Here is a 55,984-nt window from a genome sequence, read left to right on the forward strand (position 1 = left end):
CAGTAAGAGCCCTGAGAGATGATCAGGTAGATAGGTTAGAAGTGGAAGTGTGGCGACACATGTAGCGGACTAATACTAATAGCTCGAGGACTTATCCAAAGTAACTGAGAATACGAAGCGTGATTAGTTTTTAAGTGAAATTTGAAAGATATTCAATTTTGAGTATGTATGACTCAGAGTTAAGTGACGATAGCCTAGGAGATACACCTGTACCCATGCCGAACACAGTAGTTAAGCCCTAGAACGCCGGAAGTAGTTGGGGGTTGCCCCCTGTGAGATATGGAAGTCGCTTAGCTCTAGGGAGTTTAGCTCAGCTGGGAGAGCATCTGCCTTACAAGCAGAGGGTCAGCGGTTCGATCCCGTTAACTCCCATTTTAGCGGGTGTAGTTTAGTGGTAAAACTACAGCCTTCCAAGCTGTTGTCGCGAGTTCGATTCTCGTCACCCGCTTTGAACTTTGTTCAAATACCAAGTTTTTTAACTTGGGCGCGTAGCTCAGGTGGTTAGAGCGCACGCCTGATAAGCGTGAGGTCGGTGGTTCGAGTCCACTCGTGCCCATTTTATATTATGGTCCGTTGGTCAAGGGGTTAAGACACCGCCTTTTCACGGCGGTAACACGGGTTCGAATCCCGTACGGACTATAGTTGGAGGATTACCCAAGTCCGGCTGAAGGGAACGGTCTTGAAAACCGTCAGGCGTGTAAAAGCGTGCGTGGGTTCGAATCCCACATCCTCCTTTCATATTAGCGCGGGATGGAGCAGCTCGGTAGCTCGTCGGGCTCATAACCCGAAGGTCGTAGGTTCAAATCCTGCTCCCGCAATTTTTTGGCTCGGTAGCTCAGTTGGTAGAGCAATGGATTGAAGCTCCATGTGTCGGCGGTTCGATTCCGTCTCGCGCCATTTATATTTTTTGGAAGGGTAGCGAAGAGGCTAAACGCGGCGGACTGTAAATCCGCTCCTTCGGGTTCGGGGGTTCGAATCCCTCCCCTTCCATAGTAACGGGCATAGTTTAAAGGTAGAACTAAGGTCTCCAAAACCTTCAGTGTGGGTTCAATTCCTACTGCCCGTGTTAGTAAAATTTTGGCGGGTGTGGTGAAGTGGTTAACACATCAGATTGTGGCTCTGACATTCGGGGGTTCGATTCCCCTCACTCGCCTATTTATATTATTGGGGTATAGCCAAGCGGTAAGGCAAGGGACTTTGACTCCCTCATGCGTTGGTTCGAATCCAGCTACCCCAGTTATACTTTGCCGGCGTGGCGGAATTGGCAGACGCGCTGGACTCAAAATCCAGTGTCCGCAAGGACGTGCCGGTTCGACCCCGGCCGCCGGTATAGTATTAAAGACAAGGTTTTCGGACCTTGTCTTTTTCTTTTATTTGTTGAATTTGTAACGCTGAGTTACTTAAAATTACTAGTTTTATAACAAATCATCTAATTTATCCGCTAATTTTTGTTGCTTGCTTGGATACAAATGAGAGTATGTATCTATTGTTGTAGTTATAGAAGCATGTCCTAATCTTTCTTTTACGACAAGATAATCTTCTCCTTGGTTTATTAGTAGGGAAGCATGTGAATGCCTGAAGTCATGAATTCTTATTTTTTTTAAAGAACTATCTCTTTGTAATATTTTTTTATATTGTTTTTCGATTGAATCCTTAGTTATCGTAATCGGGCTATTTTGAAATATCTGTAGATCATCTAGGTTGGTTGTAAATTCTTTTAATCTTTCATGCTGTGTTTGCCTCCATTCTTCTAGTGTCTCCACTAGTTTGGTGTTCATGATGATTCTTCGGGTTCCAGCTTTTGTCTTTGTACTACTAATGTGTTCTTCACCTTTTTTAACGTATATTGATTTACTTACATGGATTGTATTTGTAGAAAACTCTATGTCCTTCCACGTTAGAGCAAGAGCTTCTCCGAGTCTTAGACCAGTAAAAAATAGAACTGTGAATAGTAATTTTATATTGTATTCATCGTTGCTAAATAGTGTTAAGAAATGCTTAAATTCTTTTACTGTCCAGAAATTTAATTTTGCTTTTTCTATGGGTAATTTTTTCAGTAATCCTACGGGATGTTCCTTGTAAAATCCCTTTCTTAATCCAACATCCAGAATTTTCTTTAGTAAAATTATAATTTTATTAATAGTGTTTGGACTTAGCTTCTTTTCTGAGTTTTGAGTATTTTTATCTCTTAGATGTTCTCTGAATTGATAGATATCTTCATAAGTTAATTTAGCTACATCATCAACTTTTTCAAAATAGTTTTTTATATGCCTGTTATAGTTGTTTTCTTGTGTATCTATATAGCTTTGTTTTCTGTTGTTTATTCTATCCTCTTCTTTTAAGAGATCATAAAGGATATCAATTGATATTTTTGAGTTGAAACTTTTTTCTTTAAGTTCGACACTTCGTAAGTATTGTTCGGCCTCCAATGCTTCTTTTTTAGTTTTGAATCCTTTTCTTACAATTCTACGTTGTTTTAGAGATATTGGATTTATACCATTGGAAACATCAACAATCCAAGTTCCGTCTCTACTTTTACGTAAAGCCATAAGCTACGCTTCTTTCTGGAGTTCAATTCCTAATAGTTCTTCTGCGACACTGGCTGGAATTGTACCAATCCTTTTGTTATCGTAGATGTTAAAACCACGATTCACTAATAGTAATTTGCCGGTATGGATAATCTTTCTTGCAGTTCCTGGAGCAAATCCAAGTTCGATAAGGTCATCTTTTGTTACAGTTTTAATCATGTGATCTCCTTTTCTAATTAGATTAACTAAGGGGAGGATTAACTCCCCTTGTATTTTACTTATTTTTGTTTTACATCTACTAAATGGATAGCATCAGCCTTGTAATACATTGTCGTGCTAATCATAGTAGCTTGTAAATTGTCAAATGTAACTGGTACTTCATCCATTGCTTGGATATAGTCATTATCAACCAAGGCATCTGGATTGTCTACTGAGACTTGGGTTGATTTCTTTTTGAATTGTCCATCCTTGATCGTTACATTGTATTTCCAACCAATGATTTTATTGGTATTAAAACGTCTTTCGCTACCATCTCGGTTTTTGATAATTTCTCCGTTTGCATCTGCTCGGACTTCCGTTTCAAATTTTGGAATAACTTCATCCAATTCAAATTTTGTTCCAATATTATTAAAATTCCAGTCATTTTGTGAAAGCATTTTTGCCATAGTTAATTTCTCCTTTTGATATTTTCTTTGATTGTGGGGATCAAATCCTCTCTTTTAAAGAGTATAGCCCTTTCTATTAATCCACTTGCTAAATCTGGTGGATATTCCATATTGTTGAGTGCGAGATAGTTAGATTTCTCATGCTCATGCAATAAATTATTGTCGTATAGAAATTTATACGCTTTTAGAATAGCCCCTGAACCTTTATAGGTAAACCATTCTAATTTTTGTTCCAGTTCTGTTTTTGGTTTTGAAATAATGATAGAGACAGGTCTTGAGTGTCCTAAAAACTTATCCCAAGATCTCAAAGGTTTTGAGAAGTGACTATCACTATAGAACCTCACTTTTTCTTTGAGATATCCCTTGGTAAAGTTGAGAAGATCTATTTCTGAATCCAACCATTCTTGAATGAAGTAGTGAGCTTTTTCTTTCCTAAGTTCTAACTCAGTTCTTATCCAATTTTCTATATACCGCTTGCTGATCCCGAGCTTCTCAGCCCGTTCTAAGCGCTTATCGTAAATTCTAAGTCTTTCATCATCATTGGGTTTTCTTAAATATAAGGTCTGACCGATTGTTTCATCTCCGTAGGTATTGTAGTAGGTGCTTTTTCCATATATAAAGCGTTTCTTCTGACAAATCTTTAGAAGTTGATTAGGAGTGAAATAGGGTGTTTCATTAAAATCATCTATTGCAACATCAATTCGTCTTACTGAAAATTGATTGTAATTGTAGTAGAGGTTGTTCAGAAACTGTCTTTCGGACAGACTATTTGGATCTAATACCATATCTCTATAGAACTCGAGTGCCTGTCCTGACATGACAAGCATGTAGGACGACTCTTTCGCTCCATAGTAGATACGGATATTCCCATAATGAAGCTGGCTATCATAGTTATAGTATTTAAGGTTCCCCTTATTCTCAATAAATAGGTCAAAGTCAAGAAAAAGGATATCTTCGATTATTTCTTTTGGCGAAAATTCAGTCTTATCAAACTGAATTTGAATCCAGTCAAATACAGAACGTAAATGCTCATTTTTTGCCATAGATTTTGATTCAACTTTTTGCCTAATTTTGCCACCCTTAAAATCTCCAAAACCCTTGGTAATACTGAATTTTTTCGATGGTACACCTGACTTGCAGAGGGTGGTGTTACTACACACCCTATCGGTCAAAAATGGTCCGTCCGTATCTACGCTCATTTTCGGCTTTCTGCCTCATGGCTCAGCCGAAAACTCGCTATTAGCCGAACCTATTTTTTGACCTCTTCTGAACAAACCCTAGTAAGCCGGTTTGCATCGACTCTTCAATATCTTCGATTTTCTTTTTTAGGTTGGAATTCTCAATTTTTATCAGTCGCATTTCTCGCTTAAATTCCTGTTTTAAGTCGCTCAGTTCATCGTAGAGCTCATCTATTACTTGGTTTAGGGATTCATGCTCATTGTCTGCTAGACTCCCAAATACGGCTTGTATAGCCTCTTTTAGACCTATTTCAAGTTTTAGTTTAGCTAACTTTTGAAATTGTCTAAGATCTTCGTCTGTAAAGTCATAGGTAACTGTATAACTTAATTGATGAGTTCTGGGATTTCTACTGATAGGAATTTTAATTTTTTTAAATTCCTTGCCACTTATCTCTTTAATCAGTTGAATCCAATTTTTAAGAGTAGAGGTAGAGTTTAGGCCAGAAATTTGATTGACTAACTCTTTATTGGTCATCTTTTTGTGAAACCTCCGAAATTTTCTTGTGCAACTGAGGAGTTTTCTGTGGTATAATTGTTACATAATATGTTTTGATCTTGGAACGAACGGCACATTTGTTTCAAGATTTTTTATTTTGTCGAATCCTACCTCCTTTATTAAAATTTTTTAAATCGACTACTAGTTACATACGCTTTTACCTCCTTTTATGCTATAATATTCTCAATGGAATATTTAATCTCAAAATAAATATTCCTTATGGAATAATTCTATTTTATACCGTTTAGAATATTTTGTCAAGTAAAAATATACGATTAAGAATATTTATAGGAGACTTATGTATACAGAGGATTATAAATTTTCAGATAGATTAAAAACTCTCAGAAAATCAAAAAAATTAACTCAAGTACAAATATCGGAATTAATTGGAGTTCAACAAGGGACATATTCTCGTTGGGAGAATGGAACGTTAGAACCAGGATTAGAATTCGTTGTAAAGTTAGCAAATATCTTTGGTACTACTACAGATTATTTGCTGGGACAAAAACCTTATTCAATTATCAGTAGTTTACCTCTAGAACAATTAGATCTTACCAATATTGCAAACTTTTCAAAGGATGAGTTTGATATTTTGAAACATTCAATAGCAGTTTCGGTGGCAAGAAATAAAATAAAGGCAACAGAACTAAAAGATAGAGTTATAGAAAAAAATCAGTTGTCAGAAAAAGATGCAGAACTTTTGAATAAGATTTTTGAAGAAGTTAAAACTTATTGGGAAAATTAGGAGGACGCTAGTCTTCAAAATTCCCTCCCAAAATGTGTCCAAAATATTGACAGAATTCTAGCTTTTCATTATAGTTCTTATGGAACTTTTTTTCTACAACAAAATAGGCTCCATAATATCCATAGGGGATTTACCCACTACAAATAGTATAGAGCCGGTTTTATTAATGTCCTGCATTTCCTAATAAGTTAACCATGACAACACCAATGATAATCAAAATTAAACCGATAATGCTATAAACATTTAGTGTTTCTTTGAAAATCATTACTGCGATAGAGGCTGTCAAAACTAAACCGACAGCTGACCATGTTGCATAAGCTATTCCTACAGGAATTTTTTGAAATGCTAGTGATAAGAAATAGAAACAAACGCCATAGCTAAGTAGGGCAGAAACGGTTGGAATAGGCTTTGTAAAACCGTCTGATAATTTCAAAAGGTTAGTTCCCAATATCTCTCCTACAATGGCGATAAAAAGATAAAAGTATGACATGTCTTTAACCTCCTATATGTCATGTTTTTGCTCTAAGAGCTATTATAGCTATCCGTTTTTTATAAATCTTGGCACAAGTCATGAGAATTTGTAGTAAAACTGTGGCAGACACTTTTTCAGAACCAATAGCTGATAAGTTTAGTATATCATAAGATAAATTTTAAAAAAAGTCTTGATTTATTTCAATGTCTTGCGTGGTCTCGATTTTACTGGTAAAATTACTTTTAAGAACTTTAAAAAAGAGGCTTCTATATTTGACAAAACAATGACTTGTTGTCCCGAATGTGGGCATCCTTTGGAGAAAAAATTTTTAAAAGATGAGGGAGATATTCCTTATTGTTCACAATGTGCGAGTTTTCGTTTTCCAGTCTTTAATACAGCAATTAGTGCGATTTTATTTAATGAAAAACATGATAAGATTCTCTTGATTAAGCAATATGACATGGCTGAGCATATTTTGCTAGCTGGTTATGTGTCTAATGATATTCACAACCAATTTCTACAATCATTAAAGGCAATTAATTTAGCCTCTCTTATTACGGATATGGGTAATAAAATTGCACAAAACTAGTCCAAAACTCTTTTTAATAAGGAGTATACTTTCTAGCATTTTATAGTTACTAAAAAGTATCTAAACTTTGGAAGTGATACTAAGTTTTAAAAAATATTATGGAAAAAAAGCTTATAAAATCAATATTTCTGAGATTTAAAACTAATAATATTAGACTCAAAATCCAGTGTCCATTAGGACGTGCCGTTCGACCCCGGCCGCCGGTATAGTATTAAAGACAAGGTTTTCGAGCCTTGTTTTTTTATTTTAAATAAGTTTATAAAAATTTTACTAGAGATAGGTCTATACCATTTACAAATACTTTTGAAAGGTTTATAATATAATTGACATAATAAATAGTAGAATTTACTTTTAAAGGAGGTTATCATTATGCCTAATTATATTAAAGCTGATCAATTTTTCTATCCACATGGAATTCGCCGCGGAGGTTATCTAGAATTAATTGATGGTAAGTTTGGTAAACATCTTGACCAAGTTCCTGAGGGAGCTGATGTCATTGATTATTCTGGGTACAGTATTGCTCCGGGACTAGTTGATACTCACATTCATGGTTTCGGTGGTGTTGATGTTATGGATAATAATATCGAAGGAACCCTTCATACTATGAGTGAAGGACTTCTTAGCACTGGTGTTACTAGTTTCTTACCGACTACACTTACTTCATCTTATGAACAATTGTTGGCTGTTACTGAAAACATTGGTGCTCGTTACCAAGAGGCATCTGGTGCTAAAATTCGTGGGATTTATTTTGAAGGACCTTACTTTACAGAAGAATTTAAAGGTGCACAAAATCCTGCTTACATGAAAGATCCTCGTATGGATGAGTTCCGTGCTTGGCAAAAAGCTGCCAACGGTTTGTTAAATAAAATTGCTCTTGCTCCAGAGCGTGATGGCGTTGAGGATTTTGTTCGTACTGTGACGGGTGAAGGTGTAACTGTGGCTCTTGGGCACTCGAATGCGACATTCGATGAAGCTAAAAAGGCTGTTGACGCTGGTGCAAGTGTTTGGGTTCATGCTTATAATGGTATGCGTGGGTTAACTCACCGTGAACTTGGGATGGTTGGTGCCATGTATGAATTGCCTCATACTTATGCAGAATTAATCTGTGACGGTTACCACGTAGATCCGAAGGCCTGCGATATTCTTTTGAAACAAAAAGGTGTTGAAAATATTGCTCTTATCACTGACTGCATGACTGCGGGTGGTTTGCAAGATGGTAACTATATGTTGGGAGAATTCCCTGTAGTAGTTGCTAATGGTACTGCTCGTCTCAAGTCAACTGGAAACTTGGCAGGTTCTATTCTCAAACTTAAAGACGGTTTGAAAAATGTTGTTGAATGGGGCATTGCAAATCCACATGAAGCAGTTATGATGGCCAGTCTCAACCCAGCAAAATCAGTTCATATTGATGACGTTTGCGGACAAATCCGTGAAGGCTACGATGCTGACTTTATCGTCCTTGATAAAGATTTGGAATTGGTAGCGACTTATCTAGATGGTGTTAAACGTTACCAAGCATAAGATAGTAAAAGAAAGAGCATCCGAGAGGGTGTTCTTTTTATTTAGAATTGAAAAAATTGCCCTTATAATTGTGTTAAGCAAATTTCTTTTAATGTTCCATGAAATTAGATATAATAGACCATGCAAAGGAAGTAAAAGTATGTATCGAGTGATAGAAATGTATGGCGATTTTGAGCCTTGGTGGTTTATAGAGGGATGGGAAGAAGATATTATTGCTAGTAAACGATTTGATAATTACTATACTGCCTTAAAGTATTATAAATCATGTTGGTTTGCTATTGAAGAAAAAACACCTCTTTATAAGAGTCGAGGAGACTTAATGACCATCTTTTGGGATCCAAAAGATAAACGTTGGTGTGATGACTGTGATGAATTTCTTCAGCAATATCATTCCTTGGTCTTGTTGGAAGATGGGCAAGTCATTCCGGATGAAAAATTTAGACCTGGTTACGAAAAACAGACGGGTCATGAGAGTCACCGTAGCTGTTGTGTGAAAAAAGAGAGAACAACTTTTGAATAAGTTGTTCTTTTTTATTTTTTCTTCGAATAATAAAATGAGGAGGGTGATATGGTACAAACACTTGCACAAGATTTGATTTCGTTGGCTAAGAAAGAGGGAGCTCAAGATATTTACTTTATTCCCAAGGAAAATGTCTATGAAGTTCATATGCGAATTGGCGACGAGAGGCGTTATATTGGTCGTTATGACTTTGAAAAGTTAGGGGCAGTTATTAGTCACTTTAAGTTTCTTGCGGGGATGAACGTTGGAGAGAAGCGCCGTAGCCAGCTGGGGTCCTGTGATTATCAACATGGTGAAAAGGTATCTTCTCTTCGTCTATCAACCGTTGGGGATTATCGAGGCCATGAGAGCCTGGTTATCCGTCTCTTACATGATGAGCACCAAGAACTAAGGTTTTGGTTCCAAAATTTAGAAGAATTAGGAGAAATGCACAGGCAACGAGGTCTATACCTTTTTGCAGGACCAGTAGGTAGTGGAAAAACGACTCTTATGCATGAACTAGCCAAGTCTTTGTTTAAAGGGAAACAGGTCATGTCTGTTGAGGATCCTGTTGAGATTAAACAAGAAGAAATGTTGCAATTGCAATTAAACGAAGCTATTGGACTTAGTTATGAAAATCTAATCAAACTATCCTTACGTCATCGTCCAGATCTCTTAATCATCGGTGAGATTCGAGATAGTGAGACTGCTCGAGCAGTTGTTAGAGCTAGTTTGACTGGAGCGACAGTCTTTTCGACAATCCATGCCAAGAGTATCCGAGGTGTATATGAACGCCTCCTAGAATTAGGGGTCAGTGCGGAAGAGTTGGCAGTCGTTTTACAAGGCGTTTGTTATCAAAGATTAATAGGGGGAGGAGGAATGATTGATTTTGCAAACCAAAATTATCAAGAACATCGGGCAGAGCAGTGGAATCTGCAAATTGACCAACTTTTTAAAGATGGACATATCACTGCCCTTCAAGCTGAAACCGAAAAGATTAGCTACAAGTAAACAAAAGAAGATCATTACTCTTTTCAATAATCTCTATGCGAGTGGTTTTCACCTGGTTGAGATTATTTCCTTCTTAGAAAGAAGTCTATTGTTAGAAAAAGACTATGTATCTCAGATGCATCTAGGGCTTTCGCAAGGGAAATCTTTCTCGGAAATGATGGAAAATCTTGGTTTTTCAAGTTCGATTGTGACCCAACTTTCTTTGGCTGAACTACATGGAAATCTGCATCTAAGTTTAGGAAAGATAGAAGAATATCTGGATAATCTAGCCAAGGTCAAGAAGAAACTAATCGAAGTCGCAACTTACCCAGTGGTTTTGCTTGCTTTCTTAATTTTAATCATGCTGGGCTTGCGCAACTACCTTTTGCCCCAACTAGATAGCAGTAATGTAGCAACCCAAGTTATCAGTAATCTACCACAGCTATTTCTTGGGGCAACACTTTTAGTGGGTCTAGGAATCTTCTCTAGTTTGATTTTCTACAGAAAATCCGGTAAAGTAAGGGTCTTTTCGCTACTTGCTCGTATCCCTTTTCTAGGAAGGTTTGTCCAAGATTATTTGACTGCCTACTATTCTCGAGAATGGGGCAATATGATTGCTCAAGGCTTAGAGTTGACACAGATATTCCAGATGATGCAGGAGCAAGGCAATCCCCTGTTTAGAGAGATTGGTCAAGACTTAGCCCAAGCCTTACAAAATGGGCAGGAATTTTCCAAGGTTGTTCTAGCGTATCCTTTCTTTAGAAGAGAATTGGGTTTGATTATTGAATATGGTGAGGTTAAGTCTAAGCTGGGAAGTGAACTGGAGATTTATGCGGAGAAAACTTGGGAATCGTTCTTTACTCGGGTTAATCGAACCATGAATCTAGTCCAACCCCTAGTCTTTATCTTTGTAGCTCTACTTATCGTTTTATTGTATGCGGCCATGTTGCTGCCAATGTATCAAAATATGGAGGTTCATTTTTAAAATGAAAAAACTAATTATGAAATTAAAAGAAGCTAAAACTAAAGCTTTTACTCTTGTAGAAATGTTGATCGTCTTACTGATTATTAGTGTTCTGCTATTGCTTTTTGTCCCAAATCTGACCAAGCAAAAAGATGCGGTTAATGACAAAGGGAAGGCAGCTGTAGTTAAGGTAGTAGAGAGTCAAGCGGAGCTTTATAGTTTAGATAAGAATGAGGAAGCTAGTTTGAGTAAACTCGAGGCTGATGGTCGTATTACAGCAGAACAAGCCAAGGCTTATAAAGAGTATCATGTTAAGCAAAATAAAGCTCAAACAGTCGCAGATTAGGGCCTTTACCATGTTAGAGAGCCTCTTGGTGTTAGGTCTTGTTAGTCTCTTGGCTTTGAGTTTGTCAAATTCTGTCCAATCAACATTTGCAGCTGTAGAGGAGCAAATATTCTTTATGGAATTTGAAGAATTTTACCGAGAAACACAGCAGTTAAGCCTAGCTGGACAAAAGAAGATTAGTTTGGATTTTCATGACAGAAGCATTAGTAATGGATATCAAAAGTTAGCGATTCCTAACAGTATTCAACTTCAGTCACATCAGTCAATAAATTTTGATAAGGCTGGAGGGAATTCTTCTCTAGCCAGCATCAGGTTTCAAACAAGGAAAGAAGTAGTTCGCTACCAGCTATATCTAGGAAATGGAAAAATTAAACGTATTCAAGAAGCAAAAAATTAAGGCAGTTATTCTATTAGAGACAATTATTTCATTAGCTATCTTTGTCAGTATAGCCACTCTCCTACTTGGTCAAATCCAAGAAAATCGACGGATGGAAGCAGAACTCTTGCAAAAGGAGGAGGTCTTACGAGTGGCTCGTATGGCTTTACAAACAGAAGCAGAGACTCTGACAGTTAATGGCATTACTATTCGAGTTCTTTCAAGTGAGCAAGGATTGGAGGTCTACCATGGTACTGAAAAGTTATTGGACATACAGGAAAGGTAGAGTGCGAGCTTTTACACTTTTAGAATCATTAATCGCCCTAGTAGTCATCAGTGGGAGTTTGCTCCTATTTCAAGCGATGAGTCAGCTTTTGGTGTCGGAAGTCCGCTATCAGCAAAGAAGTGAGCAAAGGGATTGGCTCTTGTTTGTTGACCAACTGGAATCAGAATTGGAGCATAGTCATTTTGAAAAAGTGGACAAGGATAGAATTTATCTGAAGCAAGATGGTAAGGAGATTTCCATGGGAAAGTCAAGAAGTGATGATTTTCGCAAAACCGATGCCAGTGGGCGGGGCTATCAACCCATGGTTTACGGTCTCAAATCAGCTCGTATTCAACAAGAAGGACAAGTTGTACATTTTCATTTTCAGTTTGAAAAGGGGCTAGAAAGGGAATTTCTCTATCGTGTGGAAAAAGAAAAAAGTTAAGGCGGGAGTTCTCCTCTATGCCATTACCATAGCTGGGATCTTTAGTCTCTTGTTGCAGTTTTATCTCAATCGACAAGTTGCCCATCAGCAAACCTATGTCTTGAATAAAGAAAAATTAGCTGCTTTTGCTATGGCTATGAAAAGCCGTCAAAAGGCCACTTTAAAAAGTGGAGAAAGAACCTTTAATCTCGGGAAAGTGACTTATAAAGATAATTCCAAAGGTTTTATTATAAATGTGAATACGGATAAACATTATTTTGAATTTATCTTGCCAACTTTGAAAAAGGTAGAAGAACAGGCTGATAAAACTGTAGATAAGGAAAAGAACCCAGGAAATCATGTTACCAGAGAAGAAAGAAGCGAAGATAAGCTCCCTCAAGTGAATGAAAGGCCAGTTCAAGAGTCTTCTAAAAAAGCTGATTAAGTTGGGCTTTTCCCAGGAAGTTTTCGTTCCAAAGGAGAAAATATCAATAGCTAGTGAAGGGTGACAGACCTGAAAGTAGTGACTTGGCTCAAGGATTTTGTCTAAAATCATGCTATAATAGATACATATGGAGGACGAGAAATGGCAAGTGTAAAATTATATCTAGTGCGTCATGGGAAAACAATGTTTAATACGATTGGGCGTGCTCAAGGCTGGAGTGATACTCCTTTAACAGCTGAAGGTGAGCGAGGTATTCACGAATTGGGAATTGGTTTGCGTGAGTCAGGCTTAAAGTTTGAGCGTGCTTACTCGAGTGACTCAGGACGTACCATCCAGACTATGGGAATTATCCTTGAGGAACTAGGTTTAACAGGGCAAATTCCTTATCGTATGGATAAGCGAATCCGTGAATGGTGCTTTGGTAGTTTTGATGGTGCTTATGATGGGGACTTATTTATGGGGATTATTCCTCGTATCTTTAATGTCGATCATGTGCATCGTTTGTCCTATGCTGAGCTGGCTGAAGGTCTGGTAGAAGTAGACACAGCAGGTTGGGCTGAAGGATGGGAAAAGCTAAGTGGTCGTATCTGGGAAGGCTTTGAAGCCATTGCCAAGGAAATGGAAGCCAATGGGGGAGGGAATGCTCTGGTAGTCAGCCATGGAATGACTATTGGTACCATTGTTTACCTCATTAACGGCATGCATCCACATGGTCTTGATAACGGAAGTGTGACGATTCTTGAGTACGAAGATGGTCAGTTTTCAGTCAAGATTGTTGGGGACTGTAGCTACCGTGAAATTGGACGAGCTCAATTAGACAAGCAAGATAGTTCAGAACAATAAAATTCAGTACTAAATTTAGAAGAATTTTTAAAGGATTGATAGAATGCTAATGTCGTGCTTGCACAAGCTTCTGAGAGCTGAGTGCTTTGACAATAGCATTCTTTTTTGTTAGAATAGTATCAACATGAAAGCATAAGAAGGGACTGACAGAACTGTCGTCCCCTTTTGTCTATCTTATAAGGGGGAAATATGCTGTTTCAGAAAATAAAAGCCTATAAATGGCAGGCCCTGGCTTCCTTGGTTATGACAGGTCTAATGGTAACGAGTTCACTCTTGCAACCACGTTATTTGCAGGAGGTTTTAGAGGCCCTACTAACAGGTGATAATGAAGCTATTTATACTATCGGTTTTTGGTTAATTCTTGTTGCCTTGATTGGTTTGGTTGCAGGTGGGATCAATGTAGTGTTAGCAGCTTACATTGCTCAAGGAGTTTCGTCTGACTTACGTGAAGATGCCTTTCGTAAGATTCAAACTTTTTCATACGCCAATATTGAGAAGTTTAATGCAGGGAACCTCGTTGTGCGTATGACCAACGATATCAATCAGATTCAAAACGTCGTTATGATGACCTTCCAAATCCTCTTTCGACTACCGATTTTATTTATTGGTTCCTTTATATTAGCCGTTGTTACTCTGCCTTCGCTGTGGTGGGTGCTAGTTCTCATGGTCGTTCTGATTGTTGCCATAATGGGTTTTATGATGGGAGTTGTGGGACCGCGCTTTGCAAAATTCCAGACCTTACTAGAGCGTATCAATGCCATTGCTAAAGAAAATTTGCGTGGTGTGCGCGTGGTTAAGTCTTTTGTCCGAGAAAAAGATCAGTTTGATAAATTTACGCAGGTGTCAGATGAATTGTTGGGAGAAAACCTTTATATCGGTTATGCCTTTTCTGTTATGCAACCTGCAATGATGTTGATTTCTTACGGGGCTGTTTTTCTCTCAATCTGGCTTGTAGCAGGTATGGCAGAGTCAGATCCATCAGTAGTTGGTTCCATTGCTTCCTTTGTAAACTACCTGAGTCAGATTATCTTTACCATCGTCATGGTTGGATTTTTGGGGAATTCAGTCACTCGTGCTATGATTTCCCTTCGTCGTATTCGTGAAATCCTTGATACAGAACCAGCTATGACTTTCAATGATGTGGAAGATGAAGAATTGGAAGGAAGTCTCAGTTTTGAAAATGTTACCTTTACCTATCCAAATGATGAAGAACCTATTCTAAAAGATGTATCCTTCGATATCGCAGCTGGTGAAATGGTTGGGGTTGTCGGAGCAACTGGTGCAGGGAAATCAACCTTGGCTCAGTTGATTCCACGATTATTTGATCCTCAGCAAGGTTCGATCAAGATTGGTGGAAAGGATATTCGGACAGTTAGTGAAGGGACGCTTCGTAAGACAGTTTCTATCGTCCTACAAAAAGCCATTCTCTTTAGTGGAACTATCGCAGATAATCTCAGACAAGGTAAGGGAGATGCGACAGTTTCAGAAATGGAACGCGCAGCTCGCATCGCCCAGGCCAGTGAATTTATTAGTCGTATGGACTTGGCCTTTGAGAGTCCGGTTGAGGAACGTGGGACTAACTTTTCTGGTGGACAAAAACAAAGAATGTCTATTGCGCGTGGGATTGTCAGCAATCCTCGTATCTTGATTTTTGATGATTCAACCTCTGCCCTTGATGCCAAATCGGAACGTTTGGTTCAAGAAGCTCTCAACAAGGATTTGAAGGGGACGACTACGATTATCATCGCACAAAAGATTAGCTCTGTTGTGCATGCTGATAAAATTTTAGTGCTTGACCAAGGGCGTTTGATTGGTCAAGGTAAACACGCTGACTTGGTTGCAACAAACCCAGTTTATCGTGAAATTTACGAGACGCAAAAAGGAAAGGAGGAGTAGGATGAAGACATTTGAATTCTTTTGGAACTATTTTAAAGTTTATAAGATATCTTTTGTCGTTGTTATTGCTATGATTATCATTGCAACGATTGCACAAGCCCTCTTTCCAGTATTTGCAGGTCAAACAGTCACAGAACTGGCTAATTTGGTTATAGCTTATCAAAATGGAAATCCTGATATGGTTTGGCAAAGTCTATTAGGACTCTTGATTAATCTTGCTTATATTTTGATTGTGCTCGTGGTGTCGAGTCTTATCTATATGGTTTTGATGAGCCGCATTATTGCCGAATCGACAAATGAGATGCGTAAGGGACTTTTTGGCAAACTTTCTCGCTTGACTGTTTCCTTCTTTGACCGCCATCAAGATGGTGATATCCTGTCACGTTTTACCAGTGATTTGGATAACATCCTACAGGCTTTTAACGAAAGTCTGGTGTCTGTGATGACCAATATTGCCCTTTATATTGGCTTGCTGATTGTCATGTTCGCAAAAAATGTGACCTTGGCTTTGATTACGATTGCTAGCACTCCGATAGCTGTCATCATGTTGATTGTCATTTTGAAATTGGCAAGAAAATACACTAACCTCCAACAAAAGGAAGTTGGGAAGCTCAATGCTTATATGGATGAGAGTATTTCAGGTCAAAAAGCCGTTATCGTTCAGGGCATTCAAGAAGATGTGATCGCTGGTTTTGTCGAGCAAAACGAGCGTGTTCGAAAAGCAACCTTTAAGGGAAGAATGTTTTCAGGAATTCTCTTTCCTGTCATGAACGGAATGAGCTTGGTCAATACAGCTATTGTTATTTTTGTCGGTTCAGCTGTCTTACTGAATGATCAGAACATCGAAACAGCAACTGCTCTGGGTTTGATTGTCATGTTTACCCAGTTTTCTCAGCAATATTACCAACCCATTATCCAATTGGCAGCGAGCTGGGGAAGTTTGCAACTGGCCTTTACAGGTGCAGAACGTATCCAAGAAATGTTTGATGCAGAAGAAGAAATTCGTCCTCAAGATGCTCCAGTCGTTAACGAATTAAAAGAAGGTGTGGAGATTCGTAACGTGGACTTCTCCTACCTGCCAGGAAAACCCATTTTGAAAGATGTTAGCATTTCAGCTCAAAAAGGGAAAATGATTGCGGTTGTTGGTCCAACAGGGTCAGGAAAAACAACCATCATGAACTTGATCAATCGTTTTTATGATGTGGATGCAGGTAGTATCAGCTTTGATGGAACAGATATTCGCGAGTTTGATTTGGATAGCTTGCGAAGCAAGGTGGGAATTGTCTTGCAGGATTCAGTTTTATTTAGCGGAACCATCCGAGACAATATTCGCTTTGGTGTCCCTGATGCTAGTCAAGAGATGGTAGAAGCAGCTGCTAAGGCTACACACATCCATGACTACATCGAAAGTCTACCAGATAAGTACGATACTCTGATTAATGATGATCAGAGCGTATTCTCAACCGGTCAGAAACAGTTGATTTCTATTGCTCGTACCTTGATGACAGATCCTCAGGTCTTAATTTTGGATGAGGCAACATCAAACGTGGATACTGTAACAGAGAGCAAGATTCAAAATGCCATGGAGGCAATTGTAGCAGGAAGAACTAGTTTTGTGATTGCCCATCGCTTGAAAACTATTCTCAATGCCGATCAGATTATTGTCCTTAAGGATGGTGAGGTTATCGAACAAGGAAATCATCACGAATTACTCAAGCTTGGAGGCTTTTACTCCGAACTGTACCATAATCAATTTGTCTTTGAATAAGCAAAAAAGTTGTCCTAATTTTGGGCAACTTTTTCTGATAAAAAAATTTTATCACGGACTTAAAAAATACATATTAGACAGGAGTGGGTAAGGGTGATAAGATAAGATTATCAATGGAGAACGAAAGGAAGTCAGTAATGGTAAGAACAGTTGTTGGAGTAGCGGCAAACCTATGTCCTGTAGACGCAGAAGGAAAAAACATCCACTCATCTGTATCCTGTAAATTTGCTGAAAGTATTCGTCAGGTTGGCGGACTTCCTTTGGTCATTCCGGTTGGTGATGAGACACTTGTCCATGACTATGTAGAAATGATTGATAAGCTCATCTTGACTGGAGGACAAAATGTTCATCCTCAGTTTTATGGTGAGGAAAAAACAATTGATAGCGATGACTATAATCTAGCTCGCGACGAGTTTGAGCTAGCTCTTCTACAAGAAGCCTTGCGTCAGAACAAGCCAATCTTAGCCATTTGCCGTGGCGTTCAGTTGGTAAACGTTGCCTTTGGTGGTACACTCAATCAGGAGATTGAAGGTCATTGGCAAGGTCTACCTTTTGGGACTTCACATTCTATTGAAACAGTGGAAGGAAGTGTTGTGTCCAAGTTGTTTAGTAAAGAAAGTCAAGTAAACTCAGTTCATCGTCAAAGTATTAAAGACTTGGCACCTAATTTCCGCGTAACTGCAGTAGATCCACGTGACCAAACGATTGAAGCAATCGAATCTATCGATGAACACCGTATTATTGGTTTGCAGTGGCATCCAGAATTTTTGGTCAATAAAGAGGATGGCAACTTAGAATTATTTGAGTATTTATTGAATGAATTGTAACGACTGGAAACCTAGTCGTTTTTTTGTCTTATTTCGTTCAAATTTTAATATTGTAACATTTTTTACGCAAATGTTTAAATTATGATAAAATTTGGAAAAATTCAGTATAAAAACTTGAAAAAATCTAAGGTAAGGGTTATGATAGAAGAGAAGAAATTTTGGAGGAATATTATGTCACATATTAAATTTGATTATTCAAAAGTATTAGATAAATTTGTTGCACCACATGAACTAGATTATATGCAGCCTCAAGTGACTGCAGCAGATTCTGCTCTGAGAAATGGTACAGGTCCTGGGGCAGAAATGACTGGCTGGTTGAACTTACCTGAAGAATATGACAAAGATGAATTTGCTCGTATTCAAAAGGCTGCTGCTAAAATCCAATCTGATAGTGAGGTATTGATCGTAATCGGTATTGGTGGTTCCTATTTAGGAGCTCGTGCAGCTATTGATTTCTTGAATAATTCATTTGTAAACTTGCAAAGAAAGGAAGAACGCAAGGCACCTCAGATCCTCTATGCTGGAAACTCTATCTCTTCAAGCTATTTGGCTGATTTGGTAGACTATGTATCAGACAAAGATTTCTCAGTAAACGTGATTTCTAAATCAGGTACAACAACTGAACCGGCTATTGCTTTCCGTGTCTTCAAAGAACTCTTGGTTAAGAAGTACGGTCAAGAAGAAGCTAACCAACGTATCTACGCAACTACAGACCGCGCTAAAGGTGCAGTTAAAGTTGAAGCAGATGCTAATGGCTGGGATACTTTTGTAGTGCCTGATAGTGTAGGTGGTCGTTTTACAGTATTGACAGCAGTGGGGCTCTTGCCAATCGCAGCTGCAGGAGCTGATATCAGCAAGTTAATGGAAGGAGCAAATGCTGCTCGCAAGGCTTATGCTTCTGATAAGTTGGCTGAAAATGAAGCATATCAATATGCAGTTGTACGCAATATCTTGTACCGTAAAGGTTATCTGACAGAAGTTCTAGCTAACTATGAACCATCTCTGCAATACTTCTCTGAGTGGTGGAAGCAACTGGCTGGTGAGTCAGAAGGGAAAGACCAAAAAGGGATTTATCCAACTTCAGCTAACTTCTCAACAGACTTGCACTCTCTGGGACAATTTATCCAGGAAGGTACCCGTATCCTCTTTGAAACAGTTATCCGTGTAGATAAACCTCGCAAAAATGTGCTGATTCCTGAATTGGCAGAAGACTTGGACGGTCTTGGCTACTTGCAAGGAAAAGATGTTGACTTTGTCAATAAAAAAGCTACAGATGGAGTGCTGTTAGCACACACTGATGGTGGAGTTCCAAATATGTTTGTGACACTGCCTGAGCAAGATGAGTTCACTTTGGGCTACACTATTTACTTCTTTGAGTTGGCTATTGCTCTTTCTGGCTACCTGAATGGTATCAATCCATTTGACCAGCCTGGAGTTGAAGCTTATAAGAAAAACATGTTTGCTCTTCTTGGGAAACCAGGCTTTGAAGAGCTGGGTGCTGAGTTGAATGCACGCCTTTGATTCTCATATGCTTTGAGTTCATTTAGAATATAAAAAGATCCACAAGTTCATTTCTTGTGGATTTTTAGTACAAGCCTCTTAATTAGTTTATTATTTTTTTTAAAAGTGTAAAAAAGAGTGTCTTAATTCTTTTATGAAAGCGCTGTATAATTGCCTTGTAAATAAAATTTGAGAGGTATCAAAATGAATGATTGGTTAAACATAAAAGGCAAAACAGTTCTTGTGACTGGCGCGTCATCTGGGATCGGTAAGGCAATCGTTGAAGAATTGCTGGAATTAGGAGTCAATGTAGCGAATTTTGATCTTAGCGACAACGATTTGCGTCACCCGAATCTATTATTTGTAAAAGTTGATGTAACTTCTCGCTCTGAAGTAGAAGAGGGTGTTGCCAAAATAGTTGAAAGATTTGGCAATATTGATGCAGTGGTCAATAATGCAGGGATTAATATCCCTAGATTATTAATCGATGCAGAAAATCCTAAAGGTCCTTACGAATTGGACGATGAGACGTTCGAAAAAGTAACGATGATTAATCAAAAAGGTTTGTATCTGGTTAGTCAGGCAGTGGGACGTATTTTAGTGAAAAATGGAAAAGGTGTAATTGTGAACATGGCTTCAGAAGCAGGCTTGGAAGGTTCTGAAGGACAAAGTGCCTATGCTGCCACAAAAGCAGCAGTCTATAGTTACACTCGTTCATGGGCAAAAGAGCTGGGTAAGCATGGTGTACGTGTGGTTGGAATTGCTCCAGGAATTATGGAAGCTACGGGACTTCGAACTCTTTCTTATGAGGAAGCTCTTGCTTATACCCGTGGAAAGACGGTAGAAGATATTCGAGCTGGTTATGCTTCAACTTCAACAACTCCTTTGGGACGAAGTGGTAAACTACGGGAAGTAGCTGACCTTGTAGCATTCTATATTTCAGACCGTTCTAGCTATATAACTGGAGTCACTACAAATATTGCCGGAGGGAAAACTCGCGGTTAAAAAAATGAAGGTGAGGAAGAGAGTTGACCATAGTAAATCGATGGTATAATATTTTAGAAAAAATGGTCTCACAGCCAACTTATTCCTTGGTAGATATGCGCTCAGAGCTGGATATTAGTATGCAAACCTTGCAAAAGAGTATCCAACAATTAAATGATGTTTTGGCTCCGAGTATCCAGATTATCTCACAAGATGATCAGTTAATGTTAGAGGTGTATGACTATACTGAGTTGGAAAGGATTTTATCTGGTAGTTTAAAACGGGAGAGTGACTTCAATTCTTCCAGTAAAAGAATTGCCTATTTACTAAAACGTTTAATTGAGTCAACCTCCCCTCTTCTTATTGACGACTTGGCTGAGGAAGCAGGTGTTAGTAGAAGTACCCTTAATAAGGATTTAAAACAAGTAAAATCTTTGGCAGAGAGTTACTCTATCACTATTTCAGGAAAGCCCAACCGTGGGCTGGAGGTCTTGGGGTCCGAGCTGAATTTGCGCTTGCTCTATATTCACCAAGTGGCCCCTTACTTTGAAGGAAAGACACTCACCGAGGCAACATCTTCTTTTCTGGAGACGCTACTCCAGGAGTATAAAATCCCGAAAGAAACAAAGGAACTCCTTCGAAAGACAATTTCAATTATGGTGGAGCGTATTCATGCATCTAGGGTGTTGAGTTGCCCTATTCCTTACTATAGGAATGATTTAACAGAGACACCTTTGGTTGAAAAATTAATCTATCATATTGAGATGACTTATAAGATTTCCCTCAGTCAGTTTGAGATAGACTTTTTGTGTTTTCCGTTTAATATCCGTTTTATTGACACTTTAAGCAAGCCGTCTTATCAATCTGAACAGCTTGCAAACATTTTTCAAGGGATTGTCAAGAAAGTCAAAGAAACAATGTTGGTTAACTTTGATGATGAAGAATTATTTGAAGAAATCAAGTCTCATCTAGGCTCCTTAATCAATCGACTGATTTTCCATGTGCAAGCTAATGATATATTCCATGGCGAGGTTCAAACTCAATATCCTTTTGCTTTTGAAATGGCGAAAATTGCTGGAGAAGAACTATCTGCAATTTTTGGTTCTGAATTGGAATTATCTGAAATCGGATATCTGGCTTTGTATTTTGAAATGATTTTAAGAAAGCAAAACTCTGTTGTAAATGGTTCTCGCAAGCAGATAGCTGTAGTTTGCACAACAGGAAGAGGAACTGCTGCGATGATTATTCAGCAACTCAGACGAATTCTTGGAAATGATGTAGACATTACTCAGTATTCTGAAGAGGATTTTAATCTGGATTTGAATCAGGACTATTTCGCGATTTTTACGACAGTTCCTCTAAAATATAAAGATTCTAAATCTCCAGTCATTCAAGTTAATCATCTTTTTGATGATCAATGGCTGCAGGAAGAATGGCAGAGGGCCAATGCTTTTCATCAAAAAAATCTAGAAACAGTCAGCTTACGTTTTCTTCGTTTGACTCCCCAAAAAACCTATCAGCAATACTTGCTAAATATGGTTGCAGAGTTAGAGAAACTTCAGATGATTGATGAAGGTTTTAGAAATCGGATAATTGATAGGGATAAAAAACAATCAACCATTTTTGGTGGAGGAATTGCCTTCCCCCATACAATTAACCAGGGTTATGCAAAGACTATTTTAATGTTTGGAAAGCTAGAAGAGCCTTATCAAAAAGGAGATGATTGGATTGAATTTATCTTTCTAGTCGCCATTCCCTCAGAAATTGAAAGCAAAATGGAGAGTGAATTGCTGGAATTGTATGACGACATTTTTCGAATTGCAGGAGAGCCTTCTCTAAAAGAAGCATTGAGGGCTGTAGAAACAGAGACAGAGTTTCTATCATTTTCTAAGAGCAAAGGAGTATTTTAATGAATTCGCTAATAATTTTCGCTGTATTTGTCATGGCAGCTTATATATTTCAAATGTTCCTCGGCTGGCAGCAACTCAAAGACTTCAATAAGACCTATACGATGCTCCGAAAACTGGGGCGCGTAGCGATTGGCAGGAAGTCCGGAAGAATCAAATCCGGTACGATTGTCATGTTCGCGGTTGATGAAAACGGTCGGGTTCTTAAAGCTAGCAAAATGCAAGGAGTCACAATCTTAGCACGTTTTCAAAATATGGACGATTATGTTGGAGAAGACATCCATTATTTTGACAAGTATAATCCTCTTGTGAGAAAAGAAAATAAGTTGATGCAATCAGCCATAGAAGATGCTAGAAAAGTCTATCTTTGGAATGAGGCAGGTATTGAGAAAGAGACAAGTTCATCTGATTCTTTTCTGGGATTCGGCTTTTATGCGAATTACTTACAATTATCTATTAAACAGTTATTTAAAAAAAATAAGAAAGGGAGTTCCTTATGAATCACATTACAAATTTTGCAGAGAGTTTTATGAAACTCTTCCAATTAGGTGGAGAAACCTTTATTAGCTGGATGACAAATATTGTACCGCTTGTCTTAATGCTATTGATTGCAATGAATACCCTTATCGCTTTCTTGGGAGAAGAGAAGGTCAATTCCCTGGCTAAGATTTCTGCCAAAAATCCTGTTAGCCGGTATATGATTTTACCTTTCATTTCTGCCTTTATGCTGGGGAATCCGATGGCAATCAGTATGGGACGTTTCTTACCAGAATATTATAAACCTAGTTTTGTAGCAGCTCAGATGCAGTTCTGCCATACTTCAAATGGTGTATTTCCACATATCAATCCTGGGGAATTATTTGTATGGATGGGAATTGCGACAGGAATTCAAACTTTAGGTTTAAGTCAAATGGACTTAGCCATTCGTTACATGCTTGTTGGGCTTGTCATGAACTTTGTAGGTGGTTGGGTAACCGATTTTACAACTGCTTATGTAGCAAAACAGCAAGGTGTTACCTTGAGTAAAACATTTGATTTATAGAAAGAGTGAAATTATGTCATATAAGAGTATAAAAGTTGTTAAAGGAAATGGCGGTTTCGGAGGACCTTTGGTCATTACACCTAGTGAAGCTAAGCATAAATTCATCTATATTACTGGTGGCGGAGAAAAGCCAGATATTGTAGATAAAATTGCTGATTTGACCGGTATGGAAGCTGTTAATGGGTTTAAAACTTCTATCCCAGATGAGGAAATTGCTTTAGCAATCGTGGATTGTGGCGGTACTCTTCGCTGTGGTATTTATCCTAAAAAGGGAATCCCTACAATAAATATTGTCGCTACAGGGAAAAGTGGGCCTCTAGCTCAATATATAACCGAGGAAATCTATGTGTCAGCAGTTGGCCTTAATCAAATTTCTGCTGCTAATGAAGACGAAAAAGCGACAACTGTGGTAACTGAAAAGCCAACTTACGATACTAGTAAAAAAATTACAGAGCAAAAAGCTGAAACAAGTATTGTAGCACGAATTGGGATGGGGGCTGGTAAGGTCGTTGCAACTTTCAACCAGGCTGCTCGTGAAGCCATCCAAACAATGCTCAATACAATAATTCCTTTCATGGCCTTTGTTTCCTTGCTGATTGGGGTTATTCAAGGATCTGGTGTTGGAAATTGGCTGGCAAAATTAATGGTTCCCCTAGCGGGGAACATCTGGGGACTCGTTTTAATTGGCTTTATCTGTTCCTTACCATTCCTATCTCCTTTGTTAGGTCCCGGAGCTGTTATTAGTCAGATTATTGGAACTTTAATTGGAGTCGAAATCGGAAAAGGGACTATTCCGCCCCAAATGGCTCTGCCAGCTTTATTTGCTATCAACACTCAAAACGGTTGTGATTTCATTCCTGTAGCACTCGGCCTATCTGAAGCCAAGGCTGAAACAGTTGAGGTTGGTGTCCCTTCGGTACTTTATTCACGCTTTCTCAATGGTGTTCCGCGGGTGCTAGTTGCTTGGATAGCTAGTATTGGTCTTTATCAGTAGACCTTTGATAGATGCCTGAAAACAGAGAACTATTATGTTAAACTTATCTATAAGCCTAAGTTTATGACAAATTAGAGAAAGTATGAATAGAAATCAGATGAAGAAAATTTTTGAAACTAAAGTAATTCAAGTAGGGTCTGAAGCTCAGAATATGATTCAAGATGCCAATATGCTCATTTTATTTGGAGAAGAAGCACCAGAAGATTTATCAGAGTATTGTTTTAAGATTGATAACAAAAATCTGCTAGGTTCAATACTAGAAGGTGGCAAGCTGGTGGTAGATAATCAGGAATATTCGATTAGTTCCGTAGGAAATGTAGTAGAAAAAAATTTAACTGGACTGGGACATATCACGATTTCTTTTGATGGTTCAAAAGAGGGGAGCCTTCCTGGTACACTCCATGTTGTAGCAGATCAAGCGGTAGTAATTGATAAAGATTCTACCATTCAGATTTTTGAAACTGCTTAACCATAATAAAATTTCAAATCAAGCAATTTAGAAAAATAAAAGTCTAAAAAATTGATTCAGAGCCTGGACCAAAAGTCCAGGCTTCTGGGTCTAAATTAGAAAAAATAGATGACGCAGTGGTTGATTGGCAAGTCAATCAAACTAGCCAGTCAGTGCAAGGGAATTTCCAGCAGATGCATCCACAAGGGGTGCCTGAACAGAAGGAAAAGACCAAAAAGGGATTTACCCAACTTCAGCTAATTTCTCAACAGACCTACACTCATTGGGTCAATTTATCCAAGAAGGAACTCGTATCATGTTTGAAACAGTTGTCCGTGTTGACAAACCACGTAAGAACGTGATTATCCCTACTTTGGAAGAAGATCTTGATGGACTTGGTTACCTTCAGGGAAAAGACGTTGACTTCGTTAACAAAAAAGCAACTGACGGTGTTCTTCTTGCCCACACAGATGGTGACGTACCAAACATGTACGTAACTCTTCCTGAGAAAGATGCCTTCACTCTTGGTTACACAATCTACTTCTTCGAATTGGCTATCGCCCTTTCAGGTTACTTGAATGCCATCAACCCATTTGACCAACCAGGTGTTGAAGCTTACAAACGTAACATGTTTGCCCTTCTTGGTAAACCAGGATTTGAAGAATTGAGCAAAGAACTCAACGCTCGTCTATAATAGGATATAAAAAGGGTGGTTTTACCACTCTTTTTGCTTTTTCTCGAAAAGAGAAATTGGACTCTGGCAAGACTTGTGATATAATATAGAGAGCAAAAAGGCAGACGCCTAGAGACTTTATAGGAGAAGATATGTCAAAAGATATCCGCGTACGTTACGCACCAAGTCCAACAGGACTACTACACATCGGAAATGCCCGTACAGCATTATTCAACTACCTTTACGCCCGTCATCATGGTGGGACTTTTATCATCCGTATCGAAGATACTGACCGTAAGCGCCACGTCGAAGATGGAGAACGTTCACAGCTTGAAAACCTTCGTTGGTTGGGCATGGACTGGGATGAAAGTCCAGAGACTCATGAAAACTACCGCCAATCAGAACGTTTGGAACTTTATCAAAGATACATCGACCAACTCTTGGCTGAAGGAAAAGCCTACAAATCTTATGTAACAGAAGAAGAGTTAGCAGTGGAACGTGAACGCCAAGAAGCAGCTGGGGAAACACCTCGCTATATCAACGAATACCTTGGTATGAGCCAAGAAGAAAAAGCAGCTTACGTTGCAGAACGTGAAGCAGCGGGGATTATCCCGACTGTTCGTTTGGCTGTCAATGAGTCAGGTATCTACAAGTGGCATGATATGGTCAAAGGTGATATCGAATTTGAAGGTGGCAATATTGGTGGTGACTGGGTTATCCAAAAGAAAGATGGCTACCCAACATACAACTTTGCCGTTGTCATTGATGACCACGATATGCAAATTTCTCATGTTATTCGTGGAGATGACCACATTGCCAATACACCAAAACAGCTCATGGTCTATGAAGCGCTTGGTTGGGAAGCACCTGAGTTTGGGCACATGACACTTATCATCAATTCTGAAACTGGTAAGAAGTTATCTAAACGTGACACTAATACCCTTCAATTTATCGAAGATTACCGTAAGAAAGGCTACCTTCCAGAAGCAGTCTTTAACTTCATCGCTCTTCTTGGATGGAATCCTGGAGGGGAAGATGAAATCTTCTCTCGTCAAGAACTCATTAACCTCTTTGATGAAAACCGTCTCAGCAAGTCTCCAGCAGCCTTCGACCAGAAGAAAATGGACTGGATGAGTAATGAGTACATTAAGAATGCGGATCTTGAGACTATCTTTGAAATGGCCAAACCATTCCTCGAAGAAGCGGGACGTTTGACAGACAAGGCTGAGAAATTGGTGGAGCTCTACAAACCACAAATGAAGTCAGTGGACGAAATTGTTCCATTGACGGATCTCTTCTTCTCAGACTTCCCAGAATTGACAGAAGCTGAGCGAGAAGTCATGGCTGGCGAAACTGTTCCGACTGTACTTGAAGCCTTTAAAGCCAAACTCGAAGCTATGTCAGACGATGAGTTTGTGGTAGAAAATATCTTCCCACAAATCAAAGCGGTCCAAAAGGAAACTGGTATCAAAGGGAAAAATCTCTTCATGCCAATCCGTATCGCCGTTTCAGGGGAGATGCATGGTCCCGAATTGCCAGATACCATCTACTTGCTTGGACGTAAAAAGTCCATCCAACACATCGAAAAAATGTTGGCAGAAATTGCAAGATAGTAGATAAAAAGAACTCAAAAAAGAGTTCTTTTTATATGTACTTATTTGAAAATGCAAAAATTTTAGTGTATAATATTTGATGATAGGACGTTGGAAGAAGCCCGTGGTGGGGTGAAATTCTTTATAAGTGATTCAGATTAGCCTAGACATCATTTTGTTGGTTGTTGAGTTGACTTATTTTTTCTTTGCGTTTTGCTGGACCCAGGAAGAGATTCGTGGGTTCATGCAAGTTTCATCCTATACTGGTTTCTTATTGATTCTTAGAGCTATGTGAATACTTTTAGGTTTACTAAGGTTTCATGTATTTTCATTCGTCTCTCAAGTAAAAGAAAGTGAATCGACCTTGTTCTGTCGTGCCTTGCGCTAAGCAAGGTTTTTTTCGTGGAATCGTATCGTTAAATTTACGATTTGTCTATCTAGTGGTATAATATTAAATAGCCTGATGAATAGAGGAATTCAAATGAAAGAATTTAATAAATCAATCAAATTAGAACATGTGGCATATGACATTCGTGGTCCAGTTTTGGAAGAAGCGATGCGAATGAGAGCAAACGGTGAAAAGATTCTTCGCCTCAACACAGGAAATCCTGCAGAGTTTGGTTTCACCGCTCCTGACGAAGTTATTCATGACTTGATTATGAATGCGCGTGATAGTGAAGGGTATTCAGATTCTAAGGGTATCTTTTCAGCCCGCAAAGCTATCATGCAGTACTGCCAGCTCAAGAAATTCCCCAATGTTGGTATTGACGATATTTACCTTGGGAATGGGGTTAGTGAGCTGATTGTTATGTCCATGCAAGGTCTCTTGGACAATGGCGATGAAGTTTTGGTTCCAATGCCGGACTATCCGCTTTGGACTGCAGCTGTCAGCTTGGCTGGAGGAAATGCTGTTCACTATATCTGTGACGAAGAAGCCGAATGGTACCCAGACCTGGATGATATCAAGTCTAAGATTAGCTCTAATACCAAGGCTATTGTCTTGATCAATCCTAATAATCCTACCGGAGCTTTGTATCCTAAAGAACTTTTGCTTGATATTATCGAGATTGCCCGCCAAAATGACTTAATTATCTTTGCGGATGAAATCTACGACCGTATGGTTATGGATGGTAATGTCCACACACCAGTCGCAAGTTTGGCTCCAGACCTTTTCTGTGTCAGCATGAATGGTCTGTCTAAATCTCACCGTATCGCTGGTTTCCGTGTGGGTTGGATGGTCTTATCTGGACCTAAACATCATGTAAAAGGCTACATTGAGGGTCTCAACATGCTCTCTAACATGCGACTCTGTTCGAACGTTTTAGCTCAACAGGTAGTTCAAACTTCCTTGGGTGGTCACCAATCGGTGGATGAGTTGCTTCTTCCTGGTGGTCGTATCTATGAACAAAGAAACTTCATCTATAATGCTATTCAAGAGATTCCAGGTTTATCAGCTGTTAAGCCCAAAGCTGGTCTCTATGTTTTCCCCAAAATTGACCGCAATATGTATCGTATTGATGATGACGAACAATTTGTGCTTGATTTCTTGAAGCAAGAGAAGGTCCTTTTGGTGCATGGACGTGGATTTAACTGGAAAGAACCAGACCATTTCCGTATTGTTTATCTGCCTCGTGTGGATGAATTGGCACAAATCCAAGAAAAGATGACTCGTTTCTTGAGACAGTATCGTAGATAAGGCTTTCATGGGAAAAAGCTGGAAACATTTGCTCCAGGCTATTGACAAATGAATCAGAATCATATAGAATAGTAAAGTATGTTTAGTAACTGATCACTTTATAGCCGGCTAAACGAATACAAAATCTATGAGGAGGTATTCATCGTGAAACGTACTTATCAACCAAGTAAACTACGTCGTGCGCGTAAACACGGATTCCGTAACCGTATGTCAACTAAAAACGGTCGTCGCGTATTGGCAGCTCGTCGTCGTAAAGGACGCAAAGTTTTGGCTGCATAATCCAGACGAATGAAACAAAGAAATCAGTAGGAACTCGAGCCTACTGATTTTTCTTTTATCTAAAAGATAGAATTATCTAAAGTCATTGGTCGAGAATGGAAATTTTAGAAGATATATTGGAAATAACACATATAGAAAAAGCTCAAGATCAGAAGATAATTTCTCTGATTTTGAGCTTTTCTTTATTCTTTCAAATGATATGAATAGCTAGCAACGACGACATCTTCGTGCCATCTGAGAGCATATTTTAATTTAAGGCTCATTTGATTGTGGAGGATATTTTGCCAAGGTTTGTTAGGGATAAATTGGGGTACTAGAACTGTAACCGTGTAGTTCTTTTTCTTGGCTTCTTGAGAGATTTTTCGGACATATCGAACTGTAGGTGTAATAATATCGCGATAGCTGGTATTAATGTTTTTAAGAGTAATATTTGGGAAGTAGTCGGCAAATTCTTGGAGGATTTCTTGGTCTTTTTCATCAGTTTCCTTGGTGGAAATGTGCATGGCCAAAACTTCATCTCCGATGCTTTGAGCGTAATTAATCGCTCCAACACTGACTCGAGTAACATTTCCTACTAAGACAAGGACGACATTGCCATCGTAGGTTTTCTTTTGAATTCCTTCATAAAGTCGAAGTTGTTTGGCCACTTTTTGGTAATGACTGTGGATGGACAAAAATAGGAAGGTTAGGACCAGGATAATTGGGAAGAATGGCCAGATATCTCCAAGCCTGAAGAGGAGTAGAATAAGGACGATAGCGTAACAAATGATAGCACCGAGGATGTTAGCAAAGGCAGATTTTAAGAAATGAGAGCCTTTTTCTTTTTTCCAGTGGCGAATCATACCTGTTTGAGAAAGTGCAAAGGGGACGAAAACTCCGATAGTATAAAGAGGGATTAAGCGTTCTGTGTTTCCGTTGAAAATAAGCAGAAGGATTATAGCACCAAAAGCTAAAGTTAAAATACCGTTTGAATAACCCAGGCGGTCTCCCTTTTCCATAAAGAGATGGGGCATGTACTTGTTCTTAGCCATATTGTAAGCCAACATTGGAAAGGCAGAAAAACCAGTATTTGCAGCAACGGCTAGAATTAGGGCAGTTGAGAATTGGAAGAGATAATAAACAATCTGACCGGGAGCTGAATTCCCTAAAATCCCTTTTGCCATTTGTGAAAGGATTGTTTCTCCGTGTTGAGGTGTAATCCCCATCCAGTAGTTTAAGAAGGTAATCCCTGCAAATAGAAATCCAAGAATTAGAGACATGATAGTAAGCGTCTGGGCTGCGTTTTTCTCTTTTGGAGTCTTGAAAAATGGGACAGCATTTGAGATGGCTTCAACCCCTGTTAGTGAAGCTGAACCGCTGGTGAAGGCTCTTAAGATTAGGACAATTGACAGACTTGGGACAGTTTGACCAACTGCAGAAGTTGCATGATAACTGAGAGAACCTGTCAATAGTTGGAAGATACCAAACAATAAGAGGAAGACTGTACTAAAGATAAAGAGATAAACTGGGATCATCAGAGAACTGGCGGATTCCTTCAAACCTCTTAGATTTAAAAGCATGAGCAAACATACTAGAAAAATGGAGATGTGGAGGTTGTAAGGATGGAGGGCGGGAAGTGCAGCAGTGATAGCGTCAGCTCCTGCTGCCACTGATACGGCTACTGTTAACATATAGTCAACAAGCAGGCTTCCTCCAGCAATCAAACCTAGCTCAGGAGATAGGTTTTCTCGAGTTACCATATAGGCACCTCCACCTTGAGGGTAGGCATGGATGATTTGTCTATAAGAAATGGTCAGGCTAGCTAATAGTAAGAGGACAAAAATGCCAATAGGGAGACTCCACCAGATAGCAAGCGGAGAAAGACTAGCCAATACGAGGACGACCTGCTCAGGCCCGTACGCAATAGATGATAGAGCATCGCTTGATAGCATTGCGAGTGCCTGCGTTTTTCCAAGTAGTCCTCCCTCGCCTTCAGTTAAGGATTTAAGGGGACGACCAATAAAGGTATATTTTAGTTTTGTAAACATTTTCTTTCCTTTTCTTAAAAATTCAACAAGAGTTATTATACTGCTATGAAAAAAAGTCGTCAAGAAAAAATGAATGATTTCAAAATATTTTTTCCTATAAGGATGAGACTAGTTTTTTTGGTATAATAGAAGGTAGAAAAAACGAGGAAATATAAATGATTTTTGATACTCATACCCACTTGAATGTGGAAGAATTTTTGGGACGTGAAGAAGAAGAACTTGCCTTAGCGGCTGAAATGGGTGTAACTCGGATGAATATTGTTGGTTTTGACAAACCGACTATTGAGCGTGCTCTTGAACTAGTGGACAAGCATGACCAACTCTATGCGACGATTGGCTGGCATCCAACGGAAGCAGGAACATATACAGAGGATGTTGAGAATTACTTGCTAGAAAAACTAAAACACCCCAAAGTGATTGCCTTGGGTGAGATTGGTTTGGACTATCACTGGATGACAGCTCCTAAAGAAGTACAGGAACAAGTTTTCCGTCGTCAGATTCAGCTATCTAAGGAACTGGACTTACCTTTTGTAGTTCACACCCGTGATGCGCTAGAAGACACCTATGAGATTATCAAGAGTGAGGGAGTCGGACCTCGTGGCGGCATCATGCACTCCTTCTCAGGTTCTCTGGAATGGGCGGAGAAGTTTGTGGAGCTTGGGATGACTATTTCCTTTTCTGGGGTGGTGACTTTCAAGAAGGCGACAGATATTCAGGAAGCAGCCAAAGAGTTACCTTTGGATAAGATTTTGGTAGAGACAGATGCACCTTATTTAGCCCCAGTACCCAAGCGTGGTCGTGAAAACAAGACAGCTTACACGCGCTATGTAGTAGACTTTATTGCGGACTTGCGTGGTATGACGATGGAAGAATTAGCTGCTGTGACAAGTGCCAATGCAGAAGCCATCTTTGGATTGGAACGTAAATCATGAAAGAGAAAATTTCCCAAGTTATCGTAGTTGAAGGACGCGATGATACGGCCAATCTCAAACGTTATTTTGATGTGGAGACCTATGAGACTCGTGGATCGGCTATCAATGAGCAGGATCTTGAACGTATCCAACGTCTACATGAACGTCATGGGGTGATTGTCTTTACAGATCCTGATTTTAATGGGGAGCGAATCCGTCGTATGATTATGACGACCATTCCGACAGTGCAACACGCCTTTCTCAAACGAGACGAGGCAGTGCCTAAGTCTAAGACAAAGGGACGTTCTCTAGGAATCGAACATGCCAGCTACGAGGACCTGAAAACAGCACTGGCTCAAGTAACAGAGCAGTTTGAAGTAGAAAGTGACTTTGACATTAGCCGCAGTGACTTGATTCGTCTTGGTTTTCTAGCCGGGGCAGATAGCCGAAAACGCAGAGAATATCTAGGAGAAAGTCTTCGTATCGGTTATTCCAATGGGAAACAACTCCTTAAACGTTTAGAGTTATTTGGAATCAGTCTAGCTGAAGTTGAAGAAGCTATGAAATCATATGAGAATTGAAAAACTCCCCCAAAATGTAGAGGGAATGTGATACAATAGAAGTAAGCATATACGGTCTAATCAGGCTTGCTTGCAAGCATTAGAAAAGTGACTCCATAGGAATTGAGCTAAGTGGAGATGATGAGGAAAAGTTATGGGAATCTTTGACTATTTGAAAAAGACTGAAGTGGAAGAAGAGTCTAAAAACAATGCATGTGTGGGAGTTTTGGACTTTCTCACAATGAAGGAAACGAACCAATTATTGATTGTTGGGAGTCTAGAAGGTAGTATCAAGGTTGGAGGTCAGTTGCAGTTTTGCAATCCCGACCAAGGAATGGAAAGTCTTGGTACTGTAGAGGTTAAAAAACTCAGCAGTCAAAACAAAGATGCAGATAGTCTAACTGATGAAGTTCTTGCCCATCTAGTGGTTGATAGGATTCCTTCTTTGGATAAACTGAAAAAAGGAAGTGTGCTCTTTAGTTCAGGTGTTGAGGAAGAGCAAAAATTATCTAGCTATTCAGATGCTCTTTATCGTGCTTTTGTAGCCATCCAAGAGGGCCAGTTAACAAATGAAGACTATTTGGCAGCTAGCCTTGATGACAGCGTAGAGATTTTACGTCTCTTTTTATGGAAATGCCGTCAAAATCAGGAAACTGAAAGTGAAGAAAGCTATCAATCCAACACTCGTAAGTTGGAACGTCTCGCGGAAATCGTCAAGGACAAGTTGTTAGCAGCAGATGCAGTTTATGCAGTGTATTCGGAAAAAACAGGCGAACCCTATCTTTTCTCAACGACCTATGACAGAGGAGAAGAAGGGTATCTCTGCACTGATCCCATGATCATGCTTTTGACGCCATCTTGGTATCGCCAATTCAAGGAAACTATTGATAGTCGACCAAACTCAGTCGTAAAACTGATTGAAAATACGGAAGATAAAAAAGGGATTGAAAATTTCCTTGGGACAGCCTTTTACTTAAATGGTGCCTTGGGAGCAATCTTTAATTCCAAGGAAGTTAGTATCAGTGCCTCAGCCTTGGTTCAAAAACCAGATTTTTCTGATTTGCCAGAAATACAAGTTCCTGTAATGAATCCTGACCTGGTAAGATGGATGCTGTTGATGGGACAGATGGATCAACCGACGACAGAAGAGCAAGAACTAGTTTATGGACTTTACTACAAGTTCTTCTCTATGGCTATGCCTAAGGCAAAATTCCTATTGCCTTTAGATGCAGCTTCGGAATTTAAGGACGATAGTCAGGAAGTAAGCTCCTTTGTCTTGGAAAAAGATTCTAGTTTTAACATTCCAGTCAAAGAAGGAAAAAATGGCAGAAATTCTGTTCCAGTATTTACTGATTGGAAACGTCTGAGAATGGTCTTTGATGAAAAGTGGAATGGCATGATTGAAGAAGCAGGAGGCATGATTGAAGTTTTTGACTATGCCATTAATCCAACGGAATACTATGAAGCAGGTGCCTATGTTAGCCTAACAGCTTTTAGAGACATGCAGAAGCTTAGTGAGGAACAAGAAGGAAGAGCTCAAGATTAGAAAACCTTTCAATATTAGAAAAGAGAATAAATGAGAATTGCAGATTATAGCGTGACCAAGGCAGTGCTAGAGCGTCACGGTTTTACCTTTAAAAAATCCTTCGGGCAAAATTTCTTGACCGATACCAATATCCTTCAAAAGATTGTGGATACGGCTGAAGTTGATGACCAGGTCAATGTTATCGAAATCGGGCCAGGGATTGGTGCCTTGACGGAATTTTTAGCTGAGCGTGCAGCTGAAGTCATGGCCTTTGAGATTGATCACCGTTTGGTGCCAATCCTAGCAGATACCCTGCGTGATTTTGACAATGTGACCGTAGTCAACGAGGACATTCTAAAAGTTGACCTAGCGCAACATATCCAGAAATTTAAAAATCCTGACTTACCAATTAAGGTAGTGGCAAACTTGCCTTACTATATCACAACTCCTATTCTCATGCACTTGATTGAAAGTGGCATTCCTTTTAGTGAATTTGTGGTCATGATGCAAAAAGAGGTGGCAGATCGTATCTCTGCTAAGCCAAATACCAAGGCTTACGGTAGTTTGTCAATTGCAGTTCAGTATTATATGACGGCCAAGGTTGCCTTTATCGTGCCTCGTACAGTATTTGTGCCAGCGCCCAACGTGGACTCAGCTATCCTGAAAATGGTGCGCCGTCCAGAACCAGCTGTGTCGGTTGAAGATGAGAACTTCTTCTTTAAACTTTCCAAGGCTAGTTTTACTCATCGTCGTAAGACCTTGTGGAACAACTTGACAGGTTACTTTGGGAAGTCTGAAGAAGTCAAGGATAAATTGACCAAGGCTTTGGACCAAGCAGGCTTGTCACCATCTGTACGTGGTGAAGCTCTCAGCTTGGCAGAATTTGCCAGTCTAGCAGATGCGCTTAAAGGACAAGGACTATAAGATGCAAGGACAAATCATTAAAGCTTTGGCGGGTTTCTACTATGTGGAGAGTGATGGCCAGGTTTATCAAACACGCGCGCGTGGGAATTTCCGTAAAAAAGGCCACACACCCTATGTTGGAGATTGGGTAGATTTTTCTGCCGAGGAAAATTCAGAAGGCTATATTTTGGAAATTCATGAACGAAAAAATAGTCTGGTTCGTCCGCCCATTGTCAATATTGACCAGGCCGTTGTCATTATGTCCGTTAAAGAACCTGACTTTAATAGCAACTTATTGGATCGGTTCCTAGTTCTTTTAGAGCATAAGGGCATCCATCCTATCGTCTATATTTCTAAAATGGACCTCATGTCAGATCGAGGAGAACTGGATTTTTACGAGCAGACCTATCGTACCATCGGCTATGACTTTGTGACTAATAAGGAAGAGCTCTTGCCACTATTATCAAACAAGGTGACAGTCTTTATGGGGCAGACAGGTGTTGGGAAGTCAACCCTCCTCAATAAAATCGCCCCTGACCTCAATCTAGAGACGGGAGAAATCTCAGATAGTCTGGGTCGTGGTCGTCATACCACTCGAGCTGTTAGTTTTTACAATCTCAATGGTGGGAAAATAGCAGACACGCCAGGATTTTCATCTCTGGATTATGAAGTGTCAACAGCAGAGGACCTTAATCAGGCCTTTCCAGAGATTGCTAGTGTCAGTCGCGACTGTAAGTTCCGTACTTGTACTCATACTCATGAGCCTTCCTGTGCGGTTAAGCCAGCAGTAGAAGAGGGTATCATTGCAAACTTCCGTTTCGACAACTATCTGCAATTCCTCAGTGAGATTGAAAATCGCAGAGAAACATATAAAAAAGTCAGCAAAAAAATTCCAAAATAAGGAGAAACCGATGTCTCAATACAAGATTGCTCCGTCAATTCTGGCAGCAGATTATGCCAACTTTGAACGTGAAATCAAACGCCTAGAAGCAACTGGGGCAGAATATGCCCATATCGATATCATGGATGGTCACTTTGTACCTCAAATCAGCTTTGGCGCAGGTGTGGTCGAAAGTCTTCGTCCTCATAGTAAGATGGTCTTTGACTGTCATTTGATGGTCTCTAATCCTGAACACCATCTAGAAGATTTTGCGCGTGCAGGAGCAGATATCATCAGTATTCATGTAGAAGCAACGCCTCATATCCATGGCGCTCTTCAAAAGATTCGTTCTCTCGGTGTTAAACCTTCGGTTGTCATTAACCCAGGTACGCCTGTTGAGGCGATTAAACATGTGCTTCACCTAGTTGATCAAGTTTTGGTCATGACGGTTAATCCTGGATTTGGTGGGCAAGCTTTTCTGCCTGAAACCATGGACAAGGTTCGTGAGTTAGTTGCCCTTCGTGAGGAAAAAGGTTTGAATTTTGAAATCGAAGTGGATGGTGGGATTGATGACCAGACTATTGCTCAAGCCAAAGAAGCTGGCGCTACAGTTTTTGTAGCGGGATCTTATATCTTTAAGGGAGATGTCAATGAACGAGTGCAAGCTCTCAGAAATCAACTGGACTAAAGCTGCAGTTTTTGCAGGGGGAGACCGCGGTCACTACCGGACAGATTTTGACTGTTTTGTCGGTGTGGATCGAGGCTCACTCTGGGTATTGGAGGAAAAACTTCCTCTTGCTCTTGCAGTTGGGGATTTTGATTCTGTGACTGTAGAAGAAGGTCAGTTGATTCAAGAACGTGCCCAGCACTTTGTCCAAGCTCAGCCAGAGAAGGATGATACCGATCTGGAACTAGCACTGTTAACGATTTTTGAAAAAAATCCTCAGGCTCAGGTGACCATTTTTGGTGCCCTAGGTGGTCGCATCGATCATATGCTGGCCAATGTCTTTCTACCCAGCAATCCCAAATTGACACCCTATATGCGCCAAATAGAGATTGAGGATGGGCAAAATTTGATTAGCTATTGCCCAGAAGGGATCAGCCAGCTAGAACCACGTTCGGACTATAATTATCTAGCTTTTATGCCTGTGAGGGATAGTCAGTTGACTATTCTTGGTGCCAAGTATGAACTGACAGAGGAGAATTTTTTCTTTAAGAAAGTTTATGCTTCTAACGAATATATAGATAGGGAAGTTTCGGTGACTTGCCCAGACGGCTATGTGGTTGTACTGCATAGCAAGGACAGGAGATAGGATGGAGATTATATTACTACTGTTACTAATTGCTAACCTAGCCGGCCTCTTTCTCATTTGGCAGAGGCAGGACAAGCAGGAAAAATATTTGACCAAAAGTTTAGAAGACCAAGCAGATAACCTTTCAGATCAGCTGGATTATCGATTTGAACAAGTGCGACAAGCAAGCCAGCTAGACCAAAAAAATCTTGAAGTGGCTGTCAGTGACCGTTTGCAGGAGGTGCGAATTGAGTTGCACCAAGGTCTGACCCAGGTTCGACAGGAGATGAATGAGAATCTTCTCCAAACAAGAGATAAGACTGACCAACGCCTTCAGGCCTTGCAGGAATCAAATGAGCAACGCTTGGAACAGATGCGCCAAACGGTTGAGGAAAAGTTAGAAAAGACTTTGCAGACACGCTTGCAAGCGTCTTTCGAGACAGTTTCCAAGCAATTGGAATCTGTCAATCGCGGCCTTGGAGAAATGCAGACGGTTGCCCGTGATGTCGGAGCCCTTAATAAGGTCTTATCTGGTACAAAATCTCGAGGAATTCTAGGAGAATTACAACTGGGGCAGATTATCGAAGATATCATGACACCTGCCCAGTATGAGCGAGAATTTGCAACTGTTGAAAACTCTAGTGAACGTGTGGAATATGCCATCAAGTTGCCTGGGCAAGGCGATCAGGAATATGTCTATCTACCGATTGACTCTAAGTTTCCACTGGCAGATTATTACCGCCTTGAAGAAGCCTATGAAGCAGGTGATAAGGATGAGATTGAGCGTTGTCGTAAATCTCTCCTAGCAAGTGTTAAACGTTTTGCTAAAGATATTAAGAGTAAGTATCTGGCACCGCCAAGAACGACCAATTTTGGTGTCTTGTTTGTTCCAACAGAAGGACTCTATTCAGAAATCGTTCGTAATCCGATTTTCTTTGATGATTTGAGACGCGAGGAGCAGATTATCGTTGCAGGACCAAGTACCTTGTCAGCACTTTTAAATTCACTTTCAGTTGGCTTCAAGACTTTAAACATTCAAAAGAGTGCTGATCATATTAGTAAAACCCTTGCTAGTGTCAAGACTGAGTTTGGAAAATTTGGTGGAATCTTAGTTAAAGCACAAAAACATCTGCAACATGCCTCTGGCAATATTGATGATCTATTAAACCGTCGCACCACAGCTATCGAGCGAACGCTCCGACATATTGAATTGTCAGAAGATGAGCCTGCGCTTGACCTATTCCAGTTCCAAGAAGATGAGGAAGAATATGAAGATTAGTAACATGAAGAAAGACGAGTACTTTGAAGGTTTTTACCTGATTAAATCAGCTGATTTAAGGCAAACTCGTGCAGGAAAAAACTACCTTGCTTTTACCTTCCAGGATGATAGTGGGGAAATTGAAGGCAAGTTATGGGATGCTCAACCGCATAACGTTGCAGCCTTTACTGCAGGTAAGGTTGTTCACATGCAAGGTCGCCGAGAGGTTTACAATAACACCCCTCAGGTAAATCAAATTACCCTTCGTCTGCCTCAGCCTGGGGAACCCAATGATCCAGCTGATTTTAAGGTTAAATCTCCAGTTGATGCCAAAGAGATTCGTGAGTATATGTCACAGATGGTTTTCAAAATTGAAAATCCTATCTGGCAACGGATTGTTCGAAGCCTCTACACCAAGTATGATAAGCAGTTTTATTCATACCCAGCCGCTAAAACTAATCACCATGCCTTTGAAACCGGCTTGGCCTACCATACAGCAACCATGGTACGCTTGGCTGATGCAATCGGAGACGTTTATCCTCAGCTCAATAAAAGTTTACTCTATGCAGGAATCATGCTCCATGATTTAGCTAAAGTCATTGAGTTAACAGGCCCTGATCAGACTGAGTATACAGTGAGAGGAAATCTTTTAGGGCACATTGCTTTGATTGACAGTGAAATTACAAAGACAGTCTCAGAGCTTGGAATCGATGATACCAAAGAAGAGGTTGTTCTCCTTCGTCATGTCATTCTCAGTCACCATGGTCTCCTTGAGTACGGAAGCCCAGTCCGTCCACGCATTATGGAGGCAGAGATTATTCACATGATTGACAATCTGGACGCAAGTATGATGATGATGTCAACGGCTCTCGCCCTTGTTGATGAGGGAGAAATGACCAATAAGGTCTTTGCTATGGACAATCGTTCCTTCTACAAACCAAAATTAGACTAGAAACTAAAAAAATGAACTTTATTTTGATAATAAAGTTCGTTTTTTTACTGTATTATGTTATAATGAGAAAAAGACTAAATAAAAAGAACGGTGAATACGTAATGAAATTAAGAAGAAGTGACCGGATGGTTGTGATTTCTAATTATTTGATCAACAATCCCTATAAATTAACTAGCCTCAATACTTTTGCAGAAAAGTATGAATCAGCTAAATCTTCTATTTCAGAAGATATCGTCATCATCAAACGCGCTTTTGAAGAGATTGAAATTGGTCATATCCAAACAGTGACAGGTGCAGGTGGAGGAGTTATTTTTACACCATCTATTTCTACCCAAGATTCTAAAGATATTATTAATGAGTTACGTGAAAAACTCTCAGAAAGCGACCGTATCCTTCCAGGTGGCTACATTTATCTATCGGATCTGCTCAGCACACCGTCCATTTTAAAAAATATTGGTCGCATTATTGCTAAGAGCTTCATGGATCAAAAGATTGATGCAGTTATGACTGTGGCAACCAAAGGGGTTCCGCTTGCAAATGCAGTTGCAAATGTCCTCAATGTACCTTTTGTCATTGTTCGTCGAGACTTGAAAATCACAGAAGGTTCGACCGTAAGTGTCAACTACGTTTCAGGTTCTAGCGACCGTATTGAAAAAATGTTCCTTTCAAAACGTAGCCTCAAAGCGGGAAGTCGTGTTTTAATCGTCGATGACTTCTTGAAGGGTGGAGGAACCATTAACGGGATGATTAGCCTTTTAACTGAGTTTGATTCAGAGTTGGCTGGTGTAGCTGTTTTTGCTGACAATGCTCAGGAAGATCGTGAACAGCAGTTTGACTATAAATCACTCTTAAAAGTTACTAATATTGATGTGAAGAATCAACAAATTGAAGTTGAAGTTGGAAATATCTTTGACACAGAAAAATAAGAGATAATAAGATACTTAAAGGTTGGAACTTTCGTCCCAGCCTTTCTTTGATAATGAATATGAAGGAGCCCTATGAAGACGCCATTTATTAAACGTGAAGACTTAGAAAAGATTGTTGAAGAGTTTCCAACTCCTTTTCACCTCTATGATGAGAAGGGTATTCGCGAGAAAGCACGCGCAGTAAACAAAGCCTTTTCATGGAATAAAGGTTTTAAAGAATACTTCGCTGTAAAAGCGACCCCAACTCCAGCTATCTTGAAGATTTTGCAAGAAGAAGGATGTGGAGTTGATTGCTCTAGTTATGTAGAGCTCTTGATGAGCCATAAACTTGGATTTGCAGGCTCTGACATCATGTTCTCGTCAAATAATACTCCTGACCAAGAGTATGCTTATGCTAAAGAATTGGGTGCCACAATCAATTTGGATGCCTTTGAAGATATTGAACATCTGGAGCGTGCAGCAGGGATTCCTCATATTATCTCCTGCCGTTACAATCCTGGTGGAGTATTTGAATTAGGAACGGATATTATGGATCATCCTGGTGAAGCAAAGTTCGGGATGACTAAGGATCAGCTATTTGAAGCTTTTACTATTCTGAAAGAAAAGGGAGCAAAAACTTTTGGGATTCATTCCTTCCTAGCTTCTAATACTGTGACCCACCTCTACTATCCAGAATTAGCACGCCAGCTTTTTGAATTAGCTGTAGAAATCAAAGAAAAATTAGGAATTTCTCTTGATTTTATCAATCTTTCTGGAGGGATCGGGGTCAACTATCGTCCAGACCAGGAGCCAAATGATATCGCTGTAATTGGTGAGGGAGTCCGTCAGGTTTATGAGGAAGTCCTCACACCAGCAGGCCTTGGTCAAGTTAAGATTTTTACAGAACTAGGACGCTTTATGTTGGCACCTCATGGTGTTTTGGTTACAAAAGTAACCCATAAAAAGAAGACTTATCGGACTTATCTTGGAGTAGATGCATCAGCTGTCAATCTAATGAGACCGGCTATGTATGGTGCTTACCATCACATCACCAATATGATGAATCCTGATGGTCAGACTGAAATAGTTGATGTTGTTGGTTCACTCTGTGAAAATAACGACAAGTTTGCGGTTAATCGTGAACTATCTCAAACAGAAATTGGTGATTTGTTAGTCATTCATGATACAGGTGCGCATGGTTTCTCTATGGGGTACCAGTACAATGCTAAACTACGCTCAGCTGAAATCCTCTACACAGAGGACGGAGCTGCACGACTAATCCGTAGAGCAGAGCGCCCAGAGGATTATTTTGCAACCTTATATGGCTTTGATTTTGACAAGGATGAATAGAGTTTTTGAAAATCGTGAAAGTTGAAAGAAAAAAATAGCTTGTTTTCTAAAAAGTAAACAAAAATTCTTGTTTTTCCTTTTAGTCGTGATATAATAAAGCTATAAAACGATTTCAAGAAAGGGAACGACATGAGTGAAGAAACAATTGATTATGGACAAGTGACAGGGATGGTACACTCAACAGAGAGTTTTGGTTCTGTTGATGGACCGGGTATTCGTTTTATTGTGTTTCTTCAGGGCTGTCAAATGCGTTGCCAGTACTGTCATAACCCAGATACATGGGCTATGGAAACTAATAAATCTCGTGAACGAACAGTGAACGATGTTTTAGAAGAAGCTCTTCGTTATCGTGGCTTCTGGGGCAAAAAGGGTGGTATTACAGTTAGCGGTGGAGAAGCTCTACTTCAAATTGATTTTTTGATTGCCCTCTTTACAAAGGCAAAAGAAAAAGGTATACACTGTACCCTTGATACCTGTGCTCTTCCATTCCGTAATAAACCACGGTATCTTGAAAAATTCAATAAGCTTATGGATGTGACAGATTTGGTTCTTCTTGACATCAAGGAAATCAATGAGGAGCAACATAAAATCGTAACCAGTCAGACCAATAAAAACATCTTAGCTTGTGCTCAGTATCTATCAGATATTGGCAAGCCTGTTTGGATTCGTCACGTGCTAGTTCCTGGATTGACAGACCGTGATGAAGATTTGATTGAACTTGGTAAGTTCGTAAAAACTCTTAAAAATGTTGATAAGTTTGAAATCTTACCTTACCACACCATGGGAGAGTTCAAATGGCGCGAGCTTGGCATTCCGTATTCTCTTGAAGGAGTTAAACCTCCAACAGCAGAACGTGTGAAGAATGCTAAGGAATTGATGGATACAGAAAGCTATCAAGACTACATGAAACGTGTACATGGATAAAAAGAAGCCTGATGGGAACATCGGGCTTTTGTGATATTAAAAAAGCTTAGCTAGAATGCTAAGCTTTTTATTTTTTATCTAGAATGTTGTTTTCCAGAATTGCGTTTTTTGTTTTTCTTCTTGTTAGAAGTTGTGATAGCAGTTGTTGACTCAGGAGTCACGTCCTTTCGACTAGCTGAACTAGTGCTAGCCTTAGGTGGGTTTTTAGCGTATTCTTCACGGACTTTTTTACGAAGTTTTGGACGAACAATGTAGTTGATAATGAATTGTTGAAGAATCATCATGAAACCACCGACAACCCAGTAAAGAGTTACACTGGCTGGTGAGAAGATTGAGAACATGACGATCATCATCGGACTCATGTAAATCATCTTCTTGATTTGTTCCCTTTGAGTTTCGTCTTCAACCCCATGAAGAGAAAGAAGTGATTGGAGATAGTAGAGAACACCAGCGAAGATGACCAAGATCCAGCTTGGAGAACCTAGTTGGATTCCCAAGAAGTTTGCTTCCGCAACACCTTCTGTATGTTGAGCAGCGAAGTAGATAGCTGAGAAGAAAGGCATTTGAAGGAGGAGTGGGAAACATCCGATTCCACCAAACATGCTGATGCCATGCTCTTTTTGAGCTGCAAAGAGAGCTTGTTGGGCTTCGAGTTTTTCTTCCTGAGTTTCTGCTTCCTTAAGTCGAGTTTGGTGTGGTTCAAGGACATGTTTGAGGGCGTTCATCTTTTCAGAATGAAGCGTTGCTTTCCAAGATTGATAGATACCAAGTGGTAAAATAATCAAACGGACAATAATGGTCACGATGATGATTCCGAGACCAAAACCAAGCCCCTGGTCGTTAGCGAAGTACTTGATGGCTTCCGCCATAGGTGCTCCGATTGTATTCCAAATCAATCCTGTAGGCTCTCCGGTTGCTTTATCAATCTGAACGCAACCTGTCAAGACTAATAGCATAGCCACTCCCATAGCTGAGAGGGCGAAACGTTTTATTGATTTCACTGTTTTTATTCCTTCTCTATAAATGATACCTTTCTATTCTACTGTTTTTTTAAAAAATATACAATAGTTCTAGAGACCTAATTTGCGACTTTGAAATCCGAATAGGATGGGAAGTTACTCATTTGCACATCTAGGTAGGTTACTTTAGAGAAAGGTGTAGGGCCTTTTCTGATTTCTTGGATAAACTTGGCTATAATAGCTGAAGACTCCGCCTGGGCAAGGATTTCAACAGTTCCATCATCGTTATTCCAGACTCGACCGGTAATGCCACCTATTTCTAGGGCTAGGCTATAAACACCCCAGCGGAAACCAACGCCTTGAACGCGACCCTGTGCAATCATTTTGACCTTTTGCATACTAAACCTCCTTGATTGTGTTATAATATTTCTATGACTATTATAACCTCTAAAGCCAATTCTGTGGTGAAAAATACCAAGAAATTACACCAAAAAAAATACCGTAAAACCTCTTACTTGATTGAGGGTTGGCACTTGTTTGAAGAAGCTGTGCAAGCTGGAGCGAAGATTGAAAAAATCTTTGCCTTGGCAGAACATGCTGAAAAACTAGAAAATTATCCTCAAACGATACTGGTAACAGAAGAAATCTTGCTGGATTTAGCAGATTCGCAAACCCCTCAGGGGATTGTCGCTGTTATCCAAAAAGAAGAGGAGAGACTTCCAGACTTTAATCAGGGGAAATACCTTTTCCTTGAAGACGTGCAAGATCCAGGAAACGTGGGCACCATGATTCGGACGGCAGATGCTGCTGGATTTTCTGGGGTGCTCGTATCGACTCAATCAGCAGATATCTATAGTCTTAAAACCCTTCGTTCCATGCAGGGTAGTCATTTCCATCTACCTATTTATCGGATGCCGGTTGAAAATTTTCTAGAACAAGCTCAAAAGAGTGGCTTGTCGATTCTCGCAACGACTCTTTCTAAAGATTCTAAGGATTATCGAGAGCTTGATCGATTAGAGGATTTTGTCCTAGTTATGGGAAATGAGGGTAAGGGCATTAGCCAAGCTATGGCAGACCAAGCTGACCAGCTCGTTCACATCAATATGAAGGGGCAGGCAGAAAGTCTTAATGTGTCCATAGCTGCAGGAATATTGATGTTTTATTTGAGTTAAATTATTTTATTTTTGTTATAATCAATAAAAAGATTCTATAAGGAGAAAAAATATGAATCAAACAATTATTCAAGAACGTTCAGGCTTGAATCAATTTTACGCAAAAGTTTATGCTTTTGTTGGGATTGGGATTGCCTTGTCAGCCCTTGTATCAGCCTTGATGTTAACCGTGTTTCAAGATGTTCTCGTTCAACTTATGTTTAACGCCCGTCTCTGGTTGATTATCACAGGGGTTGTCGAAATTGGTCTGGTTATTGTAGCTAGTAATATGGCTTATAAAAATAGTCCAGCAGCACTTCCAATGTTTCTCATTTATTCAGTAGTGAACGGTTTTTCACTAAGTTTCATCGTATCGCTCTATCTACCAGGAACGGTTCTAACGGCTTTTATTTCTAGCGCTGCCCTATTCTTTGTTATGGCAATTGTTGGAGTAGTGATTAAAAAGGATTTGAGTAGTTTGGGAAGAGCATTAATCGCGGCCTTGATTGGTCTCATTATTGCCATGTTTGTCAATATCTTTTTAAATAGTGCCCTGTTTGACTATATAATCAGTATCATCATGGTTCTTGTTTTCGCAGGTTTGATTGCTTGGGACAACCAAAAAATTCGTTATGTCTATGAAGAGTCAGATGGCCAGGTAGCTACAGGATGGGCTATTTCATTGGCACTTAGTCTCTACCTCGACTTTATCAACGTCTTCCTTAGCTTCTTACGTATCTTCGGAAGTGATGATTAATACTTTTAGAGCTCAAATGAGCTCTTTTTTATTTTTTGCTTTCAATTTAACTGTCAAAAGGGTATAATCATCTTATTATTCAAAAGGAGAGATGTATGAAGAAAAGTTTTATCCTCCAACAAGAGGAAATTTCATTTGTAAAAAACACCTTCACCCAGTATTTGAAAGATAAATTGGAAGTGGTTGAAGTACAAGGCCCAATCTTGAGTAAGGTTGGTGATGGGATGCAGGACAATCTTTCAGGTATTGAAAATCCAGTTTCAGTTAAGGTTTTGCAGATTCCTAATGAAACTTATGAGGTAGTTCATTCACTTGCCAAATGGAAACGTCATACCTTGGCTCGTTTTGGTTTTGGCGAAGGTGAGGGTCTCTTTGTTCATATGAAGGCCCTTCGCCCAGATGAGGATTCGCTAGATGCGACTCACTCGGTTTATGTTGACCAATGGGACTGGGAGAAAGTCATTCCAAACGGGCAACGTAATCTTGCTTACCTTAAGGAGACTGTAGAGAAGATTTATAAGGCTATTCGTTTGACAGAGCTAGCTGTAGAAGCTCGCTATGATATTGAGTCTATCTTGCCTAAGCAAATCACCTTTATCCATACAGAGGAGTTAGTAGAACGTTATCCAGATTTGACTCCAAAAGAGCGAGAAAATGCTATCTGTAAAGAGTTTGGAGCAGTCTTTTTAATCGGTATCGGTGGAGAATTATCAGATGGCAAACCTCACGATGGTCGAGCGCCTGACTATGATGACTGGACAACTCCATCTGAAAATGGCTACAAGGGCTTGAATGGAGACATCCTTGTTTGGAACGAAAATCTTGGAGCGGCCTTTGAGTTGTCTTCTATGGGGATTCGTGTAGATGAGGACACACTCCGTCGTCAGGTAGCTATTACCGGGGACGAGGACCGTTTGGAGCTCGAATGGCACAAGGCTCTCCTCCATGGTCTATTCCCATTGACAATCGGTGGGGGTATTGGTCAGTCTCGTATGGCCATGTTCTTGCTTCGTAAAAAACATATCGGAGAGGTTCAAACCAGCGTTTGGCCTCAAGAAGTGAGAGATACTTACGAAAATATCTTGTAAGCAATCGAACCGCAAGGTTCGATTTTCTTTCTCTTTTTGCTTAGAATTTGGTATAATATACGGTATGAAAATCGTATCAGGAATCTACGGAGGGCGTCCCCTCAAGACGCTAGACGGTAAAACAACCAGACCGACTTCAGACAAGGTGAGGGGAGCAATTTTCAACATGATTGGCCCCTACTTTGATGGGGGACGTGTCTTGGACCTATATGCAGGAAGCGGGGGCTTGTCCATCGAGGCTGTCTCTAGAGGCATGTCCAGTGCTGTTCTAGTTGAGAAAGACAGAAGAGCTCAGAGTATCGTTGCAGAAAACATCCAGATGACCAAAGAAAGTGCTAAATTTCAGTTATTGAAAATGGAAGCAGAACGGGCTTTGGACCAACTAGAGGGTGTTTTCGATCTTGTTTTTTTGGACCCACCTTATGCTAAAGAACAGATTGTGGCAAATATTGAAAAGATGGCACAGAAAAATCTCTTTTCAGAGGATGTGATGGTGGTCTGTGAGACGGATAAAACCGTAGAACTTCCAGAGGAAATTTCCTGTCTGGGCATTTGGAAAGAAAAAATATATGGAATTAGTAAGGTGACGGTCTATGTCAGATAAGATTGGACTATTTACAGGTTCCTTTGACCCAATTACGAATGGGCATTTGGACCTGATTGAGCGTGCGAGCAAGCTCTTTGATAAGTTATATGTGGGAATTTTTTATAATCCTCACAAGGCAGGTTTTTTGCCGATAGAAAGTCGAAGAAAAGCCGTTGAAACGGCCGTTCAACATTTGAAGAATGTGGAAGTGGTGGCTTCTCATGATGAATTAGTTGTTGATCTTGCCAAGAAACTAGGAGTCAAAGTTTTGGTACGAGGGTTGCGAAATGCAGCAGATCTTCAGTATGAAGCAAGTTTTGACTATTACAATCATCGCTTGGCGACAGAGATTGATACCATTTATCTTCATAGTCGATTAGAGCATGTCTTTGTCAGTTCTTCGGCAGTGCGAGAGTTATTGAAATTTGGTCAAGACATCAGAGCCTATGTCCCAAGTTCGGTTTTGAAGGAGTTAAAGAATGAAGAAAAAAACTAGATGGCCCATATACCTGATTATCAGCCTTGTGGTAATTTTTGTTGCTTTTACAGTACCCCTACCTTATTATATCGAGGTTCCGGGGACTTCAGAAGATATCCGTAAGGTCTTGCAGGTAAATGATCAGCCTGATCAAGAGGAAGGCTCCTACCAGTTTGTGACAGTCGGTGTTAAGCATGCTCGATTGGCTCATTTGATTTATGCTTGGCTAACACCTTTTACAGATATCCATAGTGCCAAAGAAATGACAGGTGGGTCTTCAGATGCTGAATTTATGCGCATTAATCAGTTCTATATGCAAACCTCACAAAACATGGCTAAATATCAGGGATTGAAAACAGCTGGCAAGGACATCGAACTTAACTATCTAGGTGTTTATGTTTTAACTGTGACAGATAATTCTACTTTTAAGGGGATTCTTAATATTGCTGATACGGTGACGGCTGTTAACGATAAGACTTTTGAAAGTTCCAAAGAAATGATTGACTACGTCAATTCTCAGAATCTTGGGGATAAGGTCAAAGTTACCTATGAAGAAGACGGGCAAATCAAAAATGCTGAAGGAAGTATCGTGACTCTTGAAAATGGGAAAAACGGGATTGGTATCGGCTTGATTGACCGCACGGAAGTAACCAGTGATGTCCCTATTCGTTTCTCAACAGCTGGTATTGGTGGTCCGAGTGCAGGTCTCATGTTTAGTTTGTCAATCTATACACAAATTGCTGAACCAACTCTTCGTAACGGTCGTGATATTGCGGGTACAGGAAGTATCGACAGGGATGGGAATATCGGCGATATTGGTGGAATTGATAAAAAAGTTGTTGCTGCATCAAAAAAAGGTGCTACAGTTTTCTTTGCTCCTAACAACCCAGTTACTGAGGAAGCAAAAAAAGCTAATCCAAATGCTAAAAGCAATTATGAAACAGCTCTAGAGGCGGCTGAAATGATCAAGACAGATATGAAGATTGTTCCAGTAAAAACGCTCCAAGATGCGATTGACTACTTGAAGAACAATCCTTAAAGCAGCTGCCTAGTCCCTAAACTAGCATAGGAAAAGATAAGATGGTATAATAGGCCGATGATTCAATTATTATTTACCCTTAGTAGTCATATATTGTTTATCTACCTAGTCTTTCATCTCTTGAAAGATTTGGTCAAGTGGGATCAGATTTTGAAGGTGACCAATGACAATGCAGGGAAAGTTCGCCTCTTAGTGGCATTGTGTAGTATAGGATTGGGTTTTCTTGTGAGTTCCTTCTTCCTAAATCTCTACCAATTGTGGCAAGATGCGGTTAGAAACTTCTTCTAAAATTGACAGTAAAGGAAAATTCTATGGAAAAAATTATAGTCCAAGGTGGCGATAATCGCCTAGTAGGAAGTGTTGCTATCGAGGGTGCAAAGAATGCAGTTCTCCCCTTGCTTGCTGCAACTGTTTTGGCAAGTGAAGGAAAAACAATTTTAAAAAATGTTCCCATCTTATCAGATGTTTTTACGATGAATCAGGTCGTTCGTGGTCTCAAGGCTCAAGTAACCTTTGATCAAGATGCCCACATAGTTAAAGTCGATGCTTCTGGAGACATTACAGAGGAAGCGCCTTATAAATATGTGAGCAAAATGCGTGCTTCTATTGTGGTCTTGGGACCAATCCTAGCTCGTGTTGGGCATGCTAAGGTATCCATGCCAGGTGGTTGTACCATTGGGAGTCGCCCTATCGATCTTCACCTGAAAGGTTTGGAGGCGATGGGGGCTAAAATCACTCAGACAGCGGGTTACATTGAAGCCAAGGCAGATCGTCTACGAGGGGCTCATATTTACATGGATTTTCCAAGTGTTGGAGCTACCCAGAACTTGATGATGGCGGCAACTTTGGCAGACGGCGTAACGGTTATGGAAAATGCTGCGCGTGAACCCGAGATTGTAGACTTAGCTGTTCTCTTAAACAAGATGGGAGCTAAGGTCAAGGGTGCAGGGACTGAAACCATTACCATCACAGGTGTTGAAAAACTTGTTGGTGCGACTCATAATGTCGTTCAAGACCGTATCGAAGCAGGTACCTTTATGGTGGCAGCTGCCATGACTGGTGGGGATGTCTTAATCCAGGACGCTATCTGGGAACACAACCGTCCCTTGATAGCAAAACTACTAGAAATGGGTGTTGAAGTCATTGATGAGGATGAAGGGATTCGGATCCGTTCTCAACGTGAAAAGCTAAAGGCTGTTCATGTTAAGACCTTGCCTCATCCTGGCTTTCCGACGGATATGCAGGCTCAGTTCACAGCCTTGATGACAGTGGCCAAAGGAGAGTCCGTCATGGTGGAGACTGTCTTTGAGAACCGCTTCCAGCATTTAGAAGAGATGCGTCGTATGGGCTTGCACTCAGAAATTATTCGTGATACTGCTCGCATTCAAGGAGGGCAAGATCTTCAGGGGGCAGAAGTCTTATCGACAGACCTACGTGCTAGTGCAGCCTTGATTTTAACGGGCTTAGTAGCAGAAGGAGAAACTGTAGTTGGCAAGCTAGTTCATTTGGACAGAGGATACTATCGTTTCCATGAAAAATTGGCTCAGTTAGGAGCTAAGATTGAACGGGTAAGTGTGGAAGCTGATGAAGATGAATAAAGAAGCAAAATATGTATTGCGTCGATTTCTATTGGTAATCGTTGTACTTTTGTTGGGTGCTCTAGCTCTGGCTATCGGTTTAATGCTGGGCTATGGTATCTTGGGCAAAGGTCAAGACCCATGGGCTATTTTGGCACCAGCCAAGTGGCAGGAACTTATATCAAAATTTACAGGAAAATAGGCTGGGGAACCAGCCTTTTTCTAGAGAAATCAAGGAGAAAATATGGATAAAAAAACAAGACAGGCTCTAGTTGGTCTCTTAGTCTTTCTACTCTTGTCTGCAGGAAGTTACTACATCAATCAAATGCAGTCTTCCAACACTACGCCTCAAACGTCAACAAAACAGAAATCCCAGTCATCTGATGCACCAAGTCAAGAATTAGCTGAGAGTGTTCTGACAGAGTCTGTAAGAAAACAAATTAAAGGCTCTCTTGAATGGAATGGAGCAGGGGCTTTTGTAGTGAATGACAACAAAACCAATCTAGACGCTAAAGTTTCGAGCAAGCCCTACGCGGATAATAAAACAAAAACTGTAGGTGAGGAGATGGTTCCAACTGTCGCTAATGCCCTTATGTCAAAAGCGACTAGACAGTATAAAGACCGTGAAGAAACTGGGAATGGATCTACTTCTTGGACACCAGCGGGATGGCATCAGGTTAAAAATTTAAAAGGGAGCTATAATCATGCTGTAGATAGAGGTCATTTATTAGGCTATGCCTTGATTGGTGGACTTGATGGTTTTGATGCCTCAACAAGTAATCCTAAAAATATTGCTGTTCAGACAGCCTGGGCCAATCAGGCACGTGCAGAGGATTCTACGGGTCAAAACTACTATGAGAGTTTGGTCCGTAAAGCCTTGGATCAGAATAAACGGGTTCGTTATCGTGTAACTTTACTCTATGCAACAGACCAAGACTTGGTCCCTTCTGCATCTCAAATTGAAGCCAAATCATCGGATGGAGAGCTAGAGTTTAATGTTGTCGTTCCTAATGTTCAGAAAGGAATCCAACTAGATTATCGTACAGGTGAAGTTACGGTAACTAAATGAACTGATATTCCCTTATCTGTTCAGATAGGGGATTAACTGTTGAAATCGCAAAAAATGTGTAGAAAACGAAAAATATGGTATAATAGACTCAATTATACTATTTAGGAGAAGGAAAATGGAAGACCCGAGCAGTCAGGATTTGTTACTGCAATTTGTACTATTAGTTGTATTGACCCTTTTTAACGCTTTTTTCTCTGCGACAGAGATGGCTATGGTTTCACTTAGTCGTTCACGTGTTGAGCAGAAGGCAGAAGAGGGAGATAAACGCTACATCCGTTTGCTAAAGGTACTTGAAAACCCTAACCACTTTTTATCAACTATTCAGGTTGGGATTACTTTGATAACTATCTTGTCAGGGGCTAAATTAGCAGATACACTTGGACAAGTGATTGGCTCTTGGATTGGAAGTGGCGAGACAGCACAAGCAGCAGCTTCTTTCCTATCATTAGCTTTCTTGACATACATTTCTATTGTTTTTGGTGAACTTTATCCTAAACGCATTGCTCTAAATCTTAAGGATGCCTTGGCAATCCGAACTGTACCATTTATTATTGCTATCGGTAAGATTGTGAGTCCCTTTGTTTGGTTGCTATCTGCATCAACCAATCTTTTGAGCCGTTTGACGCCGATGACATTTGACGATGCAGACGAAAAAATGACTCGTGATGAGATTGAGTACATGCTGACTAAAAGCGAAGAAACTTTGGATGCTGATGAAATCGAGATGTTGCAGGGGATTTTCTCACTAGATGAGCTTATGGCGCGTGAAGTCATGGTTCCTCGAACAGATGCTTTCATGGTAGATATCCAAGATGACACTCAGACCATTATCGAAAGTATCTTAAAACAAAACTTTTCTCGAATTCCTGTTTATGACGGCGATAAGGACAATGTCATTGGTTTGATTCATACAAAGAGTCTCCTTAAAGAAGCCTTTGTCAGTGGGTTCGATAATATCGTCTGGAAGCGAATCTTACAAGATCCACTCTTTGTGCCTGAAACCATTTTTGTGGACGATTTGTTAAAAGAACTAAGAAATTCACAAAGACAGATGGCTATTCTTCTTGATGAATACGGAGGAATGGCTGGTTTGGTAACACTTGAGGATCTCCTTGAAGAGATTGTTGGTGAGATTGATGATGAAACTGACCGTGCTGAAGTCTATGTCCATACTATCGGCGAGGACACTCATATTGTTCAAGGGACAATGAATTTGAACGATTTCAATGATTATTTTGATGTCGAGCTTGAAAGTGACAATGTAGACACCATAGCTGGTTACTATCTAACTGGTATCGGAACCATTCCGACAACAGAAAAACTTAGTTATGAAGTGGAAAGTGCAAATAAACACATTATTTTGACTAACGATAAGGTTAAAAATGGTCGTGTTACCAAACTCAAGGTTCTAATCCAAGAGATTGAAGCAGAAGAAGAAACAGAATAAGAAAAAAGCTTTACTGGGAATCTAGTAAAGCTTTCCTAATTGTTAAAAAAGAAAAAGACTCTTGAAAGAGTCTCTTGTATCATAGAGGCGGTAGACGGATTTGAACCGACGATCAAGCTTTTGCAGAGCCGTGCCTTACCACTTGGCTATACCGCCTTAACTTTTAATATTATACCTTGAAAACTTATTTCCGTCAATAGTTTCTTTTCTGAAAAATAACTTTTATAACTTTCAAAAAAATTGAGACAAAATATTCTGAAAATTCGTTTACTTTTTATAGAAACTGTGTTATAATGAACAGTATCATATAATTTTTATCAAAGGAGTTAGATAATATGAAAAAAGGTCGGATTTTTGCCCTAGCTGGCGTTGCTTTACTTGCGACTGGTGTTCTTGCAGCATGTGGTGGTTCTCAGAAATCATCTAATTCAGAAGCTCCAAAAGCTTATGGTTATACATATACTGCTGATCCAGAGACTTTGGATTATCTTATCTCAGGTAAACAAAGTACAAAAGTCGCTACTTCAAATGGTATCGATGGTCTATTTACAAATGACAAATACGGAAACCTTGCACCTGCAGTTGCAGAAGATTGGTCAGTATCTAAAGATGGCTTGACATATACATACAAGATTCGTAAAGGTGTTAAATGGTTTACATCTGATGGTGAAGAATATGCAGAAGTAACTGCAAAAGACTTCGTAAACGGTTTGAAACACGCAGCTGATAATAAATCTGCAGCACTTTATCTAGCTCAAGATTCTGTTAAGGGACTTGGTGATTATTTAGCTGGCAATAACAAAGACTTTTCTGCAGTTGGTGTCAAAGCTGTGGACGACTATACTCTTGAGTATACTTTGAATCAGCCTGAGCCATTCTGGAATACTAAATTGGTTTACTCAATCTTCTATCCTTTGAACGAAGAATTTGAAAAATCAAAAGGATCTGACTTCGGTAAAGCAACTGACCCAACTTCATTGCTTTATAATGGTCCATTCTTGCTAAGAGGTTTGACTGCTAAGTCTTCTATTGAATTCGTTAAAAACGAAAAATATTGGGATAAAGACAATGTTCATTTGGACACTGTGACGCTTGCTTACTATGATGGTTCAGACCAAGAGTCACTTGAGCGTAACTTTACAAGCGGAGCTTATAGCTATGCACGTCTCTTCCCAACAAGCTCAAACTTCTCTAAAGTAGCAGAAACATACAAAGACAATATCTACTACACTCCACAAGGAGCTGGTATCGGTGGCTTGGGTGTCAATATCGACCGTCAAGAATACAAATACACTTCTAAGACAACTGACGAAGAAAAAACATCTACTAAGAAAGCTCTTCTTAACAAAGACTTCCGTCAAGCTTTGAACTTTGCTTTTGACCGTACATCTTACTCAGCTCAAGTTAATGGTAAAGATGGAGCAGCACTTGCCGTTCGTAACTTGTTTGTGAAACCAGAGTTTGTTTCAGCGAATGGTAAATCATTTGGTGATATGGTAACTGAAAAAGTTGTTTCTTATGGTGATGAGTGGAAAGACGTAAACTTTGCAGATGGCCAAGATGGTCTCTTCAATGCTGACAAGGCTAAGGCAGAATTTGCTAAAGCAAAAGCTGCTTTGGAAGCTGAAGGAGTGAAATTCCCTATCCATCTAGATATTCCAGTAGACCAAACATCTAAAAACTTTATTGCACGTATCCAGTCATTCAAACAATCTGTTGAAACTGTGCTAGGAACAGAAAATGTTGTCATCGATATTCAACAAATGACAACTGATGAATTGCACAATATTACATACTACGCAGCTAGTGCAGCAGCAGAAGATTGGGACCTTTCAGGTGCTGTTGGATGGAACCCTGACTTCGAAGACCCTTCAACTTACCTTGATATCCTAAAAACAACTAACAGCGAAACAACTAAATCTTACATGGGATATGACAATCCATCTAGCCCAGTAGTTGCTCAAGTTGGTTTGAAAGAATATGACAAGTTGGTTGATGAAGCAGGTAAGGAAACTAGCAACCTTGCAGCTCGTTATGAAAAATATGCGGCGGCTCAAGCTTGGTTGACAGATAGCTCACTCTTCCTTCCAGCAATGTCTTCAAGTGGTGCAGCACCAATTATCTCTCGTGTAGTACCATTCTCAGCGTCTTACACTCAATCTGGAGATAAGGGATCAGATGTTTACTTCAAGTATCTTCAGTTGCAATCTGACACTGTAACTGCTAGCCAGTACAAAGAAGCTCGTGAAAAATGGCTTAAAGAAAAAGCTGAAGCAAATGAAAAAGCTCAAAAAGAATTAGCGAGTCATGTGAAATAAATAATGCTCATTAGAACTTTCTCTCCACAAGGAGAAGGTTCTTTTGGGATTTTAAAGGAAATAATATGAAAAAATATGTTTTTATGCGTATCTTGCGGTCGCTAGTCTCTATCTTTCTAGTAACGACCTTGATCTACACGATCATCTATACGATGGTTCCACGGAAATTGATTTTTAAACAAGATACTAACTACAATAAAATTGCAACAACTCCTGATAAACGGGACGATTATGAAAATACCGTTTTTGAGCGTATGGGCTACATCGAATACTTCGATACCAAAGAGTTGCAAGAAAAAGCTAGTAGCATTGACTCTTCTGTGACAGTAGATGCAAATGATACAAATAAAGCTATCTATGAAAAATATATTCAACAACTAGGTAACGGTTGGACTTTGGGTGTGTTTTCAGAAAGTGGTCAATTCTATGCGACACGTGAAATTCCAATTTTTGAACGTGTCTTCCATTTCTATGCAAACTTGCTTGATATTGACCATACAAATAAGATTCAAGATCCAGAAAATCCTAACTTAGAGCGTTATTTGCGCTTTGAAAATGATCCAGCAATTGGCTGGTCTCTCGTTGGTTCAGGTACAAAACATAAGTATCTCTTGTACTTCAATAGTCAGTTCCCATTTGTTCATCAAAACTTCGTTAACTTAAACTTGGGTGACTCTTACCCAACTTACGCTAATACTCCGGTTCTACAAGTTATCACTCAAGGTCAAGGACAAACCAAGACTTCTGAGGTTCAATTCCCAACAGGTAAGAAAACTTCATCAGTTAACATTTATTCAAGAACCTACAAATCACCAAGCCAAGCTGATTCTCGTGAAGTAGCTAACTATGGCCCAAATGACCCTTATACTGCTACTGAAAGCAATTATCAGTATCCTTCAATGATTGTCAGCTCTGCTATCTCCGGTTTGATTGGTCTTGTTATCTCATACTCTATTGCGATTCCACTTGGTTCAGCAATGGCTCGTCATAAGAATAGCTGGATTGATAGTTTTTCT

The 55,984-nt window shown here is 39.8% G+C and carries 59 protein-coding genes, 13 tRNA genes, 2 rRNA genes and 1 pseudogene (1 of these 75 cut by a window edge); 65 read left to right on the plus strand and 10 right to left on the minus strand.

Going from position 1 to position 55,984, the window contains the following annotated elements:
* The 14 genes from QM941_RS08805 to QM941_RS08870 form a co-directional block, all read left to right on the plus strand.
* Nucleotides 1-99 (plus strand): 23S ribosomal RNA (locus QM941_RS08805); the annotation flags it as partial.
* Between the two features lie 80 nt (nucleotides 100-179).
* A 5S ribosomal RNA gene (gene rrf / locus QM941_RS08810) occupies nucleotides 180-295 on the plus strand.
* Nucleotides 296-299: 4 nt separating this feature from the next.
* Nucleotides 300-372, plus strand: a tRNA-Val gene (locus QM941_RS08815).
* 5 nt (nucleotides 373-377) lie between these two features.
* Nucleotides 378-448 (plus strand) — tRNA-Gly (locus QM941_RS08820).
* Between the two features lie 34 nt (nucleotides 449-482).
* A tRNA-Ile gene (locus QM941_RS08825) sits at nucleotides 483-556 on the plus strand.
* A gap of 11 nt (nucleotides 557-567) precedes the next feature.
* Nucleotides 568-639, plus strand: a tRNA-Glu gene (locus QM941_RS08830).
* A gap of 5 nt (nucleotides 640-644) precedes the next feature.
* Nucleotides 645-734: transfer RNA gene (locus QM941_RS08835), tRNA-Ser, on the plus strand.
* 10 nt (nucleotides 735-744) lie between these two features.
* Nucleotides 745-818 (plus strand) — tRNA-Met (locus QM941_RS08840).
* Nucleotides 819-824: 6 nt separating this feature from the next.
* Nucleotides 825-897: transfer RNA gene (locus tag QM941_RS08845), tRNA-Phe, on the plus strand.
* Nucleotides 898-909: 12 nt separating this feature from the next.
* Nucleotides 910-990 (plus strand) — tRNA-Tyr (locus tag QM941_RS08850).
* 5 nt (nucleotides 991-995) lie between these two features.
* Nucleotides 996-1,066, plus strand: a tRNA-Trp gene (locus QM941_RS08855).
* Between the two features lie 14 nt (nucleotides 1,067-1,080).
* Nucleotides 1,081-1,153: transfer RNA gene (locus QM941_RS08860), tRNA-His, on the plus strand.
* Between the two features lie 12 nt (nucleotides 1,154-1,165).
* Nucleotides 1,166-1,237, plus strand: a tRNA-Gln gene (locus QM941_RS08865).
* Between the two features lie 9 nt (nucleotides 1,238-1,246).
* Nucleotides 1,247-1,330, plus strand: a tRNA-Leu gene (locus QM941_RS08870).
* 85 nt (nucleotides 1,331-1,415) lie between these two features.
* Here the strand turns inward: QM941_RS08870 and QM941_RS08875 are convergent.
* From QM941_RS08875 to QM941_RS08895, 5 genes are read right to left on the minus strand one after another with little or no spacing between them, the layout of a single operon-like run.
* Complete coding sequence (locus tag QM941_RS08875; protein WP_414340202.1) at nucleotides 1,416-2,549, minus strand: tyrosine-type recombinase/integrase; 1,134 nt, start codon at nucleotides 2,547-2,549, stop codon at nucleotides 1,416-1,418.
* Between the two features lie 3 nt (nucleotides 2,550-2,552).
* The gene (locus QM941_RS08880) at nucleotides 2,553-2,747 is read right to left on the minus strand and encodes a DUF3173 domain-containing protein (RefSeq protein WP_000598356.1); all 195 of its coding nucleotides are present in this window, start codon (nucleotides 2,745-2,747) and stop codon (nucleotides 2,553-2,555) included.
* A gap of 59 nt (nucleotides 2,748-2,806) precedes the next feature.
* Nucleotides 2,807-3,193: a hypothetical protein gene (locus QM941_RS08885; protein WP_014712744.1), complete on the minus strand. Its 387-nt coding sequence runs from the start codon at nucleotides 3,191-3,193 to the stop codon at nucleotides 2,807-2,809.
* A 2-nt stretch (nucleotides 3,194-3,195) separates the two neighbouring features.
* On the minus strand, nucleotides 3,196-4,392 hold the full coding sequence (locus QM941_RS08890; RefSeq protein ID WP_414340203.1) for a replication initiation factor domain-containing protein: 1,197 nt from the start codon (nucleotides 4,390-4,392) through the stop codon (nucleotides 3,196-3,198).
* Between the two features lie 40 nt (nucleotides 4,393-4,432).
* Nucleotides 4,433-4,906 (minus strand): hypothetical protein, encoded by a 474-nt coding sequence (locus QM941_RS08895; protein WP_154854128.1) that lies wholly within the window; start codon nucleotides 4,904-4,906, stop codon nucleotides 4,433-4,435.
* A gap of 319 nt (nucleotides 4,907-5,225) precedes the next feature.
* Here QM941_RS08895 and QM941_RS08900 point away from each other — a divergent pair, with 319 nt between their 5' ends.
* A complete protein-coding gene (locus QM941_RS08900) occupies nucleotides 5,226-5,672 on the plus strand; it encodes a helix-turn-helix transcriptional regulator (protein ID WP_049518301.1) in 447 nt (148 codons plus the stop codon).
* Between the two features lie 163 nt (nucleotides 5,673-5,835).
* On the opposite strand, the gene QM941_RS08905 is transcribed toward QM941_RS08900, so the two are convergent.
* Nucleotides 5,836-6,162: a DMT family transporter gene (locus QM941_RS08905; protein ID WP_414340204.1), complete on the minus strand. Its 327-nt coding sequence runs from the start codon at nucleotides 6,160-6,162 to the stop codon at nucleotides 5,836-5,838.
* A gap of 190 nt (nucleotides 6,163-6,352) precedes the next feature.
* Between QM941_RS08905 and QM941_RS08910 the strand changes: the two genes are divergently transcribed.
* The 25 genes and pseudogenes from QM941_RS08910 to rpmH all read left to right on the plus strand — a co-directional run bounded on the left by QM941_RS08910 (nucleotide 6,353) and on the right by rpmH (nucleotide 29,012).
* Nucleotides 6,353-6,733 (plus strand): NAD(+) diphosphatase, encoded by a 381-nt coding sequence (locus QM941_RS08910; protein WP_247943199.1) that lies wholly within the window; start codon nucleotides 6,353-6,355, stop codon nucleotides 6,731-6,733.
* 369 nt (nucleotides 6,734-7,102) lie between these two features.
* A complete protein-coding gene (gene nagA, locus QM941_RS08915; protein WP_414340205.1) occupies nucleotides 7,103-8,254 on the plus strand; it encodes an N-acetylglucosamine-6-phosphate deacetylase in 1,152 nt (383 codons plus the stop codon).
* Nucleotides 8,255-8,393: 139 nt separating this feature from the next.
* Nucleotides 8,394-8,774, plus strand: coding sequence for a DUF1033 family protein (locus QM941_RS08920; RefSeq protein ID WP_414340206.1), 381 nt, complete (start codon nucleotides 8,394-8,396; stop codon nucleotides 8,772-8,774).
* A gap of 48 nt (nucleotides 8,775-8,822) precedes the next feature.
* The gene (gene comGA, locus QM941_RS08925; RefSeq protein ID WP_414340207.1) at nucleotides 8,823-9,764 is read left to right on the plus strand and encodes a competence type IV pilus ATPase ComGA; all 942 of its coding nucleotides are present in this window, start codon (nucleotides 8,823-8,825) and stop codon (nucleotides 9,762-9,764) included.
* A complete protein-coding gene (gene comGB, locus QM941_RS08930; protein WP_414340208.1) occupies nucleotides 9,712-10,728 on the plus strand; it encodes a competence type IV pilus assembly protein ComGB in 1,017 nt (338 codons plus the stop codon). The genes comGA and comGB overlap by 53 nt, the downstream gene beginning before the upstream one ends.
* Before the next feature lies 1 nt (nucleotide 10,729).
* Nucleotides 10,730-11,053 carry a competence type IV pilus major pilin ComGC gene (gene comGC / locus QM941_RS08935; RefSeq protein ID WP_414340209.1) on the plus strand — a complete coding sequence of 108 codons (324 nt, stop codon included), beginning with the start codon at nucleotides 10,730-10,732 and terminating at the stop codon, nucleotides 11,051-11,053.
* Nucleotides 11,016-11,450, plus strand: coding sequence for a competence type IV pilus minor pilin ComGD (gene comGD / locus QM941_RS08940; protein WP_414340210.1), 435 nt, complete (start codon nucleotides 11,016-11,018; stop codon nucleotides 11,448-11,450). The genes comGC and comGD overlap by 38 nt, the downstream gene beginning before the upstream one ends.
* Nucleotides 11,413-11,715, plus strand: a complete 303-nt coding sequence (comGE, locus tag QM941_RS08945; RefSeq protein WP_414340211.1) for a competence type IV pilus minor pilin ComGE — start codon at nucleotides 11,413-11,415, stop codon at nucleotides 11,713-11,715. Before comGD ends, comGE begins: the two co-directional genes overlap by 38 nt.
* Entirely contained in the window at nucleotides 11,678-12,139 is a 462-nt protein-coding gene (comGF, locus tag QM941_RS08950; RefSeq protein WP_414340212.1) for a competence type IV pilus minor pilin ComGF, read from the plus strand. The genes comGE and comGF overlap by 38 nt, the downstream gene beginning before the upstream one ends.
* Entirely contained in the window at nucleotides 12,117-12,563 is a 447-nt protein-coding gene (gene comGG / locus QM941_RS08955; RefSeq protein WP_414340213.1) for a competence type IV pilus minor pilin ComGG, read from the plus strand. Before comGF ends, comGG begins: the two co-directional genes overlap by 23 nt.
* 141 nt (nucleotides 12,564-12,704) lie before the next feature.
* Nucleotides 12,705-13,406, plus strand: coding sequence for a histidine phosphatase family protein (locus QM941_RS08960; protein ID WP_223333822.1), 702 nt, complete (start codon nucleotides 12,705-12,707; stop codon nucleotides 13,404-13,406).
* Nucleotides 13,407-13,595: 189 nt separating this feature from the next.
* Nucleotides 13,596-15,302: an ABC transporter ATP-binding protein gene (locus tag QM941_RS08965; protein WP_414340214.1), complete on the plus strand. Its 1,707-nt coding sequence runs from the start codon at nucleotides 13,596-13,598 to the stop codon at nucleotides 15,300-15,302.
* Nucleotide 15,303: 1 nt separating this feature from the next.
* Nucleotides 15,304-17,070 (plus strand): ABC transporter ATP-binding protein, encoded by a 1,767-nt coding sequence (locus tag QM941_RS08970; protein ID WP_414340215.1) that lies wholly within the window; start codon nucleotides 15,304-15,306, stop codon nucleotides 17,068-17,070.
* Nucleotides 17,071-17,207: 137 nt separating this feature from the next.
* Nucleotides 17,208-17,897, plus strand: coding sequence for a gamma-glutamyl-gamma-aminobutyrate hydrolase family protein (locus tag QM941_RS08975; protein WP_070889112.1), 690 nt, complete (start codon nucleotides 17,208-17,210; stop codon nucleotides 17,895-17,897).
* A gap of 171 nt (nucleotides 17,898-18,068) precedes the next feature.
* The gene (locus tag QM941_RS08980) at nucleotides 18,069-19,418 is read left to right on the plus strand and encodes a glucose-6-phosphate isomerase (RefSeq protein ID WP_000018239.1); all 1,350 of its coding nucleotides are present in this window, start codon (nucleotides 18,069-18,071) and stop codon (nucleotides 19,416-19,418) included.
* A gap of 183 nt (nucleotides 19,419-19,601) precedes the next feature.
* Nucleotides 19,602-20,402, plus strand: a complete 801-nt coding sequence (locus QM941_RS08985; RefSeq protein WP_001000837.1) for an SDR family oxidoreductase — start codon at nucleotides 19,602-19,604, stop codon at nucleotides 20,400-20,402.
* A 62-nt stretch (nucleotides 20,403-20,464) separates the two neighbouring features.
* Nucleotides 20,465-22,291, plus strand: a complete 1,827-nt coding sequence (locus QM941_RS08990) for a BglG family transcription antiterminator (protein ID WP_080639548.1) — start codon at nucleotides 20,465-20,467, stop codon at nucleotides 22,289-22,291.
* The gene (locus tag QM941_RS08995) at nucleotides 22,291-22,788 is read left to right on the plus strand and encodes a transcriptional regulator GutM (RefSeq protein WP_033585448.1); all 498 of its coding nucleotides are present in this window, start codon (nucleotides 22,291-22,293) and stop codon (nucleotides 22,786-22,788) included. The genes QM941_RS08990 and QM941_RS08995 overlap by 1 nt, the downstream gene beginning before the upstream one ends.
* Nucleotides 22,785-23,330: a PTS glucitol/sorbitol transporter subunit IIC gene (locus QM941_RS09000; RefSeq protein ID WP_001015684.1), complete on the plus strand. Its 546-nt coding sequence runs from the start codon at nucleotides 22,785-22,787 to the stop codon at nucleotides 23,328-23,330. Before QM941_RS08995 ends, QM941_RS09000 begins: the two co-directional genes overlap by 4 nt.
* Before the next feature lie 13 nt (nucleotides 23,331-23,343).
* Entirely contained in the window at nucleotides 23,344-24,324 is a 981-nt protein-coding gene (locus tag QM941_RS09005; protein WP_000120696.1) for a PTS glucitol/sorbitol transporter subunit IIB, read from the plus strand.
* A gap of 97 nt (nucleotides 24,325-24,421) precedes the next feature.
* Nucleotides 24,422-24,793, plus strand: a complete 372-nt coding sequence (locus QM941_RS09010; RefSeq protein ID WP_033585537.1) for a PTS glucitol/sorbitol transporter subunit IIA — start codon at nucleotides 24,422-24,424, stop codon at nucleotides 24,791-24,793.
* Nucleotides 24,794-24,989: 196 nt separating this feature from the next.
* Nucleotides 24,990-25,466: pseudogene (pgi, locus tag QM941_RS09015) on the plus strand (glucose-6-phosphate isomerase); the annotation flags it as partial.
* Nucleotides 25,467-25,597: 131 nt separating this feature from the next.
* A complete protein-coding gene (gltX, locus tag QM941_RS09020; protein ID WP_414340217.1) occupies nucleotides 25,598-27,058 on the plus strand; it encodes a glutamate--tRNA ligase in 1,461 nt (486 codons plus the stop codon).
* Nucleotides 27,059-27,518: 460 nt separating this feature from the next.
* Nucleotides 27,519-28,733 (plus strand): pyridoxal phosphate-dependent aminotransferase, encoded by a 1,215-nt coding sequence (locus QM941_RS09025; protein WP_414340218.1) that lies wholly within the window; start codon nucleotides 27,519-27,521, stop codon nucleotides 28,731-28,733.
* Between the two features lie 144 nt (nucleotides 28,734-28,877).
* Nucleotides 28,878-29,012 (plus strand): 50S ribosomal protein L34, encoded by a 135-nt coding sequence (gene rpmH / locus QM941_RS09030; protein WP_000831905.1) that lies wholly within the window; start codon nucleotides 28,878-28,880, stop codon nucleotides 29,010-29,012.
* Between the two features lie 182 nt (nucleotides 29,013-29,194).
* On the opposite strand, the gene QM941_RS09035 is transcribed toward rpmH, so the two are convergent.
* Complete coding sequence (locus tag QM941_RS09035; RefSeq protein ID WP_414340220.1) at nucleotides 29,195-31,039, minus strand: APC family permease; 1,845 nt, start codon at nucleotides 31,037-31,039, stop codon at nucleotides 29,195-29,197.
* A 155-nt stretch (nucleotides 31,040-31,194) separates the two neighbouring features.
* Here QM941_RS09035 and QM941_RS09040 point away from each other — a divergent pair, with 155 nt between their 5' ends.
* The 12 genes from QM941_RS09040 (at nucleotide 31,195) to pflA (ending at nucleotide 42,499) form a co-directional block, all read left to right on the plus strand.
* Nucleotides 31,195-31,971, plus strand: a complete 777-nt coding sequence (locus QM941_RS09040) for a TatD family hydrolase (RefSeq protein WP_414340221.1) — start codon at nucleotides 31,195-31,197, stop codon at nucleotides 31,969-31,971.
* Entirely contained in the window at nucleotides 31,968-32,531 is a 564-nt protein-coding gene (rnmV, locus tag QM941_RS09045; RefSeq protein ID WP_414340223.1) for a ribonuclease M5, read from the plus strand. Before QM941_RS09040 ends, rnmV begins: the two co-directional genes overlap by 4 nt.
* Before the next feature lie 133 nt (nucleotides 32,532-32,664).
* A complete protein-coding gene (locus QM941_RS09050) occupies nucleotides 32,665-34,056 on the plus strand; it encodes an SseB family protein (RefSeq protein WP_414340225.1) in 1,392 nt (463 codons plus the stop codon).
* 30 nt (nucleotides 34,057-34,086) lie between these two features.
* Nucleotides 34,087-34,959, plus strand: a complete 873-nt coding sequence (gene rsmA / locus QM941_RS09055; protein ID WP_414340226.1) for a 16S rRNA (adenine(1518)-N(6)/adenine(1519)-N(6))-dimethyltransferase RsmA — start codon at nucleotides 34,087-34,089, stop codon at nucleotides 34,957-34,959.
* Between the two features lies 1 nt (nucleotide 34,960).
* Nucleotides 34,961-35,839 carry a ribosome small subunit-dependent GTPase A gene (gene rsgA, locus QM941_RS09060; protein WP_414340281.1) on the plus strand — a complete coding sequence of 293 codons (879 nt, stop codon included), beginning with the start codon at nucleotides 34,961-34,963 and terminating at the stop codon, nucleotides 35,837-35,839.
* Between the two features lie 10 nt (nucleotides 35,840-35,849).
* Nucleotides 35,850-36,506 (plus strand): ribulose-phosphate 3-epimerase, encoded by a 657-nt coding sequence (gene rpe, locus QM941_RS09065; protein ID WP_223333802.1) that lies wholly within the window; start codon nucleotides 35,850-35,852, stop codon nucleotides 36,504-36,506.
* Nucleotides 36,469-37,131 (plus strand): thiamine diphosphokinase, encoded by a 663-nt coding sequence (locus QM941_RS09070; protein ID WP_223333800.1) that lies wholly within the window; start codon nucleotides 36,469-36,471, stop codon nucleotides 37,129-37,131. Before rpe ends, QM941_RS09070 begins: the two co-directional genes overlap by 38 nt.
* A 1-nt stretch (nucleotide 37,132) precedes the next feature.
* Complete coding sequence (rmuC, locus tag QM941_RS09075) at nucleotides 37,133-38,389, plus strand: DNA recombination protein RmuC (RefSeq protein WP_414340228.1); 1,257 nt, start codon at nucleotides 37,133-37,135, stop codon at nucleotides 38,387-38,389.
* The gene (locus QM941_RS09080; RefSeq protein WP_414340230.1) at nucleotides 38,379-39,320 is read left to right on the plus strand and encodes a 3'-5' exoribonuclease YhaM family protein; all 942 of its coding nucleotides are present in this window, start codon (nucleotides 38,379-38,381) and stop codon (nucleotides 39,318-39,320) included. Before rmuC ends, QM941_RS09080 begins: the two co-directional genes overlap by 11 nt.
* Before the next feature lie 101 nt (nucleotides 39,321-39,421).
* Complete coding sequence (gene purR / locus QM941_RS09085) at nucleotides 39,422-40,246, plus strand: pur operon repressor (protein WP_061863797.1); 825 nt, start codon at nucleotides 39,422-39,424, stop codon at nucleotides 40,244-40,246.
* A 72-nt stretch (nucleotides 40,247-40,318) separates the two neighbouring features.
* On the plus strand, nucleotides 40,319-41,575 hold the full coding sequence (locus QM941_RS09090; RefSeq protein WP_414340231.1) for a diaminopimelate decarboxylase: 1,257 nt from the start codon (nucleotides 40,319-40,321) through the stop codon (nucleotides 41,573-41,575).
* Nucleotides 41,576-41,704: 129 nt separating this feature from the next.
* A complete protein-coding gene (gene pflA, locus QM941_RS09095) occupies nucleotides 41,705-42,499 on the plus strand; it encodes a pyruvate formate-lyase-activating protein (protein WP_414340233.1) in 795 nt (264 codons plus the stop codon).
* A 74-nt stretch (nucleotides 42,500-42,573) separates the two neighbouring features.
* Here the strand turns inward: pflA and yidC are convergent, their stop codons facing one another.
* Nucleotides 42,574-43,500 (minus strand): membrane protein insertase YidC, encoded by a 927-nt coding sequence (gene yidC, locus QM941_RS09100; RefSeq protein ID WP_414340234.1) that lies wholly within the window; start codon nucleotides 43,498-43,500, stop codon nucleotides 42,574-42,576.
* 77 nt (nucleotides 43,501-43,577) lie between these two features.
* Nucleotides 43,578-43,856, minus strand: coding sequence for an acylphosphatase (locus QM941_RS09105; protein WP_414340235.1), 279 nt, complete (start codon nucleotides 43,854-43,856; stop codon nucleotides 43,578-43,580).
* Nucleotides 43,857-43,889: 33 nt separating this feature from the next.
* On the opposite strand from QM941_RS09105, the gene QM941_RS09110 reads away from it, so the two are divergent.
* From QM941_RS09110 to QM941_RS09160, 11 genes are all read left to right on the plus strand, one after another.
* On the plus strand, nucleotides 43,890-44,630 hold the full coding sequence (locus tag QM941_RS09110) for a TrmH family RNA methyltransferase (RefSeq protein WP_414340236.1): 741 nt from the start codon (nucleotides 43,890-43,892) through the stop codon (nucleotides 44,628-44,630).
* Between the two features lie 52 nt (nucleotides 44,631-44,682).
* Nucleotides 44,683-45,366 carry a Bax inhibitor-1 family protein gene (locus tag QM941_RS09115; protein ID WP_414340237.1) on the plus strand — a complete coding sequence of 228 codons (684 nt, stop codon included), beginning with the start codon at nucleotides 44,683-44,685 and terminating at the stop codon, nucleotides 45,364-45,366.
* A 95-nt stretch (nucleotides 45,367-45,461) separates the two neighbouring features.
* Complete coding sequence (gene asnA / locus QM941_RS09120) at nucleotides 45,462-46,454, plus strand: aspartate--ammonia ligase (protein WP_414340239.1); 993 nt, start codon at nucleotides 45,462-45,464, stop codon at nucleotides 46,452-46,454.
* Between the two features lie 64 nt (nucleotides 46,455-46,518).
* The gene (rsmD, locus tag QM941_RS09125) at nucleotides 46,519-47,058 is read left to right on the plus strand and encodes a 16S rRNA (guanine(966)-N(2))-methyltransferase RsmD (protein ID WP_414340241.1); all 540 of its coding nucleotides are present in this window, start codon (nucleotides 46,519-46,521) and stop codon (nucleotides 47,056-47,058) included.
* Nucleotides 47,048-47,536 carry a pantetheine-phosphate adenylyltransferase gene (coaD, locus tag QM941_RS09130; protein WP_414340243.1) on the plus strand — a complete coding sequence of 163 codons (489 nt, stop codon included), beginning with the start codon at nucleotides 47,048-47,050 and terminating at the stop codon, nucleotides 47,534-47,536. Before rsmD ends, coaD begins: the two co-directional genes overlap by 11 nt.
* Entirely contained in the window at nucleotides 47,520-48,557 is a 1,038-nt protein-coding gene (locus tag QM941_RS09135) for a SepM family pheromone-processing serine protease (RefSeq protein WP_414340244.1), read from the plus strand. Before coaD ends, QM941_RS09135 begins: the two co-directional genes overlap by 17 nt.
* A 57-nt stretch (nucleotides 48,558-48,614) precedes the next feature.
* Nucleotides 48,615-48,845, plus strand: a complete 231-nt coding sequence (locus QM941_RS09140; RefSeq protein WP_414340246.1) for a DUF1146 family protein — start codon at nucleotides 48,615-48,617, stop codon at nucleotides 48,843-48,845.
* 23 nt (nucleotides 48,846-48,868) lie between these two features.
* Nucleotides 48,869-50,155 carry a UDP-N-acetylglucosamine 1-carboxyvinyltransferase gene (gene murA / locus QM941_RS09145; protein ID WP_414340248.1) on the plus strand — a complete coding sequence of 429 codons (1,287 nt, stop codon included), beginning with the start codon at nucleotides 48,869-48,871 and terminating at the stop codon, nucleotides 50,153-50,155.
* On the plus strand, nucleotides 50,142-50,336 hold the full coding sequence (locus tag QM941_RS09150) for a DNA-directed RNA polymerase subunit beta (protein ID WP_414340250.1): 195 nt from the start codon (nucleotides 50,142-50,144) through the stop codon (nucleotides 50,334-50,336). Before murA ends, QM941_RS09150 begins: the two co-directional genes overlap by 14 nt.
* A 42-nt stretch (nucleotides 50,337-50,378) precedes the next feature.
* Entirely contained in the window at nucleotides 50,379-51,203 is an 825-nt protein-coding gene (locus QM941_RS09155; protein ID WP_414340251.1) for a DNA/RNA non-specific endonuclease, read from the plus strand.
* Nucleotides 51,204-51,318: 115 nt separating this feature from the next.
* The gene (locus QM941_RS09160) at nucleotides 51,319-52,650 is read left to right on the plus strand and encodes a hemolysin family protein (RefSeq protein WP_414340253.1); all 1,332 of its coding nucleotides are present in this window, start codon (nucleotides 51,319-51,321) and stop codon (nucleotides 52,648-52,650) included.
* Between the two features lie 85 nt (nucleotides 52,651-52,735).
* Here the strand turns inward: QM941_RS09160 and QM941_RS09165 are convergent.
* Nucleotides 52,736-52,806 (minus strand) — tRNA-Cys (locus QM941_RS09165).
* Nucleotides 52,807-52,985: 179 nt separating this feature from the next.
* Here QM941_RS09165 and QM941_RS09170 point away from each other — a divergent pair.
* Entirely contained in the window at nucleotides 52,986-54,968 is a 1,983-nt protein-coding gene (locus tag QM941_RS09170; protein WP_414340255.1) for a peptide ABC transporter substrate-binding protein, read from the plus strand.
* A 65-nt stretch (nucleotides 54,969-55,033) separates the two neighbouring features.
* Nucleotides 55,034-55,984: the 5' portion of an ABC transporter permease gene (locus QM941_RS09175; protein WP_414340256.1), read on the plus strand. 546 nt of this gene lie beyond the right edge of the window; 951 of the gene's 1,497 nt are visible here — the first part of the coding sequence; the start codon lies at nucleotides 55,034-55,036; the stop codon falls past the right edge of the window.

Origin of the sequence: Streptococcus timonensis (genome assembly GCF_047460355.1) — a bacterium.
Taxonomy (GTDB): domain Bacteria; phylum Bacillota; class Bacilli; order Lactobacillales; family Streptococcaceae; genus Streptococcus; species Streptococcus timonensis_A.

Bases quoted from the DNA above. Each gene is read 5' to 3' on its own strand.
- QM941_RS08875 (WP_414340202.1), bottom strand. From the start codon at position 2,549: ATGGCTTTACGTAAAAGTAGAGACGGAACTTGGATTGTTGATGTTTCC.
- QM941_RS08880 (WP_000598356.1), bottom strand. From the start codon at position 2,747: ATGATTAAAACTGTAACAAAAGATGACCTTATCGAACTTGGATTTGCT.
- QM941_RS08885 (WP_014712744.1), bottom strand. From the start codon at position 3,193: ATGGCAAAAATGCTTTCACAAAATGACTGGAATTTTAATAATATTGGA.
- QM941_RS08890 (WP_414340203.1), bottom strand. From the start codon at position 4,392: ATGAGCGTAGATACGGACGGACCATTTTTGACCGATAGGGTGTGTAGT.
- QM941_RS08895 (WP_154854128.1), bottom strand. From the start codon at position 4,906: ATGACCAATAAAGAGTTAGTCAATCAAATTTCTGGCCTAAACTCTACC.
- QM941_RS08900 (WP_049518301.1), top strand. From the start codon at position 5,226: ATGTATACAGAGGATTATAAATTTTCAGATAGATTAAAAACTCTCAGA.
- QM941_RS08905 (WP_414340204.1), bottom strand. From the start codon at position 6,162: ATGTCATACTTTTATCTTTTTATCGCCATTGTAGGAGAGATATTGGGA.
- nagA (WP_414340205.1), top strand. From the start codon at position 7,103: ATGCCTAATTATATTAAAGCTGATCAATTTTTCTATCCACATGGAATT.
- QM941_RS08920 (WP_414340206.1), top strand. From the start codon at position 8,394: ATGTATCGAGTGATAGAAATGTATGGCGATTTTGAGCCTTGGTGGTTT.
- comGA (WP_414340207.1), top strand. From the start codon at position 8,823: ATGGTACAAACACTTGCACAAGATTTGATTTCGTTGGCTAAGAAAGAG.
- comGB (WP_414340208.1), top strand. From the start codon at position 9,712: ATGGACATATCACTGCCCTTCAAGCTGAAACCGAAAAGATTAGCTACA.
- comGC (WP_414340209.1), top strand. From the start codon at position 10,730: ATGAAAAAACTAATTATGAAATTAAAAGAAGCTAAAACTAAAGCTTTT.
- comGD (WP_414340210.1), top strand. From the start codon at position 11,016: ATGTTAAGCAAAATAAAGCTCAAACAGTCGCAGATTAGGGCCTTTACC.
- comGE (WP_414340211.1), top strand. From the start codon at position 11,413: ATGGAAAAATTAAACGTATTCAAGAAGCAAAAAATTAAGGCAGTTATT.
- comGF (WP_414340212.1), top strand. From the start codon at position 11,678: ATGGTACTGAAAAGTTATTGGACATACAGGAAAGGTAGAGTGCGAGCT.
- QM941_RS08960 (WP_223333822.1), top strand. From the start codon at position 12,705: ATGGCAAGTGTAAAATTATATCTAGTGCGTCATGGGAAAACAATGTTT.
- QM941_RS08965 (WP_414340214.1), top strand. From the start codon at position 13,596: ATGCTGTTTCAGAAAATAAAAGCCTATAAATGGCAGGCCCTGGCTTCC.
- QM941_RS08970 (WP_414340215.1), top strand. From the start codon at position 15,304: ATGAAGACATTTGAATTCTTTTGGAACTATTTTAAAGTTTATAAGATA.
- QM941_RS08975 (WP_070889112.1), top strand. From the start codon at position 17,208: ATGGTAAGAACAGTTGTTGGAGTAGCGGCAAACCTATGTCCTGTAGAC.
- QM941_RS08980 (WP_000018239.1), top strand. From the start codon at position 18,069: ATGTCACATATTAAATTTGATTATTCAAAAGTATTAGATAAATTTGTT.
- QM941_RS08985 (WP_001000837.1), top strand. From the start codon at position 19,602: ATGAATGATTGGTTAAACATAAAAGGCAAAACAGTTCTTGTGACTGGC.
- QM941_RS08990 (WP_080639548.1), top strand. From the start codon at position 20,465: ATGGTCTCACAGCCAACTTATTCCTTGGTAGATATGCGCTCAGAGCTG.
- QM941_RS08995 (WP_033585448.1), top strand. From the start codon at position 22,291: ATGAATTCGCTAATAATTTTCGCTGTATTTGTCATGGCAGCTTATATA.
- QM941_RS09000 (WP_001015684.1), top strand. From the start codon at position 22,785: ATGAATCACATTACAAATTTTGCAGAGAGTTTTATGAAACTCTTCCAA.
- QM941_RS09005 (WP_000120696.1), top strand. From the start codon at position 23,344: ATGTCATATAAGAGTATAAAAGTTGTTAAAGGAAATGGCGGTTTCGGA.
- QM941_RS09010 (WP_033585537.1), top strand. From the start codon at position 24,422: ATGAAGAAAATTTTTGAAACTAAAGTAATTCAAGTAGGGTCTGAAGCT.
- gltX (WP_414340217.1), top strand. From the start codon at position 25,598: ATGTCAAAAGATATCCGCGTACGTTACGCACCAAGTCCAACAGGACTA.
- QM941_RS09025 (WP_414340218.1), top strand. From the start codon at position 27,519: ATGAAAGAATTTAATAAATCAATCAAATTAGAACATGTGGCATATGAC.
- QM941_RS09035 (WP_414340220.1), bottom strand. From the start codon at position 31,039: ATGTTTACAAAACTAAAATATACCTTTATTGGTCGTCCCCTTAAATCC.
- QM941_RS09040 (WP_414340221.1), top strand. From the start codon at position 31,195: ATGATTTTTGATACTCATACCCACTTGAATGTGGAAGAATTTTTGGGA.
- rnmV (WP_414340223.1), top strand. From the start codon at position 31,968: ATGAAAGAGAAAATTTCCCAAGTTATCGTAGTTGAAGGACGCGATGAT.
- QM941_RS09050 (WP_414340225.1), top strand. From the start codon at position 32,665: ATGGGAATCTTTGACTATTTGAAAAAGACTGAAGTGGAAGAAGAGTCT.
- rsmA (WP_414340226.1), top strand. From the start codon at position 34,087: ATGAGAATTGCAGATTATAGCGTGACCAAGGCAGTGCTAGAGCGTCAC.
- rsgA (WP_414340281.1), top strand. From the start codon at position 34,961: ATGCAAGGACAAATCATTAAAGCTTTGGCGGGTTTCTACTATGTGGAG.
- rpe (WP_223333802.1), top strand. From the start codon at position 35,850: ATGTCTCAATACAAGATTGCTCCGTCAATTCTGGCAGCAGATTATGCC.
- QM941_RS09070 (WP_223333800.1), top strand. From the start codon at position 36,469: ATGAACGAGTGCAAGCTCTCAGAAATCAACTGGACTAAAGCTGCAGTT.
- rmuC (WP_414340228.1), top strand. From the start codon at position 37,133: ATGGAGATTATATTACTACTGTTACTAATTGCTAACCTAGCCGGCCTC.
- QM941_RS09080 (WP_414340230.1), top strand. From the start codon at position 38,379: ATGAAGATTAGTAACATGAAGAAAGACGAGTACTTTGAAGGTTTTTAC.
- purR (WP_061863797.1), top strand. From the start codon at position 39,422: ATGAAATTAAGAAGAAGTGACCGGATGGTTGTGATTTCTAATTATTTG.
- QM941_RS09090 (WP_414340231.1), top strand. From the start codon at position 40,319: ATGAAGACGCCATTTATTAAACGTGAAGACTTAGAAAAGATTGTTGAA.
- pflA (WP_414340233.1), top strand. From the start codon at position 41,705: ATGAGTGAAGAAACAATTGATTATGGACAAGTGACAGGGATGGTACAC.
- QM941_RS09105 (WP_414340235.1), bottom strand. From the start codon at position 43,856: ATGCAAAAGGTCAAAATGATTGCACAGGGTCGCGTTCAAGGCGTTGGT.
- QM941_RS09110 (WP_414340236.1), top strand. From the start codon at position 43,890: ATGACTATTATAACCTCTAAAGCCAATTCTGTGGTGAAAAATACCAAG.
- QM941_RS09115 (WP_414340237.1), top strand. From the start codon at position 44,683: ATGAATCAAACAATTATTCAAGAACGTTCAGGCTTGAATCAATTTTAC.
- asnA (WP_414340239.1), top strand. From the start codon at position 45,462: ATGAAGAAAAGTTTTATCCTCCAACAAGAGGAAATTTCATTTGTAAAA.
- rsmD (WP_414340241.1), top strand. From the start codon at position 46,519: ATGAAAATCGTATCAGGAATCTACGGAGGGCGTCCCCTCAAGACGCTA.
- coaD (WP_414340243.1), top strand. From the start codon at position 47,048: ATGTCAGATAAGATTGGACTATTTACAGGTTCCTTTGACCCAATTACG.
- QM941_RS09135 (WP_414340244.1), top strand. From the start codon at position 47,520: ATGAAGAAAAAAACTAGATGGCCCATATACCTGATTATCAGCCTTGTG.
- QM941_RS09140 (WP_414340246.1), top strand. From the start codon at position 48,615: ATGATTCAATTATTATTTACCCTTAGTAGTCATATATTGTTTATCTAC.
- murA (WP_414340248.1), top strand. From the start codon at position 48,869: ATGGAAAAAATTATAGTCCAAGGTGGCGATAATCGCCTAGTAGGAAGT.
- QM941_RS09150 (WP_414340250.1), top strand. From the start codon at position 50,142: ATGAAGATGAATAAAGAAGCAAAATATGTATTGCGTCGATTTCTATTG.
- QM941_RS09155 (WP_414340251.1), top strand. From the start codon at position 50,379: ATGGATAAAAAAACAAGACAGGCTCTAGTTGGTCTCTTAGTCTTTCTA.
- QM941_RS09160 (WP_414340253.1), top strand. From the start codon at position 51,319: ATGGAAGACCCGAGCAGTCAGGATTTGTTACTGCAATTTGTACTATTA.
- QM941_RS09170 (WP_414340255.1), top strand. From the start codon at position 52,986: ATGAAAAAAGGTCGGATTTTTGCCCTAGCTGGCGTTGCTTTACTTGCG.